Source organism: Micromonospora inositola (genome assembly GCF_900090285.1).
In the GTDB taxonomy this organism is placed as follows: Bacteria; Actinomycetota; Actinomycetes; order Mycobacteriales; family Micromonosporaceae; genus Micromonospora; species Micromonospora inositola.
This window is the reverse complement of sequence record NZ_LT607754.1, coordinates 3,093,915-3,149,509: the sequence shown is the minus strand read 5'-3', so window position 1 is coordinate 3,149,509 and position 55,595 is coordinate 3,093,915. Positions and strand designations below refer to the sequence as shown.

The following is a 55,595-nucleotide window of genomic DNA, read 5'->3' as shown; positions in this document are numbered from 1 at the left end:
GTACGCCTGGCGGTGTCCGGGCGGGCCGCGCGGCTCGCGCCGCTGGCCGAGGCCCCAGCGCCGCCCGACGCGGCGACCGGCACCGACGCGCTGGCCCTGGCCTACCTGCGGCTGCTCGGCCCGGCCACGATCGGCGACGTGGCCGCCTTCCTCGGCACGAGCGCCACCGAGCTGCGCCGGGTCTGGCCGGCGGACGCGCTGACGGAGGTGCATGTCGACGGTCGCTCGGCCTGGGTGCCGGCGGACCGGCTGGACGCGCTCCGGGCGGCCGAGCCGGCGCGGCTGGTCCGGCTGCTACCGCCCGGCGACCCCTACCTCCAGGCCCGCGATCGGGCCCTGCTGGTTCCGGAGAAGGCCCACCAGCAGCAGCTCTGGCGGATGCTCGGCAACCCGGGCGCGCTGCTGGTGGACGGCGAGGTCGCCGGCGTGTGGCGGGCGAAGCAGGCGGGTAAGGGGCGCCTGGAGCTCACCGTGACCCCGTTCGCGCCGCTGACGAAGCGGGTCATCGGGAACGTCGAGGCCGAGGCGGAGACCGTCCGGGCCGCCCGGGGTGCCGCCGAGATCCGGGTGACCGTCGAGCCGAGCTGAGCCGGGCCCGGTCTTCGGCGGGTGTCCGGCCCCGGCAGCCGCGAACGCCGGCCCGATTCGGGGGGCCGGCGTCACCGCGGCGGACGGGTCAGTTGTTCGGTTCGTCGGCGCTGATGTCCGCGAGCACCGATTGCGGCTCCCGCTCGACGGCGAGGTCACCCATCGAGACCAGCCCGACCAGGCGACCGTCGTCCACCACCGGCAGCCGGCGGACGGCGTACGTCCGCATCAGGTCGGCGGCGGCCACCGCGTCGTCGTACTGGCTCACCGTGACCACGTCCTTGCTGGTGATCTGGTTGAGCCTGGTCGTGTTCGGGTCCATGCTCTCGGCGACGCCCCGGACCGTGATGTCCCGGTCCGTGACGATGCCGACCACGTTGTCGCCGTCGGTCACCACCACGTCGCCGATGGCGCTGTCGCGCATCTCCTGCGCCGCGGCGGTGAGCGTGTCGTCGCCGTCCATCGTCACCAACCGGGTCGTCATGAACTCTCCGACCGTTGTCATGGTGCTCCCCTCTCGGTGTCGGCACGGTCGTCTACCCGCCCCCGCCGAGCGGTAACGCCCGCCGCCCGCACGCCACCGCGACCCGCTCGTCGAACCGGTCGCCCTCCTCGACAGCGCGGGAGACCACCGCGGTGACGAACGGCGACCTCGGCGTTCTCGTCGTCCCGCCCCTGCGGGTCAGCGTCCATCGGCTCCCCCGTCCCCGCCGCCGGCCACGGGGGGGCCGGGGCGGTGCGCAGGAGCCCGCGTACCCGTCAACGGCGCGGTTGTGCGGCCAGGGGGACACCGGCCCGGCGGTCAGCCGCGTGGGGGCATCCCGTAGACGCGCTCGACGTGCAGCCGCAGCACGAGGCGCCGCTCGGCGACCATGGCCCGCCGGAAGTCGTCCCAGTCCGGGTGCTCGCCCTGCACTGCCCGGTAGAGCCCGATCAGTTCCTCCACGGTCGCGTCGTCCGGTCGCTCGGCCACCGGGGTCAGCTCCGCCCGCGCCTCCGCCACCGCGTACGCCCAGCCGTCGTCACTGCTGACGTGGAAACTGGCCCGGGGGTCGCGGCGCACGTTGGCGGTCTTGGCCCGGTCGTCGGTGACCGAGACGCGGATCAGCCCCCGCTCCCGGTCGAAGGAGTAGACCACGTTGGACAGTTGGGGCCGGCCGTCCCGCTTGATGGTGGCCAGCACGCCCAGCCACCGGCCGGCGATCAGGTCGGTCAGGGCCCGCTCGGTCTTCTCGTCCGCCATGGCGTCCTCCGCCTCGAGTCGTCGTTGCCGACTCCATCTCAGCGCACCATCCGGTCCACCGCGACGCTGACACGTCGGCGCGTCGCCGCACGCCCGCCACCGCACGCCCGCTGTCGCACACCGCCGGCGCACGGCCGGTCGGTCCGTCGCCGCACGTCGCCGTGAACCCTCCCAGGCGCCTTGACGCGCCCGCCGAAGCACCCGGCCGGCGCACGAGCGGGTGAGGCAGGCGGCGGCCTGGGTCAGCGGCGCTCGGCGGCGACCAGCTCGGCGAGCTGCACGGCGTTGAGCGCGGCGCCCTTGCGCAGGTTGTCGTTCGAGCAGAACAGCGCGAGGCCGTGCTCCACGGTCTCGTCGGCCCGGATCCGCCCGACGTACGTCGGGTCCTGGCCGGCGGCCTGCAACGGGGTGGGTACGTCCGACAGCGCCACGCCGGGGGCGCCGTCGAGCAGCTCGTGGGCGCGGGCCGGGGTGATCGGGCGGGCGAAGCGCGCGTTGATCTGGAGCGAGTGGCCGGTGAAGACGGGCACCCGGACGCAGGTGCCGGAGACCTTCAGGCCGGGGATCTCCAGGATCTTCCGGCTCTCGTTGCGGAGCTTCTGCTCCTCGTCGGTCTCGAACGAGCCGTCGTCGACGATCGAGCCGGCGAGCGGCAGCACGTTGAAGGCGATCGGCCGGGCGAAGGAGCGCGGCGGCGGGAACTCCACGGCGGCGCCGTCGAAGGCCAGCGCGCTGGCGTGCTCGGCGACCTTGCGGACCTGCTCGTCCAGCTCGGCGACGCCGGCCAGCCCGGCGCCGGAGACCGCCTGGTAGGTCGAGACGACGACGCTGACCAGCTCCGCCTCCCGGTGCAGCGGGCGCAGTACCGGCATCGCGGCCATGGTGGTGCAGTTCGGGTTCGCGAGGATGCCCTTCGGCCGGTTCGCGGCGGCGTGCGGGTTGACCTCGGCGACCACCAGCGGCACCTCCGGGTCCATCCGGAAGGCCGAGGAGTTGTCGATGACCACCGCGCCGGCCGCGGCGGCCCGGGGAGCCAGCTCCTTCGCGGTGCCCTTGCCCGCGGAGAAGAGCACGATGTCCAGGCCGCGGTAGTCCGCGGTGGCCGCGTCCTCGACGGTGACCTCGCCGTCCCGCCAGGGCAGGGTGCGCCCGGCCGACCGCGCCGAGGCGAACAACCGCACCTGCTCCGCCGGGAACTCGCGCTCCGCCAGCACCTGCCGCATCACGCCACCGACCTGGCCGGTGGCCCCCACAATGCCGATCCTCATGCCCGCGAGGCTACCCAGCCCGGCGATCCCACCGGGAACGCTTTCCCAGGGCCCGGACCCCACCGGGCGGGAGGGCCGAGGCCGGGGCCGGACGGCCGGGCCGCAACGACGCCGTCGAACGACCCGCCGGACCGGAAGATCGCGGGTGCCGACGCCGCCCGGCCGCAGCATTGTCGAGCAGGCGCCACCGGCCCCGATCCGTCACCCGGCCACCACAGGCGAGCGACGTCACACGCGCCACCCGCCCGGCCGACGCCGACGGGCCCGGCCGCGGCTCGTCGGTCGAGGCCGCCCCGGACGGCCGGGATCACCGCCGGTTCCGGCTCACGGCGCGTGGTCGACCACCTCGCCGAGGCCGGTGGCGACGAGTTCGTCCCGGATGACCGCCGAGTCCCCCTCGACGACCAGGGTGAGCGCGTGCGGATGCAGGTGCGCCGCGGCCGCCGCGGACACCTGGTCGACGTCGGCGGCGAGCAGCGACTCGCGCAGCCGGGCGTGGTAGTCGTCCGGCAGGTCGTGCACCACCAGCGTGGTCAGCGCGGCGGCGATCGCCCGGGGGCTCTGCAGCTCCACCGAGAGCTGCCCGGCCCGCCAGGAGCGGGCCACCGTCAGCTCGTCCTCGGTCACCCCGGTCAGCTGGGTGCGGGTGATCTCGCCGACCGCCTCGACCAGCGCCGGCGCGGTCACCGCGGTCTGCACGCCCGAGCTGACCGCGAACCGGCCGAACCGGCGGGACGAGGCGAAGTCGCCCCGGATGCCGTACGTGTAGCCGCGCACCTCGCGGATCAGGTGGTTGAGCCGGGAGGTGAACGCCCCGCCGAGCACCGTCCCGGCGAGCGTCATCGGCACGTGGTCGGGATGGGCGCGGTGCGGGGACGGGTGACCGAGGCGCAGCGTGGACTGCACCGACCCGGGCCGGTCCACCAGGATGATCCGCCGGCGGTCGTGCAGCGGCACCTCGATCGGGCCGCCCTTCTCCACCGGCCCGCCGCCGGCGCCGGCGAACGCCGCCCCGGCGAGCGCGTCCAGGTCGATCCGCTCCAGGTCACCGGCGACGATCAGGGTCCCGGGGCGGATGAACCACTCGGAGTGGAAGACCGTCACGTCGTCCACGTCGAGCCCGGCCACCGTCTCCGGGTCGCCGTACATCGGCCGGCCCCACCGGTTGTCGGCGCCGAACAGGTCGGCGCGCAGCGCCGCGTCCGCCCGCGGGCCCGGATTGGCCCAGTCCATCCGCAGCGCGGTCGCCTCGTCGTCGCGGACCCGCCGCACGTCGGCCGGGTCGAGCCGCGGCGTCCGGACGGCCTCGGCGAGCAGTTCCACGGCGGCGCTCAGCCGCTCCACCGGCACCTGCACGCTCACCTGGAAGGAGTCCCAGTCCAGGCCGGTCACCAGCTCGGTGCCGAGCGCCTCGATCGCCAACGCGTACGCCGTGGCGTCCCGCTGCGCGGTCCCCTCCTCCAGGGCCTTGGCGAGCACCCCGCCGACGCCGTCCTTACCGACCGACTCCCGCCCGGCGCCCGCGTCGAGCAGCAGCAGCGCGACGGCGAGATTCTGCCCGGGCAGGTGCGCGGCGACGATCTGCCCGCCGGCGACGGTCCGGCGGACCACCTGGGGGAACCGGTACGGACGGGCGGCGCCCGGACCGGGACGTTCGGCGATCAGCGTCATGAGGTCTCCTCGGGCAGGTAGGTCAGGGTCACCCGGTTGGCGGCGTCGAGCAGCTCGGCGGCCTGTTCGGCGATCTGCTCGGCGGTGACCGCGAGCCAGGCCGGCAGCCGCTCGCCGGCCCGCGCCGGGTCACCGAACTGGGTGGCGTACCGGCCGAGGGTGTCGGCGCGGCCGTCCACGGTGGACATCTGCCGCCACCACATGGTGCTCAGCAGCGACTTGGCCCGATCCAGCTCGGCCGCGGTCACCGGCACGGTGGCCAGCTCGTCGACCACCTCGGCCAGCCCGGCGGCGAGCCGCTCGGCCGTCACCCCGGGGCGGGCGGTGGCGGTGGCGATCAGCGGGGCGGGCCCGTGCGCCAGGTCCACCCCGTACGCGCCGACCAGGTCCGGCTGGGCGATCCGCTCGCCGTCGGCGAGGCGCTGGTAGAGCCGGCTGCCCCGGCCGCTGCCCAGCACGGTGGCGAGCACGGTGGTCACGTCGTACCCGGGGGTGCCGAACGGGTGGGTGCGGTGCGCGACGTAGACGCGCGGCGCGGGGACGTCGGCGGTGACCGTCTCCGTCGCCGGGCGCCCGGTCGCCGGCACGGTACGGCCGTCCGGCGCGGCCGGGATGTCCTCGCGCACCGGGATCGCGCCGAAGTACTTGTCGGCCAGCGCGAAGACCTCGGCGGCCTCGGCGTCCCCCACCACGGTGAGCACCGCGTTGTTCGGCGCGTAGTACGTGGTGTGGAAGGCCTGGAAGGTGGCCAGGGCGGCGGCGTTCAGGTCGGCCATCGAGCCGATCGTGGCGTGGTGGTACGGGTGGCCGGGCGGGTAGAGCAGCGGAAGCAGCCGCAGCCACGCGTCGCCGTACGGGACGTTCTCGTAGCGCTGGCGCCGCTCGTTCTTGACCACCTCGCGCTGGTTGTCCAGCGTCTCCTGGGTCAGCGCCGGCACCAGGCCGCCCATCCGGTCGGCCTCCAGCCAGAGCGCCAGCTCCAGGTGCTCGGCCGGGACCGTCTCGAAGTAGTTGGTCCGGTCCGGGTTGGTGGTGGCGTTGAGCGAGCCACCGGCGCCCTGGATGAACTTCATGTGCTCGGTCTTCGCCACGTTCGCCGAGCCCTCGAACATCAGGTGCTCGAAGAGGTGGGCGAAGCCCGTCTGCCCCTCCGGCTCGTGCCGCGAACCCACGTCGTACCAGAGGTTCACGGCGACCGCCGGCGCGGTGCGGTCCTCGCTCACCACGACGCGCAGGCCGTTGTCCAGTCGGGTCGTCTCGATGGGCCAGGGGTAACCGCTGTCGGGCATGGCACGACGCTATCCGATCTCGCGGGCGGAAAGGTGACGAGCGGGGCGCATCGACGGTCCGCGCCGGGGTGCTCGCGGGGCATGCCCACCCTCGCGCCGTCCGCCGCCGCACGCGCTGCCGCCGCCCTGGCCCGCTGGCGGCACGCCCGGCTGCTGCATCCCGCCGGCCGCACCTTCGCCGCCGAGGTCCGATCGCCCGGCTGCGCGACCGGACCTACCGGGGTTCCCGCCGGGCCCGCGGCGCGTCGGCTCAGTCCGGCGGCTCGCTCGGGGTCACCGTCTGATCCGACGTACGGTGCTCCAGGGTCGTGTCCTGGGCGACGTTCCGGTCCTCCCGGATGTCCGATTCGGTGAGGATGGCGTCGGCCTGGGCCTCCGGGTCGTCGCTGCCCACCGCCGCCTCGTCGGGCAGCAGGTGGGCCCGGGACTCGACCCGGGCCTGGTCGTTCTGCTCGTGGCTCATGCCGACCCACTTACCCCGCATACCGCTCTGCGGAACGGAGTGAGCCTTCCCCGTCCCGTCGGGTAGGCTGGCGGACGTGACGCGGTCGTATCGATGGTTTAGGCAGCCGGCTGGAGGAGCCGGTGACTTCACCATGATCTGACGTCACTCCTCTTCGAGCCGGCCGGGCAGGGATCGCTTCCCTGCCCTTTTGCGTACGAGCAGCCGGCTCGACCTCGGGCGCCGGCCCCGGGGCACGGTCGGCGGAAGGAACCCCACCGTGACCACCCCGGACGCCCATCGGGTCGTCGACCAGCGGATCGACCGTGTCGTGCCGCTGGCCACCCCGGCCCTGCTCCACCATCACCTGCCGCTGGACGCGACGCTCGCCGAGGCCGTGCTGGCCGGCCGGCGCGCCGTCGGCCGGGTGCTGGACCGCGCCGACGACCGCCTGCTGGTCGTGGTCGGCCCGTGCTCGGTGCACGACCCGGCCGCCGCCCTGGAGTACGCGGTCCGGCTGCGCGAGGTGGCCGACCGGCTCGCCGACGACCTGCTGGTGGTGATGCGGGTCTACTTCGAGAAGCCGCGCTCGACGGTGGGCTGGAAGGGACTGATCAACGACCCCGGGCTGGACGGCTCCGGCGACGTCAACACCGGCCTGCGGACCGCCCGCGCGCTCCTGCTCGACGTGCTGCGCCTCGGCCTGCCGGTGGGCTGCGAGTTCCTCGACCCGATCACCCCGCAGTACATCGCCGACACCGTCGCCTGGGGCGCGATCGGCGCCCGGACGGTCGAGAGCCAGGTGCACCGGCAGCTCGCCTCCGGCCTGTCCATGCCGATCGGCATGAAGAACCGTCCCGACGGCAGCATCTCGACCGCGGTGGACGCGATCCGGGCGGCCGGCGTGCCGCACGTCTTCCCCGGCATCGACGTCGGAGGCACCCCGGCGATCATGCACACCCGGGGCAACGCCGACGGCCACCTGGTGCTGCGCGGCGGGGGCGGCCGCCCGAACTACGACGCCGAGTCGGTGGCCGGGGCACTGGACCTGCTCCGCGCGGCCGGGCTGCCGGAGCGGGTGGTGGTCGACGCCAGCCACGCCAACAGCGGCAAGGACCACCGCAACCAGCCGAAGGTGGCGGCGGACGTGGCCGCCCAGCTCGCCGCCGGCCAGCGCGGCATCGTCGGCATCATGCTGGAAAGCTTCCTCCAGCCCGGCCGCCAGGACCTCGACCCCACCCGCGAGTTGGAGTACGGCAAGTCCGTCACCGACGCCTGCCTCGGCTGGGACACCACCGCCGAGGTCCTGACGGACCTGGCCGCCGCCGTCCGCACCCGCCGCGCAACCCTCCCCACCCCCGCCTGACCCAGGCGCGGTGGGGGTGGGTGTGACAGCGCCGCCCCGGCCGGGAGGCCGGGGCGGCGCTGGGTGTCGGTGTGCAGGTCGCCTCTCGGCGAGTGGCGCGACGCGGCTCCAGCCGAACGGTATTCCGCGAAGGCAATTTAGGTGAGGCCCGGGGACACTGGACACACCGACGCTCTGCACAACGACCGGACCGGCCCCGGTGTTCCGGGCCGGGCCGTGTCGGCCGTCACCGCGCCCCTTGGGCCGCGACCCGGAACGTTTGACCGATTCGGGCCCGGGTAGCTGATCGGCGTGACCGACGACGCACCCGTGCCGGACCGGCCGGACACCCGGCAGGTGGACGAACTGCTCGACGACATCTACCACGGCCAGGAGCGGATCACTCAGGCGGACATCTACCGCCGCGCGGTCGCCGCGGAACTCCCGGCGGAGCTGCTCTCCCGGATCGCCGCCCTGCCCCAGGGCGAGTACGCGGTGGACGAGGCGGCCGACCTGCTCGGCGGCACCGTGGCGTGAGGACCGGCCAGCGACGGACCGGTACGGCGGCGGACCGTGCCAGGCCGAGGACCCGGACGACGGAGAGGACTGTGCGATGACCGACCGCGACGCGGGGCACGAGCACATCGAGGCGCTCGGCCAGCCGCCGAAGGGACCGGATCCGGACGCGAATCCCGACTTCTCCCGGGAGCACCAGGAGACCGCGGTGGATGACGAGATCATCACCGGCGAGGACGAGGAGGAGCGCGAGCCGGAGGCGTCGCGCGGTTGGGCCGGCGAGGACCACGGGACGACCCCCACCTGATCCGACGAGCGAAAGGGGCCGGCGACGACGCCGGCCCCTTCGTCGTACCCGGGTCAAGTTCTCGTCGTGGTGACCGCCCTCGGCAGCCTGCTGGGCCACCGCGTAGCCCATCTGGAGGAAGTCCGAGGCGCACACGGCCGTCAGCGCGGTCGCGACCAGTCGGGTCAGCCGGGGGGCCAACACCAGCCCGCCGGTGAGCCCGCTGGCCACCCACACCGCCAGGCAGAACGGGCAGCTCAGCAGCTCGCCGATGGCGTGCCGGGTGGAGCTGCCCTGGTCACGGACCTGCTCCATCACCTCACCGCTGCCGATCGGGTGGTCGTAGCGGGTGAACGGAGCCCGCAGTGGGCTGGTGACCGCCTCCTTGGAGAGCAGCCGGCTGAGCTTGTGGGTGGCGATCGAGAGCAGGACCACGTCGGCGGGGGCCGGGCGCTCCGGCACCGGGCGCCCGGTCGCCCGGACCACGCCGGCCAGGGCCGTGGTGACGGTGGCGTAGGTGCCCATCGCCACCAGGTACCCGCCCAGCGGCCGGTGCTCGTGCGGCGCGTACGCCTGGCGCAGCCGCGCCACCTTCTGTTTCAGGCCACTGGTGGTCACCCGGTCTCCTCGGTTCGTCACTGGGCCGGCTCAGCCAGCGGTCAGGTTGTCGGCCACCTCGCGCGCGAGGTTGGTCAGGGTCTCGTCGGCCAGCCCGTCGGTATCCCCGCCGGCCAGGTCGAGCCGGACCCGGGCGCCGCCGGCGTCGACCGCGTCCACCTGGATCTCGGCCCACCAGCCGGGCGCGGAGTCGCTGCCCCACCGAACCCGCATCTGGTCGACGCTGACCACCTCCGGCCGCCGGTCGCCGTCCTGCCGGAGCGGCTCGGGCAGCCAGGCCGCGGCGCGGTCCGGGTCGATGGCCGTGTTGAAGACCACCTCGGGCGGCGCCGACATGCCCCGTTCGGCGTGCTCCGCCATCAGACCTCCCGCAGCCGGCTCGGGTCGACCTCGCGGCCCGGGTGCCGGGCGAGGTACTCGGTCTCCAGCTCCGCCGTGCGGCGCAGGTGGTTGGCGAGCGCGGAGTCGGCCGCGTGCCGCAGGGTGTCCAGCCGGGTCCGGTGCAGGCTCTGCATCTCCCGGATCAGGTCCTCGTCGCCCAGCTCGGAGGGGTCCACCCCGAGCAGCTCGCCGTCGACGTCCGCCGTCGCGGCGTCCCGCACGTGGTCGCCGTCCCACTCCGGCATCCGCTGCTCCGGGCTGGCGTCACCGGTCCGGCGTACTGATTCGGTCATCGTCGCCCCTTCGTCTCGTTCGGGCTGGCGTCTAGACGGATGCCCACCCCGGGTGCCACCAAACCCTGCGGACTACGACACCGCGTCGGAGATGGCGGGTGGCCCCGGTACGCTCGAGGGCATGAAGCGGCTCTGGACACCGGCGTGGATCGCCCGCCACGTGGCCATGGTCGTGCTGGTCGTGGGCTTTCTCGGCCTCGGTTGGTGGCAGGTCACCCGGGCCGCCTCCGGCAACACGCTCAGCTTCGGGTACGCGATCGAGTGGCCGGTCTTCGCCGGCTTCGTGGTCTTCGTCTGGTGGCGTGAGGTGCGGCACACGCTGCGCGGCACGCGTACCGACCGGCCGACCCCGGCGCCCCCGGCGACCGCCGGCTCCGAGCCGGCCGCGGCCACCCCGGGGGTACGCCGGCCGGTGCGGGTCAGCCGGGTGCCGGTGCCCGCCGACGGGGCCCCGGACGGCGACCTCGCCGAGTACAACCGCTACCTGTCATGGTTGAACGCCAACCCGGGCGCGAAGCCCGGTGACTATCCCGGCTGAGGCCGGTTCGGAAGGACGGACGACGGTGGGCGGAGCCCTTACCCGGTACCGCGTGATCGCCTGGATCGTGGGCGTGGCGCTGGTGGTGCTGGTCCTGGTCGGCATGCCGCTGAAGTACGGCTTCGACAACCCGACCGTGGTGGCGGTGGTCGGCACCGCGCACGGCTGGCTTTACATGCTCTACCTGGCCGCCACGTTCGACCTGTCCCGCCGGGTCGACTGGCCGCTGAAGCGGATGCTGCTGGTGATGCTCGCCGGCACGGTGCCGTTCGTGTCGTTCTACGCGGAGCGCCGGGTCAGCCGCTGGCTGACCGCCGAGCGACCCCGGACGCCGGAGCCGGTCGCCGGCTGACCGCCGGGCCCGCGGTCGGCGGCCGGCCCGGCGGTCAGCGGTTCGGCGGGGCGTCAGCGGTTCGGCCGCCACGGGTCGGCGGCGGCAAGCGGCTCCCCCCACCCGCCGTGGCGGGCGCCCTCGCGGGCCCGCTGCAGCGCCCGGGTCACCTGGCCGAACTGCCGCTCGTCGTCGCTGCTGAAGAGGAGCACCTCGGTGCCGCGGTGCCGGCCCCACAGCTCGTACGCGGGCGGCCGCCAGCGGTCGCCGAGCAGCACCAGAGCCAGGGGCAGCAGGCCGACCGTCCCCAACGTGAGGTACGCCCCGGCGGTGAGCCGCTGCAGCCCGCCGGTGAAGCCGAGCAGCACCCCGACGCCGCCGATCATGGCCGCGGTGACGATGACGGCGCGGACGGCGAGCCGGTCGTGTGGGCCGCGGCTGGTCCGGAGCTGGGTCAGTTCGGTGACCGGCCAGCTGTTCCGGCCGACGGTGAAGCGCTCGCCGGTGACGACGATGCCGGGTCGCGCGTAGAGCAGGGTCGGGCTCGCGCCGGTCACCTTCGGCGAGCGTGGCGGTTGGGGCGAGCGGGGCGGTTGGGTGGCGGAGCCATCGGTCTGCACGGCGTCCTCCCAGGGCTGGCGCGCCGGGCTGTCTGCGCCGCCGGTGATCTGCGCCGATGCCGTCCGGCGGGATTCCCGGCTCCGCGCTTCATTGTGTTGCGGCCGCGCCACCCGGACCCGGTGTTTTCGGCGGCCGCGGCGGCCAACACATGCCGACAAACAAAATCTATTTCGGTCTTTGTCAGGATTTTGCGGAACCCAGTCTGACGACATCCGCCGAGAACGACGAATCACCCGAACCGCCCGGAGCGCGCGGACCCGGACGGGACGGCGACCGCCAGCCGGTGAAGTGATCACGCAGCGTAATCCGCCCCACCGGCACTTCCTGCCACTTTGCCAACATTCGCCCCTGCTTCAACTGCGGGTGACTCCCGTCCCGGGTTAGGTTGTCCGGGCCGGACCGGTCGACCGCCATCCACCCGGATGGCCCCGGGCCGGTGTCGCCCGGGTGGAAAGCTGGCCCGGCGACCGTGGGAGAGGAGCCTTCCGCTCTTGTCGTCCTTACGGATCCTGCTGCGCTCGCTGGCGGTCGCCGGCCTATCGGCCGCGCTCATCGCCCCGGCGTCGGTGGCTCGGGCCGAGCCCACCCCCGCCGAGCTGACGAAGCAGATCGAGAAGTCCTCGACTGAGCTGGAGCGAATCGTCGAGTCCTACAACAAGCTCAACGAGGAGATCAAGGCCAACAAGGCCACCGCGGCCACGTTGCAGGCCAAGATCGGCCCGATGCAGGCGCAGACCGAGCGGAGCCGCGCGGACGTCGGCCAGATCGCTGTCACCGCGTACAAGACCGGTGGACTGCGGACCGTCGAGGCCATGCTGGAGGAGGGCGGTCCCAGCACCCTGACCGACCGGCTGGGCACCCTCGGCCAGTTGACCCGGCAGCGTCAGGCGACCATCGCCGGCTTCACCGCCAACCAGCGCAAGCTGATCGACGAGAAGACCCGGCTGGACGCCACGCTGGCCCGCGAGGCCGCCCAGGCGAGGCAGCTCGCCGCCGGCAAGAAGAAGATCCAGGCCGACCTGAGCCGCCTCTACGAGCTGCGCCGACAGGCGTACGGCCGGGCCACCGAGGCACCGGCCAGGGCCAGCTCCGCCGGCAGCGCCCCGGCAATCTCCGGCTCGGCCGGGGTGGCGGTCCGGTACGCGTACGGCGCGATCGGCAAGCCGTACGTCTGGGGTGCCGACGGCCCCGACGGGTACGACTGCTCGGGCCTGACGTTGGCTGCCTGGCGGGCGGCCGGCAAGTCGCTGCCGCACAACGCGGCGATGCAGTGGGACGCCACGTCGCGCGTCAGCCGCGGCTCATTGCAACCGGGTGACCTGGTCTTCTACTCCGGCCTGGGGCACGTCGCGTTCTACGTGGGCGGTGGTCAGGTGATCGACGCGCCCAGCGCGGGCCGCAACGTCAGCAAGCGGGGCATGGACATGATGTCCATCGCCGGCTACGGCCGGGTGCGCTGACCCTGACAACGCGAACGGCCGGCGTCCCCCTGTCGGACGCCGGCCGTTCGCGTTGTCAATTGCTACCCGCTCAGGCCGCCTGCAGCCCCTCGGCCCGGGCCAGCTCGCGGAGCCGGCCGAGGGCCTGGATCTCCAGCTGGCGGATCCGCTCCCGGGAGAGCGAGAAGCGCGACGCCACCTCGGTCAGCGAGTGCTCCCGGCCGTCCTCCAGGCCGTAGCGGGCCCGCATGATGCCGGCCGAGCGGTCGTCGAGGTGGTTGAGCAGACCCTCGATCCGCTGCCGCTCCAGCCCGGTGAGGACGATGTCCTCCGGCGACGGGGCGTCGCTGTCGGCGACCAGGTCGCCGAGGCTGGTGTCCCCGTCGTCGCCCACCGGGGTGTCCAGCGAGACGGTGTCCTGCGACCAGCGGACCAGCTCGTTGACCCGCTCGACGGTGACCCCGAGGGCCGCCGCGATCTGCTCCGGCTCCGGGTCGCCGCCCAGCTCACGGGTGAGCTGACGGGCCACGTTGCGCATCCGGTTGACGTCCTCCACCAGGTGCACGGGCAGCCGCACCGTGCGCTCCTGCTGGGCGATCGCCCGGCTGATCGCCTGGCGGATCCACCAGGTGGCGTAGGTGGAGAACTTGTAGCCCCGCTCGTAGTCGAACTTCTCGACCGCCCGGACCAGACCGGTGTTGCCCTCCTGGATCAGGTCCAGCATGGGCATCCCGGACCGCACGTAGCGTCGGGCGATCGACACGACCAGTCGCAGGTTCGCGCGGATGAAGAGGTCCTTCGCCCGCTCACCCTCGACGACCAGCCGCTCCAGGTCCTCCCGGTCGACGCCGGCCGGTACGCGGTCCTCCCCGAGCAGGTGCTCGGCGTAGAGGCCGGCCTCGATCGCCTTCGAGAGGTCGACCTCCCTGGCGGCGTCCAGCAGCGGCGTACGGGAGATCTCGTGCAGGTAGACGCCGACCAGGTCGCGCTCCTCGGCAACCTCGTCGGTTCGCATGCCGATTTTCTTGTCCACGGTGCCCACGGTCCCCTCGCTCGCGCCGGTTGCCCGGTTCCTTGCCATCCCCACGTCCATCAGCCCTCCCCCGCAACTTCCGCTGTGCCCACCCGGTGCTGACACCTACACAACAGATGAGACGTGTCGGGGATTCCATGTCGTGAGTCGAAAGTGTCACGAATGCCTGAGTAGTAGCTGAGAGCCCGGTCCATGTTTGCTGTCAGGACCCCGGGCGGCCGGCTCGCCCGCCGCTTCGGGAACAAAGCGACGGATCAGCGGAATCGTCGTGCGTCCACGGAATCGCACCATTGCGAATTCCATGAACACAGCGACCCGCGTCACCGCCTCAGTGCGATCCTGGTCACTGCCAGATACGCGTGGGTGGACCGGTCGGTTCAACCACGGGTGAGGATTACCCCACCCCTCAGTGAACAATCCGCAGCGCGAAAGACGTCCCGCGCGCGGCGTGACGCGCGTCGCAGCGGGGCGGGGGCGGTGCGTCAGGTGACGGGCGGGCGCCTGCGGTCAGGAGGCGAGCAGGTCCAGCGCGTCGCGCACGTGGTCGGCGGAGCGGGCCAGGGCGGCCCGGGCGGCGGAGACCTCGGCGCCGGAGACGAGGGAGACGAGGGCGGTCTTCAGGTCGCCGTCGGCCTCGTGCAGCGCCCGCCGACAGACCTCCTCGGCGCAGCCGGTGGCCTCCATCAGGATCGAGATCATCCGGCCGCGCAGCTTCGCGTTGGTGGCCACCATGTCGATCATCAGGTTGGAGTAGACCCGACCGAGTCGCACCATCACGGCGGTGGAGAACGTGTTGAGCACCAACTTCTGCGCGGTGCCCGCCTTCATCCGGGTCGACCCGGTGACGACCTCCGGTCCGGTGTCCACGCCGATGAACACGTCCACCGACGAGGCAGCCTCGGCCTCCGGATTGGCGCAGAGCAGCACGGTCGCGGCCCCCTGGGCCCGGGACGTGGCAAGCGCCCCGAGGACGTACGGGGTGCGCCCGCTGGCGGCCAGTCCGACCACCAGGTCGCCGGGGCGTACGCACTCGGCGGCCTCGGCCGCGCCGGCCCGGTCGTCGTCCTCGGCGTCCTCGACGGCGCGCCACATCGCCTCGGGGCCGCCGGCCAGGTGGGAGCAGAACCAGTGCCGCGGCGAGTTGAAGGTGGGGGCCAGCTCGGCCGCGTCCAGGACGCCCAGCCGTCCCGAGGTGCCGGCGCCGAAGTAGTGCACCCGGTGCCCGCCCCGCAGCGCCGAGACCGCCAGGTCGACGGTCTCCGCGATCTCGTCGAGGACGCCGGCCACCGCGGCCGGGACCCGCCGGTCCGCGTCGTTGATGACGGTGAGCACGTCCCGCGTCGACATCAGGTCGAGATCGACGCTGTGCGGGTTGCGTCGCTCGGTCGGCGCGCCGACGCGCACCACCGGCCGGACCGCGGACAACTCGTCGCGCTCCACCCGCCCGGCCGTCATCCGCGCCTCCGCGTCGAGCCCACCCGGTGCGACTGGACCGCCTCGGCGGTCACCTCCAGGGCCTTCTTCGCCTTGGCCCGGTTGCGCGCGGCCACCCCGACGAAGAGGCAGTCGACCACGGTGAGCTGGGCCAGCCGGCTGGCCATCGCGCCCGATCGGTAGGTGGTCTCCCGGGCGGCGGTGGTGAGCACGAAGTCGGCCACCTCGGTGATCGGCGACCGGGGGAAGTTGGTCAGGGCCACCGTGCTGGCGCCCCGCGCCCGCGCCTGCTCCAGCACCTCGATCACGTCGGAGGTGGTGCCGGTGTGCGAGATGCCGACCGCGACGTCGCCCCGGCCGAGCAGGGCGGCCGAGGTGAGCGCGGTGTGCACGTCCGGGAAGTAGAAGGCGGTCCGGCCGATGCGGTGCAGCTTCTGCTGGAAGTCGGAGGCGACGAAGCCGCTGGCGCCGGCACCGTACACGTCGATCCGGCCGGCTCCGCCGATCGCCTCGACGACCTGCTCGCAGACGGCCGGATCGAGCTGCTCGGCGGTCTCCTCGACGGCCCGCGCGTCGTTGAACGCGATCGTCGCGATGATCTGCGCGAGGTCGGCGCCGGGCGGGATGTCGCCGCCGACCACCCGGGCGTCCGGCGGCTCGATCCGGCGAGCCGCCTCGGCGGCGAGCCGGATCCGCAGCTGCGGGTAGCCGTCCATGCCCACCGACCGGCAGAACCGGATGACGGTCGCCTCGGAGGTCTCGGCGGTCGTGGCGAGGTCGGTGATGGTGCGCCGGGCGGCGGCCGCCGGATCGGCGACGACCAGCCGGGCGACCCGCTGTTCGGCCGGGGACAGCGACGGGAGCAGGCCACTGATGTGGACGATCAGTCCACCTGGCTCGTGACTCGCAGAAATCTTCGGACTCTTCGCCACGGATGAAACTTACTTTCATGAGGCGTGACCGTCAACCATCACCGCGCGTATCCGGAAAAGTACCGCCTTCCGCGTACGGGCCGCGCGGCAAGGGTGCCATTCCCCCAGCCCCGCCGCCTCATCCGGTCCGGCCGACTCCGCCGTGCCGGCCGACGCACCGATCGGCCGTCGTCCACGTCCGCCCGGCCGGACGGCCAGCCCGGCCCGCCGGTCGGCGGGCCGCCACGGCGACCCGGCCCAGGTCACGACGCGGCGGCCTGCCGAGGTCACGACGCGGCGGCCCACCGGCCGGCGCGCGCGGGCGGGTCGGCACCCGCCCCGGGCCTCGGCGCGGCGTGGCCGGCAACTAGCGTGTGGCCATGGCGGAGCGCAGTGTGCTGGTCACCGGAGGCACGGGCGGGCTGGGCGGGGCGGTCACCGCCGCCTTCCTTCGGGCCGGCTGGCGGGTGGTCGTACCGGGGCGGGAGGGCGCGGCGACGGACCCGGCGGGGTCCGGGCCGGTCCGGCTCACCGCGGACCTGCTCGAACCCGCCGGGGCCGCCCGGGCCGTCGAGTTGGCCACGGCCGACCCGGCCGCGCCGCTGCGCGCGGTGGTCAATCTCGTCGGCGGGTACGCCAGCGGCGGACTGGTGCACGAGACCCCGGTCGAGGAGTTCGACCGGATGCTCCGGATCAACCTGCGCCCGACGTACCTGGTCACCCAGGCGGCGCTGCCGCACCTCGTCGCGGCCGGCGGCGGCGCGGTGGTCTGCGTCTCGGCCCGGGCGGCGGTGGCGCCGTTCCCCGGCGCCGCGGGCTACGCCACCGCCAAGGCCGCCGTGCTCGCCTTCGCCAACGCGGTGGCGGTGGAGTACCGGCCGCGCGGGGTCCGGTGCAACACGGTGCTGCCCAGCGTGATCGACACACCGGCGAACCGCGCCGCCCAGCCGGACGCCGACCACCGGCGCTGGGTCTCCCCCGCGGAGATCGCCGCGGTGATCCGCTTCCTGGCCTCCGACGAGTCGGCGTCGACCAGCGGCGCCAGCATCCCGGTCTACGGCCGGGCCTGAGCCGTCACCGGGCCGGCCGGCTCCGCACCGCCGCCGGGCCGGCGGGCGGTGCCGGGCCGGTGCCGGGCGACGGATTCGCCGGCAGCCACTCGGTGAGGTGGGCCCGGATCTGGCGGGAGACCTCGTCCGGGGAACCGCCCGCGTCGACCACCACGAAGCTCGGGTACTCGGGCAACGTCCGGTACGCGGTGGCGGCGGCGGTCAGCCAGCGCATGTTCTCGTGGTCGGTGCCGCGCCGCTCGATCCGCCGGTACGCCTCGGCCGGGTCCACGGTCAGCAGGAAGGTCACGCGCGGGGCCGGGAAGAGCCGGTAGCCGGCCCGGGTCAGCCGTTCCCACCGCTGCCCGCCGTGCGCCCGGATGCTGGCGTACTGGCAGGCGGAATAGCGGTCCATCACCGCGGTCCGGCCGGTGACCAGGCAGCTCAGCAGGGCGAGGGCGATGGCGAGCCAGCGGAGGGCGGACTCGACCGCGAGCATTCCGTTCCGCCCGACGAGCCGCTGGGCGTCCGGGCGCCCGAGCCGGTGGGCGAGCCGGCCGAGCCACCGCCGGCCGCCGGCGTTGCGATGGTAGGTGGCCGGGTGACCGGCCGCGCTGAGCGCCTCGGCGAGCCGGTGGGCCTGGGTGGTCTTGCCCGATCCATCGATGCCGATCAGTGCGACGGTGTGCAGTCGGGCCCCGCCGCGCCGCGCCCGCAGTGATCTGGCCACCTTCCCGAGACTATCCGACCCGCGCTCGCCGCCCCGGCGATTTGTCCCTTCCCGTGCCCGTCGACGCCAACCGTGTCACGGCCAGGTGTGGCCGATCGGATTGCCGGGTACGCAACTTCATTCCCACCGCCATGACGACGACGGGAGACCCAGATGGCCGAGCGCGGGGACGAGACCCTGGTCCACACGCTGAAGAAGGTCGCCGCCGTGCTCAAGCAGTCCGAGATCCCGTTCGCCCTCGGGGGCAGCTTCGCCGTGTACGCCCACGGCGGCCACTCCAGCGACCACGACGTCGACTTCCTGCTCCGCGAGCAGGACGTGGACCTGGCCCTGGAGGCCCTGGTCGCGGCCGGCTTCACCGCCGAGCGCCCGCCCGAGGACTGGCTGGTCAAGGTCTACGACGAGGGGCGGATGGTGGACCTGATCCACCGGCCGATCGAGACCCCGGTGACCGAGGAGACGTTCGCCGACACGATCGTGCGGCCGGTCGACGCGATCCACATGCCGGTGCTCTCCGCCAGCCAGCTCATGGTGCACAAGCTGCTCAGCTTCTCGCAGCACTACTGCGACTTCGCCCGGGCCCTGCCGCTCGCCCGTTCACTGCGGGAACAGATCGACTGGGAACGGGTACGGAAGGACACGCAGCACTCGCCGTACGCGGAGGCGTTCCTGGTGCTGCTCGACCGGCTGGACGTACTGCCCAGTGGTACACCCGGAGGAAGGGAGACACCGTGACCGAGGAGCACGGCGCGCCGCCCGACGAGTACGTCGAGGCGGAGATCCACCGGCTGCTGGCCGAGGATCCGGCCGTCGCCGAGCAGGGGATCACCGTGGTCCGCCGCGAGCGGGGCCTGGTCCTCTACGGCGAGGTGGAGAGCCCGCACCGGCGCGAGGAGATCCTGCGCCGGGTGGCCGAGCGGTTCCCCGACGTCCCGATCACCAGCGACATCGGGGTGATCCGGGCGCAGGCGCCCACCCAGGTCGAGGAGCTGCCGTGAGGGAGGTTGGGCCGTGATCCGGATCGCCGCCGTCGGCGACGTGCACCTGGACGAGGACGTGGTCGGCCGGTTCCGGCCGGCCCTGGAGGAACTCCCCGACTGCGCCGACGTGCTGCTGCTCGCCGGGGACCTGACGCGGCACGGCACCGAGTCCGAGGCGCGCTGCGTGGCGCAGGAGTTCGGCGGACTGGGCGTGCCGGTGATCACCGTGCTCGGCAACCACGACCACCAGTGCGACCAGGTGCCGCAGGTGGTCAAGGTGCTGGAGGACGCCGGCATCACCGTGCTGGAGGGGACCGGAACGGTGCTGGAATGCGCCGGCGGGCGGCTCGGCGTCGCCGGGGTGAAGGGCTTCGGTGGGGGCTTCGCCGGCCGGTGCGCCAGCGACTTCGGCGAGCCGGAGATGAAGGCGTTCGTCCGGACCACCAACGAGAGCGCGGACGCGCTCGCCGAGGCGCTGGACGCACTGGAGTGCGACCTGCTGGTCGCGCTCACCCACTACTCCCCGGTGCCGGACACCCTCGCGGGTGAACCGTTGGAGATCTACCCGTTCCTCGGGTCGTACCAGCTGGGTCAGGCGATCGACTCGGCGCAGACCGCGCTGGCCCTGCACGGGCACGCGCACGCCGGCACCGAGCGGGGCACCACCCCGGGCGGGGTACGGGTCCGCAACGTCGCCCACCCCGTGATCAAACAGGCGTACAGCATCTTCCACCTGGGAGATCATCTGGTCGGATGACCAGGTTTCCGACATCGAACGGCCGGGTATTCAGCCGCCATGGAGCTGATTCTCTGGATTATCGCAGTCGTACTCGTGGTCGCCGGCATCCTTGCGCTGTTCCGCCGGCAGATCCTGTGGGGCATCGTCCTCATCGTGGTCGGTCTTCTGGTCGGCCCGGGTGGCGTCAGCATCTTCAGTTAGACGCCGGTTCCGCATCACCCCTGACCCGCCGGGGTCGTCGGGTCCGGAGCTCCGTCCTCCCAGACAGGAGCGTCCGGGCACGACGACCCCGGCGTCGTGCGTTCCGCCCGGTCACTGGCGACTCGACCGATGAGCCGGACGGGGCCGCGGTCGGCCCGGGCCCGGCGGCGCCCGCGGTCAGCAGCGGGGGACGTTCGGTATGTAGCCGTCGTGGCCGGTGTACACATACGCGTCGGCGATGAAGCGGCCGGTGCCGATCCGGTCCCAGATCGAACTGGTGCCGTACGTGCCGGTGACCGTGGTGCCGGAGGTCTGGCAGTAGATCGTCACCGTGGCGCCGTCGGCGACCGAGCCGACCGCGCTGTAGCCGGTGCCCGGCCCGGAGCGGACGGTCAGGCCCGCGCCGGCGGTGTTCACCGTGCCGGATCCGGTGCCCGAGGAGCAGTTGTTGTCGCTGGTGTAGGTCCTGGTCCCCCAGTAGAGCGCGAGCGCGCCGTTGAACCGGGCCTGGATGTCGTTGCCGTTGACCCGCTGCTCGTAGTGCAGGTGCGGGCCGGTGGAGCCGCCGGTGCTGCCCACCCAGCCGATCACCTTGCCATAGCCGACGGTCTGGCCGACGGAGACGTTGAAGCCGTTGAGGTGGGCGTAGTAGGTGGTGTATCCGCCGCCGTGGTCGATCCGGAGGTACTTGCCGTAGCTGGTGCCGCCGAGGTCGGTCACCCGGTCGACCGTGCCCGGGGCGCTGGCCACCACCGGGTCGCCCAGGTCGTCCGTGCGGTTGAAGTCGATCGCGTAGGCCGGGCTGTGGTCGGAGCGGGTCTGCCCGGACCACGACTGGCCGCACGGGAAGGGCACCTTGAAGGTCGGCGCGGCCATCGCCGGGGCCGCGGGTACCAGGGTCATCGCCACCAGCAGGCTGGCCGCGGCGAGGCTGAACCACCGTCTGCGCATCCAGCACCTCCTATGTTGAGATCCTTCGATTCCGCGCGTTCAGCGTGACAGAAAGTTCCATCGACGGGAAGGGGGTGCGTAGCCGCGGGGAGCGCGGCGCATGGGAGCGCACCCATGGCCGGTGAGCGGGTTTCTGGATTGTTACCGGGCCGTGTCCGGCAGGGGGTGGACTCGGGATCATGCAAGCGCTTACATGTGGGGACGACCATCGGACCGGCGCGGGTTCGATTCCCCCACGCGCCGGCAAGGAAGGAGATCGGCATGGCGTTTGCCAGATCACGCCAGGCTCTCGCGATCGCCGGCGTACTGGGGCTGGCGCTCGGCGCCACCGCCTGCGGCACCGGCAACGACAAGAAGAGCGGCAAGGCGAGCTCCCCGGAGTGCGCCGCATACGAGAAGTACCAGGGCCACGACGGCAAGAAGGTCACGATCTACTCGTCGATCCGGGACATCGAGGCCGACCGCCTGGAGCAGTCCTGGAAGCAGTTCGAGGACTGCACCGGCATCAAGATCGACCACGAGGGCAGCGGCGAGTTCGAGGCCCAGCTGGGCGTCCGGGTCGACGGCGGCAACGCCCCCGACCTGGCCTTCATCCCGCAGCCGGGTCTGCTCAAGCGGTTCGTCGACGCGGGCAAGATCAAGACGGTCGGCGCTGACACCAAGGCGCTGGCCGAGCAGAACTTCACCCCCGACTGGCTGAAGTACAGCACCGTGGACGGCAAGCTCTACGGCGTTCCGCTCGGCTCCAACGTGAAGTCCTACGTGTGGTACTCGCCGAAGACCTTCAAGGACAAGGGCTGGACCGTCCCGACCACCTGGGACGAGCTCATCGCGCTGAGCGACAAGATCGCGGCGAGCGGCACCAAGCCGTGGTGCGCGGGCATCGAGTCCGGTGACGCCACCGGCTGGCCGGCCACCGACTGGATCGAGGACCTGATGCTGCGGACGCAGGGTCCCGAGGTCTACGACCAGTGGACCACCCACGGCATCCCGTTCAACGACCCGAAGGTCGCCGACGCGGTCAACAAGGCCGGCACCATCCTCAAGAACGAGAAGTACGTCAACGGCGGCTTCGGCGGCGTGAAGAGCATCGCCACCACCTCCTTCCAGGAGGCCGGCACGCCGATCACCACCGGCAAGTGCGCCATGCACCGCCAGGCGTCCTTCTACGCCAACCAGTGGCCGCAGGGCACCAAGGTGGCCGAGGACGGCGACGTCTTCGCGTTCTACTTCCCGGCCGTCGACCCGGCCAAGGGCAAGCCGGTGCTGGGTGCCGGCGAGTTCGTCTCGGCGTTCGCCGACCGTCCCGAGGTCCAGGCGGTGCAGACCTACCTGGCCTCCGGCGAGTACGTCAACAGCCGCGCCAAGATCGGCGACTGGCTGTCGGCGAACAACAAGCTCGACATCAACAACGTGCCGAACCCGGTGGACAAGCTCTCCGTCCAGATCCTGCAGGACCCGAAGACCGTCTTCCGCTTCGACGGCTCGGACCTGATGCCGGCCGCGGTCGGCGCGGGCACCTTCTGGAAGGGCATGGTCGACTGGATCAACGGCAAGGACACCACGACGGTGCTCAACGGCATCGAGGCCAGCTGGAAGTGATCTGAGGCGGTGGCCCGGTCCGCACCCCGTGGGCCGGGCCACCGCTGCCGACCGAACCCTTGAAGGAGGGTCGATGGAGTTCGACTTCGCGGAGGAACAGCCCAAGTTCCTCATGCTGATGTACGGGCTGATCGCTTTCGTCGCGGTGGTGGGCGGCCTGCTCCTGCTCCTCGACGTGGTGCCGGCCTGGTTCGCCCGTCGTCGCGAGGCGCAGCTGATCGCCGCCTCGGCGAGCGGCGCCCCGTTGCCCCGCCGACGCAAGCAGCGGGAGGGGCTCTTCGCGCTCTTCTTCCTGCTGCCGACGCTGCTGCTGCTCACGGTCGGGCTGGTGGTGCCGGCGATCCGCACCACGCTGCTCTCCTTCATGGACGCCGACAGCAGCAACTGGGTGGGCCTGCACAACTACAGCTGGATGTTCTCCGAGGACTCGATCATCCGGGTGCTGGTGAACACCCTGGTCTGGGTCATCCTGGTCCCGCTGGTGGCCACCTCGTTCGGTCTGCTCTACGCCGTGCTGGTGGACAAGGCCCGCTTGGAGGCCGTCGCCAAGTCGCTGATCTTCCTGCCGATGGCCATCTCGTTCGTCGGCGCCAGCATCATCTGGAAGTTCGTCTACGCCTACCGCGGCGACGGCCAGGAACAGATCGGCCTGCTCAACCAGATCGTGGTCGGCCTCGGCGGCGAGCCGAAGCAGTGGCTGCTCGAATCGCCGCTGAACACCATCCTGCTCATCGTGATCATGGTCTGGATCCAGGCCGGCTTCGCCATGGTGGTGCTCTCCGCCGCCATCAAGGCCATCCCGGCGGACATCGTCGAGGCGGCCCGGCTCGACGGGGTCAGCCCGTGGCAGATGTTCTGGCAGATCACCATGCCGAGCATCCGACCGGCGCTGATCGTGGTGGTGGTGACGCTCTCGATCGCCACGCTCAAGGTCTTCGACATCGTCCGGACCGCCACCAACGGCAACTACGACACAGGTGTCATTGCCAACGCGATGTACGACCAGGCGTTCCGGTACGGCCAGCCCGGGCAGGGCTCCGCGCTGGCGGTCTTCCTCTTCGTCCTGGTGATCCCGATCGTGATCTACCAGATCCGCAACCTGCGTCAGCAACGGGAGGGCTGAGATGACCACCGCCACGCCCACCGTCGGAGTCGGTACCCAGGCCACCGGGACGCCCACCCGCGCCACCCGGGTCCGCAAGCGGCTTAACACCCGGACGGCCACCCTCGTCTCGATCGTCATCGCGCTGCTCTGGACCGTCCCCACCTTCGGTCTCTTCATCTCGTCGTTCCGACCGGAGAACGAGATCAAGACGACCGGCTGGTGGACCTTCTTCACCAACCCGCAGTTCACGCTGGAGAACTACCAGGAGGTGCTCTTCAGCAGCTCCTCCTCGTCGGGGCAGCTGGCCAGCTACTTCATCAACTCGCTGGCGATCACCATCCCGTCGGTGCTCTTCCCGCTCGCCTTCGCGTCGCTGGCCGCGTACGCGCTGGCCTGGATCAACTTCAAGGGCCGGGACCTGCTCTACATCGCGATCTTCGCGTTGCAGATCGTCCCGCTGCAGATGGCCCTGGTGCCGCTGCTGAAGTTCTTCTCCACCGGCGTCACCATCGCCGGCGTCACCGTGCTCCCCGCCTGGGATCTGGTCGACGAGCAGAAGTTCGCCCAGGTGTGGTTCGCGCACACCTGCTTCGCGCTCCCGTTCGCCGTCTTCCTGCTGCACAACTTCATCTCGCAGCTGCCCAGGGACCTGATGGAGGCGGCCCGGGTCGACGGGGCCACCCACCCCAAGATCTTCCGCACCATCGTTCTGCCGCTGATCACCCCGGCCCTGGCGGCCTTCGGCATCTTCCAGTTCCTCTGGGTCTGGAACGACCTGCTGGTCGCGCTGATCTTCGCCGGGGGCGGCAACGAGACCGCCCCGCTCACCGTCCGGCTGGCCGAGATGGCCGGCACCCGGGGCAACGAGTGGCAGCGGCTCACGGCCGGCGCGTTCGTATCGATCGTCGTACCGCTGATCGTGTTCCTGTCCCTCCAGCGCTACTTCGTGCGCGGCCTGCTCTCCGGCAGCGTCAAGGGCTGACCCGTCGGTCCGCCGCCGCCGGTCCCCCGGCGGCGGCGGGCGCGGATGGAGCGGGGGAACGATGACCAAGATTGACGATGTCGCCCGCCTGGCCGGGGTCTCCACGGCCACCGTCTCGCGGGCGCTGCGGGGCCTCCCGACCGTCTCGGCCGCGACCCGGCGCCGGGTCCTCGCCGCCGCCGAGCAGCTCCAGTACGCGGTCTCCCCGAGCGCGTCCCGACTGGCCGGCGGGAAGACCGGCACGGTGGCCGTGGTGGTCCCCCGGATCACCCGGTGGTTCTTCGGCACGGTCGTCGAAGCGGTCGAGGAGTACCTCCACCAGTCCGGCTACGACCTGCTGCTCTACAACCTCGGTGGCCGGGAGCAGATTCGTCAGCGGGTGCTCCGCACGGCCAGCCTGCACAAGCGGGTGGACGCGGTCATCCTGGTCGCCACCCCGCTGCGACCGCCGGAGGTGACCGCGCTGACCGCGCTGGACCTGCCCGGCGTCACCATCAGCTCCGGCACGGTGATGCCCGGCTGGCCCTGCGTACGCATCGACGACGTGGCCGCCGCCCGGACCGCCACCCGGCACCTGCTCGACCTCGGCCACACCCGGATCGCGCACATCTCCGGCGACCCGGACGACGAGCTGGCGTTCACCACCCACCTGGACCGGCGGCGGGGCTACCAGGCGGCACTCCGGGCGGCCGGGATCCGCCCCGACCCCAGCCTGGACGTGGAGTCGCAGTTCACCATCGACGGCGGCAACCGGGCCACCGCCGAGCTGCTGGCCCGGGGCGAACCGCCCACCGCCATCTTCGCGGCCTGCGACGAGATGGCGATGGGCGCGATGACCGCGCTGCGGGACGCCGGGCTCCGGGTGCCGCAGGACGTCAGCGTGATCGGCATCGACGACCACGACCTGGCCAAGGTGCTCGGGCTGAGCACCATCGCGCAGCCGGCCGCGGAGCAGGGCCTGCTCGCCGCGCGGATCCTGCTCGACCCGTTGGGCGCCAGCACCGTCGAGCCGTACGCCGGGCGCCTTCCGGCGCCGCGCGGCGGCGACGCCCCCGGCCACCCGTCGGTACCGCCGGTGATCCTGCCCACTCGGCTGGTTGTGCGGGAGTCGACCGCCCCGCCACGGGCAAACTGAAGAATTCGGCCGTCCCGCGGACGGCCGGGCAGCAACCGTCCGACCATCGGACGGCACGGTTCGACACACAGGGGAGAAGGCTCTGAACACCGACGTGACGCAGCAGGAAACGGCCGGCGGCCCGGTCACCGGCTGGTGGACCGAGGCCGTCATCTACCAGATCTACCCGCGCTCCTTCGCCGACTCCGACGGCGACGGCATCGGCGACCTCCCCGGCATCACCGCCCGCCTCGATCACCTCGCCGAGTTGGGCGTCGACGCGGTCTGGCTGTCGCCGTTCTACCCGTCCCCGCAGGCCGACGCCGGGTACGACGTGGCCGACTACCGGGACGTCGACCCGCTCTTCGGCACCCTCACCGACGCGGACAAGATGATCGCCGAGGCGAAGGCGCGCGGGCTGCGCGTCATCGTCGACCTGGTGCCGAACCACACCTCGTCCGCGCATCGCTGGTTCCAGGCCGCGCTGGCCGCCGGGCCGGGCAGCCCGGAGCGGCAGCGGTACGTCTTCCGCGACGGCCAGGGAGCCGACGGCGCCGAGCCGCCGAACGACTGGCAGAGCGTCTTCGGCGGGCCGGCGTGGACCCGAGTGCCGGACGGGCAGTGGTACCTGCACCTCTTCGACACCGGCCAGCCAGACCTCAACTGGGACAGCCCGGAGGTCCGCACCGAGTTCCTGGACGTGCTGCGGTTCTGGCTGGACCGGGGCGTCGACGGCTTCCGGGTGGACGTGGCGCACGGGCTGATCAAGCAGGCCGACCTGGCGAACTGGCAGGAGCCGCAGGAGATCCTCTCCGGCAAGGAGGCGGACAAGCCGCGCCCGCCGATGTGGGACCAGGACGGCGTGCACGACATCTACCGGGACTGGCGGCGGCTGCTGGACTCGTACGACGGCGAGCGGATCCTGGTGGCCGAGGCCTGGGTGGAGCCGGCCGAGCGGCTGGCCCGGTACGTCCGCCCCGACGAGATGCACCAGGCGTTCAACTTCGAGTACCTGCTCGCCGCCTGGACCGCCCCCGCCCAGTACGCGGTGATCACCCGCTCGCTGGAGGCCACCGACTCGGTCGGCGCCCCCACGACGTGGGTGCTCTCCAACCACGACGTGGTGCGGCACGCCTCCCGCCTCGGGCTGCCGGTGGGCACGCCCCGGCCCAACGGCATCGGCATCGGCGACCCGCAGCCGGACGCCGCGCTCGGTCTGCGCCGGGCCCGGGCGGCCACCCTGCTGATGCTCGCCCTGCCCGGCTCCGCCTACCTGTACCAGGGCGAGGAGCTGGGGCTGCCGGAGCACACCACGCTGCCCGACGAGGCCCGGCAGGACCCGACCTGGAAGCGCAGCGGGCACACCGAACGCGGCCGGGACGGCTGCCGGGTACCGATCCCGTGGGAGGCCGACGCCCCGTCGTACGGCTTCGGGCCGACCGACGCCAGTTGGTTGCCGCAGCCCCCGAGCTGGGCGGAGTACGCCCTGGACCGGCAGCGCGGGGTGCCCGGGTCGACGTACGAGCTGTACCGGACCGCGCTGCGGCTGCGTCGCGAGCACGGGCTCGCCCGGGGGCCGCTGGAGTGGCTCTCCACCGGCGACGAGGTGCTCGCCTTCCACAACGGCGGTCTGACCGTGCTGACCAACTTCGGCACGGCCGCCGTCCCGGCCCCGGCCGGCGAGGTGCTGGGCAGCAGCGCCCCGCTCGACGACGACGGCCGGGTCCCGACCGACGTGACGGTCTGGGTCCGCGCCTGAGCGGCCCGTTTCGCTGGTCCCCGCCCCCGGGCGGGGACCAGGCCGCGCCGGCCCACCGGCACCCGGTCAGAGGCGGTCGGCGCGGGCGTGCAGGAGGTCGTGCACGGAGTCGATGTCGCCGGGTGAGGTGCGGGCGGCGAGCCAGTACATGACGCCGGTGGGAAGGAAGAAGAGCTGGAAGGCGGCCAGCCCGACGGCGTAGTTCAGCGGCGGTGGGAAGGCCGCGCGCAGCCCGGCGAAGGCCACCCCGACCAGCCCGTTGCCGGCCGCCCGGCCGACCCCGTTGACCAGGTTGCCGAGGCTGTAGACGGTGCCCCGGTGCTCGGGCGGGTTGACGTCGGCGATCAGCGCGAACCAGTTCGGCGAGTTCGCCGAGGTCAACGCGAGCGCGACCACGGCGGTGAGCAGGCTCAGCCCGACGGTGGGCTCGGTGACCACGCTGGCCAGCACGGCGGCGACCACCGCGCCGGAGCCCCCGCCGTCCGGCACGTCGATCCGGATCGGCACGAAGAACAGGACCAGGTAGAACGGCACGGCCGCGAGGATGCCCACCGCCGCGACCAGGGCCCGCCCGCTCGCCGTACGCCGTTGCAGCGCGTCGCCGACCAGGCCACCCACGATGGAGAGCACCCCGCCGAGTTGGAACAGGGTGGCGAAGACGCTGCCCACCACGACCGCGGTGGCCGCCGAGTAGCCCTGCGCCTCGGCCCGCTGGGCGAAGAGCACCGGGAGCCAGACCAGCGAGCCGAACGCGGCCTGCGCGGTGAGCCCCTGGAGGATGAGCCAGCGGTTGGTCCGCCGGGCCAGGATCCGGGGCAGGTCCGAGCGGGTGATCCGGTAGTCGTAGTCGGCGCCGGCGTCGATCGCTCCGGCCAGCTCGGGCTCGCTCTGCCCGCGCCGGATGTCGTACGTGAACAGGTAGGCGGCCGTGGCGGCCAGCCCGACCACGGTGAGGACCAGGAACGGCCGTCGCCAGTCGGTGGCGCCGAGGATGCCGCCGGTCAGCGTGCCGGCCAGGGTGCCGACGCCCTGGGACAGGCCCCAGAAGCTCATCACCAGCCCCCGGCGGCGGGGCGAGATCAGGTCGGTCACCACGGAGAAGCCGACCGAGCCGACCGCCCCGAGCCCGACCGCGGCGACGAGCTGCGCGGCCAGGAACGTCGGGTAGTCCTGCGCGAGCGCACTGCCGCCGGTGCCGGCCGCCCAGATCAGCGTGCCGACCATGAGCAGCGGCTTGCGGTTGGTCCGGTCGCCGACGTACGCCCAGGCGACCGCGGCCACGGCGCTGACCAGGAAGCTCACCGCGGTGACCAGGCCGAGCAGGCGTTGCGGTACGCCCAGCGCACCGGAGATCGGCCCGTACAGCGGCGGCACCAGGCCGATCGCCACGTTGTCCAGCGACGCGAGGACCACGAAGACGACCACGCTGTAGAGGCGGTGTGCCGCGCTCCCGCGTCGGGAGATCCTGGTGCCGGTCATGTCCGGCAGCAAACCAGGAGCGGATCACGGCCCGGTGACCGCCCCCCGCTACCCGCTCGGGCGGTCTACCGTCCGGTCCCGGGCCTCGGCGTAGCGGGCGCGGATGGCGGGGACCGGGTCGGCGGCGTACTCCCGGGTGTCGGCGAGCGGCCAGCGGGGTGGCGCGGCGCCGCCCAGGGCGAGCCAGGCGGCCTGGCGGGCGGCGCCGTCGGCGACGTACTCCCCGGGCGGCGGCACGACCACCGGGCAGCCGAAGACCTGCGGCGCGACCCGGCGGACCGCGGCCGACCGGGCGCCGCCGCCGATCAGGACGACGCGGTCGGCGCGCGCGCCCTGGGCGGTCAGCGCGTCGAGCCCGTCGGCGAGCGCGCAGAGCATCCCCTCGACCGCGGCCCGGGCCAGGTGGGCGGCGGTGGCGTTGGTCAGGGTCAGCCCGTGCACGGCACCGGTGGCCAGCGGCCGGTTCGGGGTCCGCTCCCCCTCCAGGTACGGCACCATGACCAGCCCGTCCACGCCCGGCGGGGCGGCCAGCGCCAGCTCGGCCAGTTCGTCCAGACCGACCCGGAGCAGCTCGGCGGCGGCGTCCAGCACCCGGGCCGCGTTGAGCGTGCAGACCAGCGGCAGGAACCGGCCGGTGGCGTCGGCGAAGCCGGCGACGATCCCGGTCGGGTCGGCGGCCGGCGCGTCGGCCACCGCGAAGACCGTGCCGGAGGTGCCGACGGAGACCACCACGTCGCCGGGGCCGGCCCCCACGCCGAGCGCGGCGGCGGCGTTGTCCCCGGTCCCGGGGCCGAGCAGCACCGTTCCGGCGTGGCTGGGCCGGCCGCCGAGCGCCGCCGGGTCGACGACGCCCGCCGGTTCGGCCGGGCCGAGGACGGCCGGCACCCGCAGCCGGCGGCCGAAGGCCCGCTCCAGCAGGTCGAGGCGGTACTCCCCGGTGGCCGGCGACCAGTAGCCGGTGCCGCTGGCGTCGCCCCGGTCGGTGCGCAGCGCGGCCAGGCCGGGGGCGCCGGCCAGCCGCCAGGTGAGCCAGTCGTGCGGCAGGCAGACCGCCGCCACCCGGTCCGCGTTCGCCGGCTCGTGCCGGGCCAGCCAGCGCAGCTTCGTGGCGGTGAAGCTGGCCACCGGTACGCTGCCCGTCGCCTCGGCCCAGAACCGGCCGCCGGTCCCGTCGGCGTCGGCCTCCTCGATCAGGTCCCGGGCTGCCCCGGCGGACCGGGTGTCGTTCCACAGCAGGGCCGGGCGGACCACCCGGCCCGCCTCGTCCAGGCAGACCATGCCGTGCTGCTGGCCGGCGACCGAGACGGCGGCGACGTCGGCCAGCCCGCCGGCCGCGTCGACGGCCGCGAGCAGGGCGTTCCACCAGGCCTGCGGGTCGACCTCGGTGCCGTCGGGGTGCGGCGCGCGGCCCTGCCGGACCAGCGCGCCGGTCTCCGCGTCCCGGACGACGACCTTGCAGGACTGGGTGGACGAGTCGACCCCGGCGACGAGCGGCATGGCGACCGGCCTCAGCGCGCGCCGAGCAGGTGCTCGACGGCGAGCTGGTTGAGCCGGACGAAGCCGAAGCCCTTCGCCCCGGCCGCATCCGGGTCGAACTCCTCGAACGCGGCTCGGTCGGCGAGCAGGTCGGCGTAGCTCTCCCCCGGGTTCAGCGTGGGCGTGGCCAGGTCGCCGACCTTGCTGGCCGCGAGGGCCTCGGCCACCTCGGGGTCGGCCCGGAACGCCGCGGCCCGCTCCTTGAGCAGCAGGTACGTCCGCATGTTCGCCTCCGCCGATGCCCACACCCCGGTCATGTCCTCCGTGCGGGAGGGCTTGTAGTCGAAGTGCCGCGGCCCGTCGTACGCCGGACCGCCGTCGGGGCCGCCGTGCTCCAGCAGATCCACCAGGGCGAACGCGTTGAGCAGATCGCCGTGGCCGAAGACCAGGTCCTGGTCGTACTTGATGCCGCGCTGGCCGTTGAGGTCGATGTGGAAGAGCTTGCCCTGCCAGAGCGCCTGGGCGATGCCGTGCGCGAAGTTCAGCCCGGCCATCTGCTCGTGGCCGACCTCCGGGTTGAGCCCGACGAGTTCGGGGCGGGCCAGGGTGGAGATGAACGCCAGCGCGTGCCCCACGGTGGGGAGGAGGATGTCGCCGCGCGGCTCGTTCGGCTTGGGCTCGAGGGCGAAGCGCAGCTGGTAGCCGTTGTCGACGACGTACTGGCAGAGCAGGTCGACCGCCTCGCGGTAGCGGTCCAGCGCCGAGCGGACGTCCTTGGCCAGGTCGTACTCGGCGCCCTCCCGGCCGCCCCACATCACGAACGTGCGGGCGCCCAGCTCGGCGGCGAGGTCGACGTTGCGCAGCACCTTGCGCAGCGCGTAGCGGCGGACGTCACGGTCGTTGCTGGTGAAGCCGCCGTCCTTGAAGACCGGGTGGGTGAAGAGGTTGGTGGTGACCATCGGGACCACCAGGCCGGTCTCGTCGAGGGCCTTGCGGAACCGGGTCAGCCGGGCGTCGCGGGTGGCCGCGTCCGCGCCGAAGGGGACCAGGTCGTCGTCGTGGAAGGTGATCCCGTACGCCCCGAGCTCGGCGAGCCGTTGGACCGCCTCGACCGGGTCCAGCTCGGGCCGGGTGGCGTCGCCGAACGGGTCGCGGGCCTGCCAGCCCACCGTCCAGAGACCGAAGGAGAACTTGTCGGCGGGGGTGGGACGGGGTGCCATGGCAGACCTCCGGTGGTGTCGCCAGCAATTTGTTCAACGGTTGAATTAAATGACCGCCCTGTGGCACTGTCAAGAGGTGACCAGTCCCAGCACCGCCGGCGCCGTCCGGCAGGGCAGCCTCCGCGAGCTCAACCTCGCGGTCGTGCTCCGGCGGATCGCCACCGCCGACCGGCCGCCCTCCCGGGCCGAGGTCGCCGCCGGCACCGGCCTCACCCGGGCCACCATCTCCGCGGTGGTCGACGACCTGATCGGCGGCCGGCTGGTGGCCGAGGCCGAACCCGCCCCGCGTACCGGCGCCGGCCGGCCCGCCCGCGGCCTGGTGCTGGCCGGCGACGGCCCGGCCGGGCTCGGCCTGGAGGTCAACGTCGACTACCTCGCCGCCTGCGTGGTGGACCTGGCCGGCACGGTCCGGCACCACGTCGTGCGCCGCGCCGACCTGCGCCCGGTCTCTCCCACCGACGCGCTGGCCCGGCTCGCCGCGCTGGCCGCCGACGCCCGCGCCGCGGCGGCGGGCCAGGGGCTGACCCTGGCCGGCGCGGCCCTCGCCGTGCCGGGCCTGGTCGGCGCCGGTGGCCTGGTCCGACTCGCCCCCAACCTGGGCTGGCGGGACGTGGACGTGCCCGCGCTGCTCGCCGGCCACCGGCTGACCGAGCCGGTCGACGGGGTGCCGCGGCTGGTGGTGGAGAACGAGGCCAACCTGGCCGCGCTCGGCGAGCTGCACGCCGGGCCGAGCGGGTCCGCCAGCTTCCTGCACATCTCCGGCGAGATCGGGATCGGCGCCGGGATCGTCCTCGACGGGCGGCTGTACCGGGGCGCGCGCGGCTGGAGCGGCGAGATCGGTCACATCCCGGTGCATCCCGAGGGGCGGCCCTGCCGCTGCGGCGGCCGCGGCTGCCTGGAGCGGTACGCCGGTCAGGAGGTCGTCCTGGCCGCGGCCGGGCTGGCCGGCGCGGACCTGCCCGCGGACACCGCCGCGACCCGGCTGGCGGACCTCGCCCGGGCCGGCGACCCGGCCACCCTCGCGGCGCTGGCGGACGCCGGTACCGCGCTCGGGGTGGCCGTCGCCGGTGTGGTGAACCTGCTGGATCTGGACACCGTGGTACTCGGTGGCGGGTACGCCCCGCTCGCCCCCTGGCTCCGGCCGCCGGTGGTCGCAGAGCTCTCCCGCCGCGTGCTCACCGCGGCCTGGTCGCCGGTGACCGTCCGGCCGGCGGCCCTCGGCGCGCGGTCCGCGGCCGTCGGCGGAGCCGCGTCGGTGGTGCGCCGGATCGTGGACCGGCCGGTCGGCTGGCTGGCCCGCAGCGGGTGAGGCCCGTTCCGCGATGCGCGATCACCTGCCGACCCTGCTGCTCGGCACGCCAAGGTCAAGTCGGGAGCCGGCCGACCGGGGCGGCGCCCGCCGTCCGGGCGTCGGGTCTGCGGATCAGGCCGTACGGGCCACCGGCGGCTCACCGGCCGGGTCGTCCGCCCACTCCGCCGCCGACTCCCCGCGCGGGGAGCCCTGCGCCACCGGCCAGCCGGCCTCCGAGGCCGCCGTGGCCTCCCGGCGGCGGGCGCTCTCATCAAACTCGCGCATGCCGCGCAGCAGCGCCTCCCGCCCCTCCGGAGTCATTCCGGTGAGGACCAGGTCCAGCCGCTGCCGGCGGTCGGACCGCAACTCGGCGAGGAGCCGGACCGCCTCCGGGGTCAGGTGCAGGGAGATCTCCCGCCGGTCGAAGCGGCCCGGCTCCCGCTCCAGCATCCCGGCCGCGACCAGCCGGTCGCAGAGCCGGCTGGCCGAGGAGAGCAGCATGTCCGTCAGCGTGGCGAGCCGGCGAAGGTTGATCCCGTCGTGCTGTTCGACGACCATGACCGCACGCAGCTGGGCGCTGGAGAGCCGGCTCGTGGTCCGTTCCCGGGCCGCCTCCCAGACGGCCAGCAGGGTGCCCGCCGCCTCGTCCAGGGCGGCGGCCATACTCGCATCTGGTCCGTAGGGACCGTGTTCTTCGGCCATGGTGGGCCCGAGACTACTCGCCCCACCAGGGCGTCGACCTGTGCAAAGGAGCAAAGATGAGCGGACGGAAGGATCTGGCCCGCCGGACCCTCATCGAGGCCCCGGCCGACCTCCTGCTCGACCGGCTCGCCGCCGAGCTGGAGCGGTTGTACCAGGTCACCGGGGTCGAATTGTTCCAGGTCGACTACCGGCTGGCGGTGCTCCTGCCGTTCACCGGCGGTGACCCGATCACCAAGCCCGGCCACCCCGCCTGGCGGTGCTTCGACCACCAGGAGCCGATCGTCGCCGACGGGACGGGCTGGTTCCCGGTCGGCATGCGCGGCGAGCGGCGTGGGGTGCTGCGGGTGTCACAGGTCCCGGACGACCCGACCGTCGTCGGTGAGCTCGACGCGATCGCCACCGCGCTCGGCCACGAGCTGGCCGCCGTGACGGCCAGCACCGATGTCTACGTCACCGCCCGCCGCGACCGTCGGCTGACGCTGGCCGCTGAGATGCAGTGGGAGCTGCTGCCCGGCCGCAGCCGGATGCGCCCGTCGTTCAGCCTGGCCGGCCAGCTGGAGCCGGCGTACGCGGTGCGGGGGGACGGCTTCGACTGGTCCGACGACGGCCGCCGGCTCTGGCTCTCCACGATCAACGGGTCGGGTGAGGGTGTGGCCGCCTCGATGCTCACCTCGCTGGCCACCCACGCGCTGCGCAACGCCCGCCGGGCCCAGCTGGGCCTGGCCGACCAGGCCGCCCTGGCCGACCAGGCGATCTACGCCCTGCACCGGGGCGCCCAGCACCTCTCCGCGCTGCTGCTGTCGCTGGACCTGGCGTCCGGACTGCTGACCGCGGTCGACGCCGGGTCGCCGCGCCTGGTGCTGTTGCGCGACGGCGAGGTGAGCGAGCAGGTCCTGGAGAAGCAGTTCCCGCTGGGCATGTTCGAGGGCACGGACTACCGGGAGCAGCAGTTCCAGCTGCGACGCGGGGACCGGCTCTTCGTGGTCAGCGACGGAGTGGTCGACGCGACCGGGCAGCAGGTCCGGTACGGCGAGACGGCGCTGGACCGCTTCCTGCGGCGTACCGGGCCGATGGAGCCGCTGGACGCGGTCCGGTCGTTGCTCGGCGATCTGCGAGCCTTCGTCGCCGGCGACCTGGTCGACGACGCCGTGGTGGTCTGCCTCGACTGGCTCGGGCCGCAGCCCTGACCGGGCCGCCGGCCCCGGCGGCGACTCGCCGGGGCCGGCGGCTCAGTACGCGCCCCGGCTGTTGACCACCGCGCCGAACGTCTTCCAGAGGATGGTCAGGTCGGCGGCGAGCGACCAGTTCTCCACGTAGTAGAGGTCGAGCCGGATGCCGTCCTCCCAGCTCAGGTCGGATCGCCCGCTGACCTGCCAGAGGCCGGTCATGCCGGGCTTCACCAGCAGTCGCCGGGCCACGTCGCCGTCGTACCGGGCCACCTCGGAGGAGAGCGGCGGGCGCGGGCCGACCAGGCTCATCTGGCCGAACAGCACGTTCACCAGCTGCGGCAGCTCGTCCAGGGACCACTTGCGCAGCAGCTGGCCGATCCGGGTGACCCGGGGGTCGTCGCGCATCTTGAACATCAGGCCGTCGGTCTCGTTGCGCGCGACCAGTTGGGCGAGCAGGGCGTCGGCGTTGACCACCATGGTGCGGAACTTGAGGACGCCGAACTCCTCGCCGCCCTGACCGACCCGGGTCTGGCGGAACAGCACCGGGCCCCGGCTGTCCAGCTTGATGGCGAGCGCGATCACGACCAGCAGCGGCAGCAGCAGAGCCAGCGCCACGAACGAGAGGGACCGGTCGACCAGGCCCTTGACCAGCTTGCGGGCGCCCCGGAACTCCGGCGCCTCGACGTGGATCAGCGGCAGGCCGGCGACCGGCCGGGTGTGGATGCGGGGACCGGCGACGTCGGTCAGCGCCGGGGCGACGACGAGGTCCACCCCGGTCCCCTCGAGCTGCCAGCCGAGCCGGCGCAGCCGGGTCGCGGTCAGCTCGCCGGAGGCGGTGACCGCCACGGTGTCCGCCCCGATGGCGGTGGCCGCCTCGGGGATGCCCCGGAACGAGCCGACCACCGGCACGTCGCCCAGCCGCTGCGGCACGGGCGCGAGCAGCGCGTCGGGGATGCACGCCCCGACCACCTGGTAGCCGGCGTACGGCTCCCGGCGCAGGGTTTGCACCAGCTCCAGCACGTGCACGGTGTCGCCGACCACCAGCACCTTGCGGGACCAGCCCACGCCCCGGTCCCGGGCGCGGTGCAGCCGCTTGCGGGCGGCGAACCGGGCCACCTCGAGCCCGACCGTGCCGACCGCGAAGGAGATCGCCAGGAAGCCGCGGGAGACCCCGACGTCGGCGATGTAGCCGGCGATGGCGATGCCGCCGGCCAGGCGCAGGCTGGCCGAGCTGACCCGCCGGTACTCGTCGGCCCCGTAGCCGAGCACCCGGTCGTCGTAGCAGCGCAGCACCCGCAGCGAGATCAGCCAGGCCAGCAGCAGGCCGGGGGCGACCACGACGTACGGGATGTTCGAACCGCTGGGCTCCTCGTCGCCGAAGCGGGCGACGTACCCGACGAGGATGGCCACCGCCAGAACGGCAGTGTCCAGCACCGCCAGGAGCCGGATGTAGGCCCGCTCGTCGGCACGCGTCGCCGGTCCGGGGCGGTCGCCCCTCGACCGCGACGGGGTCTTGGCGGGGGTCAACAGTGTCGCCGAGGTCACCGGCCCTCCCCGCTTCGCTGAGGACGGCTCCGGCCGGACGGTCCCCGGTCGAGGACCGCGCCGGAGCACTCCGCCATCTTGCCCGGAAACTATGGGTGCGCCGATTGCTTCGGTCGTATTGCCGTCACTTTTCCCCGGCCCGCACGGGCCGGGAAAGCGTTCCGCCGTACCGGTTCTCCCGATACGGCGGAACCCTTCGCTGAGTGACGGATCAGCGGGGCGCGGGCGGCCGCAGCGCGATCGCCTGCAGGAAGATCTCACCGATCTTGGTCGGGTCCGTGGCGACGAAGGCGCCGCCATCGGCCTCCTTCGTGATCGCGTCGAGCTCCGCCTTGCTGACTTCGGTACCGATACCGATGATGATCACCCGCACCGGCTGCTCCGGGTCCCTGATCTCCTTCAGCTTCTGGATCAGTGCGGCTCGGGAGATGCCGTTCTTGTCGTCGTTCTTGCCGTCGGTGAAGAGCACCACGGAGTTGACCTTGCCCGGCTCCCACTCCTTCTGGACCTCCTTGTAGGCGGCCAGCATGGTGTCGTAGAGGCCGGTATTGCCGTCCGACGGCTTGATCCCGGCCAGCCTCTGCTGCAGTGCGCCCCGGTTGCTCGACAACGGCCTTATCCCGACGAGCTCCTGCCAGTCCTGCGAGCCCCGCAGGTTGGTGGAGAAGGTCCACAGCCCGATCGACCAGGAGTCGTCGAAGAGGCTCAGGCCCTGGCTGGCGGCCTCGACGGTGACCTGCTCCCGGGTGGCGCCGTTGGCGGTCGCCACCGGATCCTTCATCGAGCCGGAGACGTCGATGACGGCCAGCATGCGCCCGGACTGGGTGGCGACCGCCCAGGTCGTGGTGGCGCTCTTGATCGCGGTCGGGTCCAGCCCACCGGCCGCGCCCTGGCCGGTCGGCGGGAGGGTGGCCCCGCCCGCCGGGCTCGGGGCGCCCTGGGGTGCCTTGAACCCCTCACCCCAGTTGCCGTTCGGCGAGCGCAGCGACTGCATGGCCAGCCGGTCGCGGAAGCCGGGGGTGGTGAGCACCTCGAAGAGCACCTGCGCGGCCGACGCCTTGTCCGGCTCGATGCCGGGCAGCACCGCGAACGGGTAGTCCAGCGGCATCGGGGGCGGATCGAGGTAGAGGGCCGCGAGCGGGATCGGCGGCTTGGTCTGGTTGTACGCGATGACGTCCTCTTCGGAGAGGGCGGCGGCGCCCAGTCCGCTGGCGATCGCGGTCGGGTCCGAGGAACGCGGGAACCGCGCGAGGAGGTCCTGCCTTATCGACGACCGGTTGGTGGCCAGCGCGCGCAGCGCGCCGATCATCGCCCCCCGCGCGTCGGGCGACCCCGCGGAGCCGGTGGAGCTGGCGGCGGCGGTCAGCGAGAGCAGCCCGGAGAGGCCGGCCGCGTCCTGGGTCGGCTCCACGATGCCGGCTTTCAGCGGCGACTTGCCGGTGGTGACCGCCCTCAGCAGGTCCGTCCAGGCGAGCTTCTTGTCCGGCCAGCCGACCCGGGTGGCCACCGGCTCGGGCATGGCGACCACCACGGGGCTGCGGGCGATCGAGGCGCCGTTGGCCGGGGCGAAGGCGGTGGCGCCGCCGCTCTTCAGCCGCAGCAGCCAGGTGGAGGAGTCCGGCACCCAGACGTCGGGGGTGACCGCCGTGCCGCTGGCCTGCCCGACGCCGGCCAGCGTAGCGCCGTGCTTGCTCGCCACGGCGGCGGCCACGTCGACCGGCTCGGAGGAGGCGACGTTCACGCCGATGCAGGTCCCGCCGACCGCCGCCCCGTCCGCGACCCACTGGTCGGCCGCCGCCTTGACGGCGGGGGCGATCTCCGGGGCGGCGGCGACGGACAGTTGGATCCGCCCGGAGCAGGACGGCCCCGCCAGCTGCTGGTAACCGAACCAGGAACCGGCGACGACGACGAGCACAGTTGCCGCCGCGGCGGCACCTGCCCCACGGAGACTTGAACGCATACGATGGCGGCCAGACACGGTGACCATCTTGCGTATCTCGTGAGGTTACTGCCACAACCGTTCGGTTGAAAGTTACGCAGAAGAAACAGTGGATCGCAAAACCGTGACCATGAGTGAGCGGTCAGTTATCAAATGTGGCCAAAGTCCACGGCGGACAGCCAAGTGAGTCGCTCCGGTGACTGTCCGACTACGGGCAGACGCAGGTCGGGCTCGCCACCGGCACCGGCTCCCCCACCGCCGCCGGCACCCCGGTGTCCGGGTCCACCCGGAACATCCTGATCATGTCCGCCCGCTCGTCGGCGACGTAGAGGTGCTCCGCGGTCAGCGCGAAGTGCCGCGGCCACTCCCCGCCGGTGTCGACCTCGGCCACCAGCCGTGGCGAGCCGTCGGCCACCGAGAAGACCGCGACCGTGCCGACCCCGCGGTTGCCGACGTAGAGGAAGCCGCCGTCCGGCCCGAGGGCGATCTCGGAGGGCTGCACGTGCCCGGCGCGCCCGCTGGCGTCCACCCGCTCCCGCTGGTGCAGCGCGCCGTCGGCGGTGAGGTCGTACGCGGTGACCGTCCCGTCCAGCTCGCCCACCACCCAGCAGCGCCGCCCGTCGGGATGCCGGGCCAGGTGCCGGGGCCCGGTCCCGGCCGGCGTACGCAGCCGCGGGGCCCGGGGCACCAGCCGGCCGGAGGCGGCGTCGAGGTCGTACCGGTAAACCGAGTCGGTGCCCAGGTCGACGGCGAGCAGCGGCCCGACGCCCGGGTCGGGCGAGACCATGTGGCAGTGCGCCTTCTCCTGCCGCTCCGGGTCCGGCCCGTGCCCCTCGTGGTGGACCAGATCGCTGCGCTGCCCCGGCACGCCGTCGGAGTCGAGCGGGAAGACGGCCACGCTGCCGCCGCCGTAGTTGGCCACGAAGAGGTGCCGCCCGTTCGGGGCGACCGCCAGATGGCAGGGTTCGGCGCCCCCGGTCGGCTGGACACCGAGCGGGCTCAGGTCACCGTCCGCGGCCACCCGGAACGCGCTGACCTGCCCCTCCGACAGCTCGTTCACGGCGTAGAGCACGGGCAGCGCCGGGTGCCGGACCAGGAACGACGGCGACGCGGTGATCGCCGCGGTGCCCAGCGGGGTCAGCTCCCCCGACGCCGGGTCGCGGCGGGCCGCGACGATCCCGGCGGCCCGCCCGCCGCTCTCCGCCGTGTAGCCACCGATGTGGACGATCGTTGCCTGGCCGGTCACCGGACCACCTTCCGCCGCTTCCTCCGTCGATCCAACCAGAGGCTTCCCGGCAAGCCGGCCGTTCAGCCGTGTTTCGGGGCCAATTCGGCGGCCGGGGCGCCGGCCCGCCGGCGTCAGGCCACCGGCACCGGCTCGCCGCGCTGCCGGGCGACGTGCTCGACCAGCGAGATCAGCACCAGCTTCCCGGACTGCCGGTCCCGGACGTCGCAGAGCACCAGCGGCACGTCCGGGTCGAGGTCGAGCGCGTCGCGCACCGACTCCAGGCTGAACCGGCGGGCCCCGTCGAAGCAGTTCACCCCCACCACGAAGGGGATGCCCCGCTGCTCGAAGTAGTCGATCGAGGGGAAGCAGTCGGCCAGCCGGCGGGTGTCCGCGAGCACCACCGCGCCGAGGGCCCCGAAGGCCAGCTCGTCCCAGAGGAACCAGAACCGGTCCTGGCCCGGGGTGCCGAAGAGGTACACCTGCAGATCCTCGTTGATGGTGATCCGGCCGAAGTCCATCGCCACCGTGGTGGTCGACTTCTGCTCCACGCCGGCGAGGTCGTCGGTGCCGATCCCGGCCCCGGTCAGGACCTCCTCGGTCTGCAGGGGCCGGACCTCGCTCAACGCGCTCACCAGCGTCGTCTTGCCGGCCCCGAAGCCCCCCGCAATGAGGATCTTCAGGGCCAACGGGATCCGCTGACCGGATCCTTCCCGGTCATAGCGCACGGAGTCCATTGACCACCGCCTTGAGGATGTTGTCGTCGGGCAGGTGTGCGGCGGTCGGCGGCTGGTGCACCGCGACCAACCCGCGGGCGAGGAGGTCGCCGAGCAGCACGCGGACCACGCCGACGGCGAGGTCCAGGTCCGCGGCGAGGTCGGCCACCGCGACCGGCCGGCGGGCCAGCTCGACGAGCCGTCGGTGCTCCGGCTGCAACCCGGGGTGCCCGGCGGTGTCGGCCATCGGCGCGGCCAGCACGAACGCGACCAGGTCGAAGCCGTCGACCGCCGGCCGGACCCGCCCGCCGGTGAGGGTGTACGGGCGGACGACCGGACCGGCGGCGCCGTCCAGCCACTCGTGCTGCGGCCCCGGCGACTCAGCCCGCATCGGCGGCACCCGACGCCGTGCGGGCCGGGGCGGTGAGGTTCTCGCCGACCCGGATGACCAGCATCGCCATCTCGTACGCCACCAGGCCGATGTCGGCGTCGGCGTCGCTGACCACCGCCAGGCAGGCGCCCTGCCCCGCGGCGGTGACGAAGAGGTACGCGGACTCCATCTCCACCACGGTCTGGCGGACCGCGCCGCCCGCCAGGTGCCGGGTCGCCCCCTTGGCCAGGCTGGAGAAGCCGGAGGCCAGCGCGCAGAGATGCTCCGCGTCGGTGCGGCTCAGCTCGGCCGAGGCGCCGAGCAGGAGCCCGTCCGCCGACAGCACCACCGCCTGGCGGGCGGCGGGCACCCGCCCCACCAGCTCGTCGAGCAACCAGTCGAGATCGACGTTCTGCCTCGTCGTGTACACCACTAGGCGTCCCTCTCAGTTGCGGTCAGGGGTTCCGGAGCCGGCGCCGGCGAGGCGAACCCGGCCGCCGGCTCGGGAGCGGCGTCGGCGGTCGGCTCGGTCGGGTTCGCGATCGCCCGGGCGCCGTCGAGGCGACCACGGGCGGTGCCGGCCTGGAGCGCGGACATCGTCCGGCGGACCTCCTCCGGCGGCCGGTGAGTCGGGGCGTCGGCGACCACCGGCCGGGGACGTGCCGCCGATCCCCGGCGACGGACGCGGCGGGGCAGGCCGTCGCCGTCCGGGGCGGCCTCGACCGACGAGCCGCGGCCGGCGACGAAGGGCACCACCGGGGTGGGCGACTCGGGCCGTTCCCGGCCGGGCCGGGTGGCCCTCGGCCGGGGCAGGGTGTTGAGCCGGGTCACCTTGGCCATCCGGCGGTCGTCCCCGGTCGTCGCCCCGGCCTCCGGGCCGGTCGGTCCCACGGCCGGCTCCTCCGTGACCAGATCGGCCGGGATGAGCACCACCGCGGTGGTCCCACCCGGGATGGCCGGGCGGAGCTGGACCCGTACGCCGTGCCGGGCGGCGAGCCGGCCCACGACGAAGTGGCCGAGCCGGGCGCTGTCGGCCGGGTCGAACTCCGGCGACCGGGCCAGCTTGCGGTTGGCGTCCTCGAGGACCCGCGGTGACATGCCCAGCCCCCGGTCGGTGATCTCGAGGGCGTACCCGTTCGGCACGGCCTGCCCGGAGACGTCGACCCGGGTGCCGGGCGGGGAGAAGACGGTGGCGTTCTCGATGAGCTCGGCGAGCAGGTGGATCACGTCGCCGACGGCCCGGCCCAGCACGCCGGCCGGCTGCACCGTGCCGATGTCCACCCGGTCGTACGACTCGACCTCGGAGATGGCGCCGCGGATCACGTCGACCGCGGCGACCGGGTTCCGCCAGCCCCGGCCGGGCACCGCACCGGCGAGGATGACCAGGTCCTCGGCGTGCCGCCGGAGCCGGGTGGCGAGGTGGTCGACCTGGAAGAGGCCGGCCAGCTCGTCCGGGTCCTCGGTGCGCCGCTCCAGCCGGTCCAGCAGCGCCAACTGCCGGTGCACCAGCCCCTGGCTGCGCCGGGCGATGTTGAGGAAGACGTCGTTGAGACCCCGGCGCAGGGTGACCTCGTCGACCGCGGCCTGGACGGCGGTCCGGCGTACCTGGTTGAAGGCGTGACCCACCTGGCCGATCTCGTCGCCGCCGTGGTCCAGCTCGGGCGCCTCCCGGGCGACGTCGACCTCCTCGCCGCGGCGGAGCCGGGCGACCACGTCGGGCAGCCGGTGCTCGGCCATCTCCAGGGCGGCGGTGCGGACGCCGGTCAGCCGGCCGGCCAGCGACCGGCCGACCCGGAGCGCCACCAGGACGCAGACCACGATGGCCAGCAGACCGAGCACCCCGGCGGCGGCGAGCCGGACCAGGATCCCCACCGCCATCGGCACCGAGCGTTCGGCCAGCTTGTCGGCCCCGCTCAGCTCGAACTCCCGCAGGCCCTGCTGGACCGCGGCCTGGCTGGTCTCCCAGCTGCGGACGTCGAGCCGGGGCGGCAGGCCGTCGGCGCGGATCAGCGCGTCCTGCAGGGCGCTCAGCCGGACGAAGGCCTCCCCCTCGGTCAACTGCCGGTACGCGGTCCGTTCCGCCGCGGGCAGGTCGGCCACCGCCGTCTCGGTCAGGAACCGCTGGTTGTCGATGGTGCGGACGAGCTGGTCATGCTCGCCCTCGGCGAACCGGCCGGCGGTCAGCGCGCCGGCCAGCAGCGCGTCGGTCTGGCCGAGCAGTTCCCGGGACCGGCCGAGCGCGGTGAGCGCCAGCGCCTCGCGGTTGAGCTCGTCGTCCGGGAGGGTGGCCATGGCGGAGAACGCCTGGAAGGCCGAGGAGATCATCCCGCTGTAGAGGCCGACCGCGCCGGAGAGATCCACCTTCCGGCCGTCGATGAAGCCACGGCCGGCGGGCAGCGCGTCCAGCGCGGCGACCAGCTGGTCGAGCCGGTTGTCGAGCAGGTCGTCGGCGGCGTCGCGCAGGGCGTCCCCGGCCACCCGGCGGCGCAGCTCGGCGACGGCCCGGTCGGTGCGCAGCCGCTGCTCGTTCAGGGCCGGCAGCGTGGTGTCGCCGGCGAGCTGGACCACCGAGAGCCGGCGTTCGCGTTGCAGCTCGGCGACGACGGCCTCGCCGGGGCGGCCGAGGTCGTAGAGGAGGGTCCGGGCGGCGAGCAGGTCGAGGGCGGGGCCGAAGGTCAGCGTGGTGGCGAAGATCCAGAGCGCCAGCAGCGCGGTCACCGGGCCGATGACCAGCGCGGTCAGCTTGGCGCGGATCGGCCAGTCGCGGGTGTTCAATCAGACCTCGCCCGGAAGCTGTCGCAGGGGTGGCGCCGGCGCCGGCCGGACGTGGTCCCGGCGACGGCGCCGGGCCCCGGCTCGGGCACCTTGGGCAGAATACGTAATCCGCGGCGGTTGCACTACCGGCCGTCTCGCCGGTAACTACGGTCCGGGATGTTCCGCTGTGGACGCCGTTCGCGGCGAGCGCCCCGCCGGACGGACCGGCGGGGCGCTCGTGGCCAGCGCGGGATCAGGCGGAGACGGAGATGCCGAGGCCCTCGGCGACCCGGCGGCCGTACTCCTCGTCGCACTGGCTGAAGTGCCAGACCATCTTCTCCTGGATGTGCTTGTCGCACTGGGCCAGCAGGGTGGTCAGGTTGAGGATCAGGTCGTCCCGCTCCCAGTCGGCCATCTCGCGGTAGCGCCGGCCGGCCTGGGCATAGTTGCTCTGCCGCTCGATCGGCGCCTTCATGATCTGGCCGGAGACGAACGGACGGTACTCCCGGTAGGAGTCGTCCGCCTCCGCCAGACCGGCCACTGAGGACGGCTCGAAGTTGATGTGCGGGTTGCCGCCGCGGTTGTCCACCCCGTACGACATCTGGCCGCCACCCTGGTTGGTGCTGACCAGCACGTCCTCCCGCGGCCGGTTGATCGGCAGCTGGAGGTAGTTCGGGCCGACCCGGTAGCGCTGGGTGTCCGAGTAGGAGAAGGTCCGGCCGACCAGCATCTTGTCGTCGGAGAAGTCGATGCCGTCGATCAGCACGCCGGTGCCGAAGGCGATCTGCTCGTTCTCGTTGTGGTGGTCGGTGATGTTGCGGTTGAGCGTCATCATGCCGACCGGCAGGTACGGGAACTGCTCCTCCGGCCAGATCTTGGTGTCGTCGAGCGGGTCGAAGTCCAGCTCCGGGTGCTCGTCGTCGCTCACGATCTGGACGTTCAGCTCCCACTGCGGGAACTCGCCACGCTCGATCGCCTCGTAGAGGTCCTTGGAGGCGTGGCCCAGCTCGGTGGCCTGGATGGCGTCCGCCTCGGCCTGGGTCAGGTTGTGCTCGCCCTGCTGGGTCAGCCAGTGGAACTTGACCAGCACGCCCTCGCCCTCGGCGTTGACGAGGCGGTACGTGTTCACGCCCGAACCGCGCATGGTGCGGTAGTTCTTCGGGATGCCGTACGGGGAGAAGAGCCAGGTGAGCATGTGCATCGACTCGGGCGTGTTCGACATGAAGTCGAAGATCCGGTTCGGCTCCTGGCGGAAGGTCACCGGGTCCGGCTTCAGCGAGTGGATCACGTCCGGGAACTTGATCGCGTCACGGATGAAGAAGACCTGGAGGTTGTTGCCCACCATGTCCCAGTTGCCGTCCTCGGTGCGGAACTTCACCGCGAAGCCGCGGGGGTCGCGGGCGGCCTCGGAGGAGTCCCGACCGCCGATGACGGTGGAGAACCGGATGGTCACCGGGGTCTTCCGGCCCTTGGTCTGGAAGAGCTTCGCCCGGGTGTACTTCGCCGCCGGCTGGTCGCCGATCGTCCCGTACGCCTCGAACTCGCCGTGCGCCACGAAGCCGCGGGCGTGCACCACCCGCTCCGGGATGCGCTCCCGGTCGAAGTGGCTGATCTTCTCCAGGAAGTGGTAGTTCTCCAGCGTCGCCGGGCCGCGTGAGCCGACCGTCCGCTGCTGCTGGTTGTTGTGGACCGGGTGGCCCTGACGGGTGGTGAGGATCGGCTTGCCGGCCTGGTCGCTCATCGCTCTCCTCCTGATCGGTGCTGGCAGTCGGGGCAGCGGCCCCAGTACGTGACCTCGGCGATCTCCACCGCGAAGGTGGCCGCCGAGGGGTCGAGGCAGGGCCCGGGGGCCCGGCCACGGTCGGTGTCGGCGATCGACCCGCAGTCCCGGCAGACGAGGTGGTCGTGGCCGTGGCCGCACAGCTCGGACCGGGCGGGGCCGCCGGCCGGGGCGATCCGGCGCAGCAGTCCCGCGCCGGTCAGGGCGTGCAGGACGTCGTAGACGGTCCGGCCGGAACGTTCGGCGTCGGTCTCGACCGGCATCACCCCACCCAAGCGCGTTTTCTGGAACGAGTCAAGTTTTCGCGGCGGGTCGTCGTGTGGGTCTTGGCATGCCGGGCCGGGAACCGGACGCGCAATCGACCAGGAAAGTGCGGCCGATCGGGATTGGCGATCAGTGGGCGGAGGGAATACCAGCGGGCGAAGGAGGAGCCATGTCGCCCACGCAGGTAGTCGTCATAGTCATCGTCCTGTTGGTGCTCGCGGCGCTGGCCGCGGTCGCCGTGGTGGCGGCCCGCCGCCGCTCGCTCAGGCAGCGCTTCGGCCCCGAGTACGACCGGATGGTCGCCGAGCGGGACAGCCGCGGCGCGGCCGAGCGTGAGCTGCGGGAGCGGGAGCGCCGGCACGCCGAACTCGAACTCACCCCGCTGGACCCCGAATCCCGGGCCCGGTACGCCGCCGCCTGGGAGGAACTCCAGGTCCGCTTCGTCGACTCCCCCGCCGAGACCGTCGGCGAGGCCGATGAGCTGGTCAGCCGGCTGATCGCCGAGCGGGGGTACCCCACCGGGGACTTCTCTGACCAGATCGCCCATCTCTCCGTCGAGCACGCCCGCACCCTGACCCACTACCGGGACGCCCACGAGATCCGGCTGCGCACCGAGCGCGGCGAGACCAGCACCGAGGAGCTCCGCCAAGCGGTCGTGCACTACCGGGCCCTCTTCGCCGATCTGCTCGGCGAGGACCCGGTCGGGCTCCAGCCGCCGACGCAGCGCCGCCCCGACCACCCGCACGACGACGCCACGAGCCGCTGAGGAGGCCACCACCATGCGCCAGGAAGAGCAGCAGGCCACGAACGAGCACCCCGAGGCCATCCGGTCCGCTCCCGTGCCGGTGCCATCGCCGGCCGACGGTTCCGGCGACGACGGCGCCCGGCACGACCGGGCCGACGTAACCGAGGACGCGCTGGACGACCGGGGCACCTTCGACGACCCCGCCGTGGTCGACGACCGCCCCGACGACCGGGACGAGACGCTGACCGGCGACCGCCGGGACGCCGCGAACCTGGACGAGACCCGCCCGTACGACCTGCGGGACGCCCGGGACGCGGAGGGCGAGGCGGCCGACACCGACCGGGACGGCCGCCCCGAGTTCCACGAGCCGGCGCCGCTGCCCACCACGTTCGGCGCGACCACGGTCGGCGACGCGGTGGCCGCCTCGGCCATGGCCAGCGGCCGGCCGGAGGACGAGCGGGACCCGCGCGGCGAGGACACCGCCCGGCCGGGCGACGGCGCCCCGGGGCGGACTGACGCGTTCGACGACGAGCGGGCCGACCCGACGGCCGGCGACCGGCTGCACGACCCCGACCGGTGGGCTGCCGCACAGCCGGGCGACCGGGACGACGCGGTGGCCGCCGGCGCGGCCGGCTACGGCCGCGCCGAGCCGACGATGGTCGACCCGGACGCCAGCACTGCGGCGGCCGGGGCCGGGACGGCCGGCGCCGCCGCCGGGGCGGCCCTGGCCGGGGCGGCCCTGGCCGGGGCGGCCCGGCCGACCCCGGGCGCGGTGCCGGCGGATGCGGCCACGCTCTTCGAGCCGGAAACCGCCCAGGGCTTCCGGGACCGCTGGCGGGACGTCCAGCTCCGCTTCGTGGACGACCCGCGGGCCGCGGTCGGCGAGGCGCAGTCGCTGGTCGAGGAGGCGATCGAGGCGCTCTCCACCGCGCTGCGCGCGCAGAAGACCAAGCTGGGCGGCTGGCAGGATTCCGGCTCGGCCGACACCGAGCAGCTCCGGATCGCCGTACGCGGCTACCGGGACTTCCTGGACCGCGTCCTCGGTCGCTGACCGGTACCCGTGGCGCCCCGGCCGGTCACCGGCCGGGGCGCCGGCCTGCTGATGCTCCTGTGGCAGTGGCTGCGGCCGGTCGAGCCGCCGACCACCGAGGAGGGCCGGCAGGTCTGACCCTGCCGGCATGGCCCGGTCCGGACGGGGTACGCGAGACGAGGGAACGCGTCTGGGGACAGGAGGGCAGCAGCATGACCGATCGGGACCGACCGCTGGAGGAGCGCCCGGAGGTGGCCGCCGCGGTGGACGACGAGAGCACCGTGCCGCAGTTGACCGGCGGGGGCGGCCCGGACCGGGACACCCCGGTCTTCGCCGAGCCGGGCAGCGGACCGTCCGGGGCGACCGAGGACCTGCTCGGCGATCCGTACGCGGCGGGCACCGGGGCCACCGGGACCGGCACCGGCGCGGGTGGCGACAACATCCGCACCGGTGCAGAGCAGCCGTGGGAGCCGGAGGACCTGGTGATGGCCCGGGGCCAGGACCTCACCCCGGAGAACCTGGAGCGGGCCCGCCGGGACCTGGCCGAGCTGGGCCGGGCGGCAATCGAGAAGACCGTCCCCTGAGCACGTCCCCGGGCGTCGGGACGAGTCGACCCGGGCGGAAACCCACGGCGGGGGCTCCTGGTCCGACCGGTGGACGGTCGGACCAGGGGCCCGGGGGAATCTGCCGCGGCGGTGCCTCCCTCCCGCCGCGACGGCTGGGCCTACCTGTTGCTCAGGAGTGCGGCGGGTAGGCGTTCCTCATGAGCTCCTGGAACTGCGCGGAGCACCAGGCACCGGAGATCGGCGCGTTCGGCAGGGCGCCGCTCATGCTGTTGGCCGTTGCGGGCGTTGCCGGTGTAGGTCGGGTCGCACATCCGGTCGAAGCCCTTGCCCTCGTCCCAGTTGCCGGCGTGGATCCGCCGGTCGATCCGACCACCGTTGACGTAGGCGTCCACGCTGGTCGTCGCGCCCGGGCCGGTGGGCCGGGCGGTGCCGCAGCCGTTGCGGGAGGTGTCGATCAGCATGCCGATGTTGCTGTCGAAACCGACCGAGACCAGCTCGCTGCGGAACGCCTGGGGAACGAGAGCTAGTCGACGTACTGGTTCCAGTCGATCCACGCGGACTGCCTTCGCCAGGGCGTAACCCGACCCCGTTGACGTACGCGCCGTTGGCCTTGACCGCGTCGCACATGGCGGTCCCGCCCGGCTAGCCCCGAGGTGTTGGTCACCAGGTTGGGCAGTGGGTCGCTTGCATGGGAGCGCTTCCACGGCAAGGTTCGATGCCCTGATCGCCGTAACCGTAAGGGGCGAACCACCTTGCGGGGACGGGGCGGCGCAGCAGGGCCGGATCGCCGCAGGTCCACCGAGCGGGGCAGGGTCCGGCGGAGGGGGAACCTCCGGGCCCACTGGGGCCGCAGCCGCCCAGGTGGCATGGAAGGCCGCCCCGCCCCCCTAATCCCAGCATAAAGCCGCTTAGCACTCCTATGCCCCGTACCGCCAATAGACTTTAGAACATGAATCTTTCCCCTGATAGTTCGCGAAACGGTCTAACGTCGGTCGTAGCTCGGCTCTCGTCGGGCTCAGGACAAACAGGGATGGAGTGACGCAGGTCATGGGAAAGAAGATGCTCGGGAAGGTCGTTGCGGGAGCCGCTCTCGGCGGCGCGTCCCTGCTGCTGTTCTCGCCCGGGGCGGCGTACGCGGCCGGACACGCGTACACGGGCAACGTCGTCGCCAAGCCGCAGGTCAGTCTTCTTGAGTTCTGCCCTGGGGACCACGGGGACTGGGACCGCAAGGACTGGGACCGCAAGGACTGGGACCGCAAGGACGAGGACCGCAAGGACCACGACGGCAAGGACCGCGACCGCAAGGACGAGGACCGCAAGGACGAGAACAACAAGCACGACGACGGCAAGGACGACAACCGCAAGGACGAGAACAACAAGCACGACGACGGCAAGGACGACAACCGCAAGGACGAGAACAACAAGCACGACGACGGCAAGGACGACAACCGCAAGGACGAGGACCGCAAGGACTGGAACGGTAACTCTGACCAGACCTGGCAGCCGGGGTCCGACGGCCAGGGCGGGGGCATGGCCGACGACCAGTCGGACGAGGACCGCAACAACCGCGACAACAAGGACCACGACGGCAAGGACCGCGACCGCAAGGACGAGAACAACAAGCACGACGACGGCAAGGACCGCGACCGCAAGGACGAGAACAACAAGGACCAGGACCGTCGGGACCACGACGACCGGGACCGCTGCATGCCGCGTGGCCACGTCGACGGGGGTGACGGTGGCATGACCACCACCAGCGTCGACCGCGGCATGGCCGCCAGCGGGGTGGGCGTGATCGGCGCCGCCGCCCTGGGTGGCATGGTCCTGCTGCGTCGGCGTCGGGCCAATGACCTCGGCTGACACGACGGCGACACCGGCCGGCGGCCGTCACGGGAGACCGTGGCGCGCCGCCGGCGTGGCCGTCGTCGTCCTCCTCGCCATGGTGGGTGCCGGCATGATCGGCGCGTCGGTGCGGACCGTGCCGCCGCCCCGCCCGCCCCAGCCGCTGGCCCAGGCCGGGCCGGGCGACGCGACCACCGCCGCCCCCGCGACCGTCGGCGGCGCCCAGGTCGCCGACCAGGCCTCCGCCACCGAGCAGGCGCCGGACGCGCCGGACCCGGACCTCGCCCCCGTCGGCCTGGACCGGTCGAACCCGACGACCATCTCGATTCCCCGTATCGGGGTGGACGCCGAGATCATGACGCTCGGCACCAACCCCGACGGCACCGTCCAGGTGCCCCCGCTGGACCAGGCCCAGAAGGCCGGCTGGTATGCCCCCGGCGCCAGCCCCGGCGAGGTCGGCAACGCCGTCATCGTCGGCCACGTCGACTCGGCCAAGCTCGGGCCGGCCGTCTTCTTCAGCCTCGGCTCGCTCCGGCAGGGGGACACCATCACGGTCGCCCGCGAGGACGGTCGGAGCGTCACCTTCACCGTCGACGAGGTGAAGTCGTACCCGAAGACGGCGTTCCCGACCGAGCTGGTCTACGGCCCCAGCGACAAGCCGAGTCTGCGGGTGGTGACCTGCGGCGGGGCGTTCGATCAGAGCGCCCGCAGCTACCTGGACAACGTCATCGTCCTCGCCACCATGACGCAGTGACGTGAAACGCCAGGGCGCGGCCCGGCGGTCGGGTGACCGACCGCCGGGCCGCGCCGGCGTCCGTGCGGGTCAGGCCGCGGCCGAGGTCCGCACCAGGGTACGGATCTGCCGCAGCAGCACCGACAGGGCGGACAGGTCGGCCCGGGACTCGTCGAACTCCCCCATCGCCCGGTGCGCCCGGTGGATCGAGGTGGCGTTCGCCTGCTCCCACTCCTGCACCCGCTCGACCGGCGGGAGGCTGTCCGGGGTGGACCCGAGGACCTCCGCGGTGAGCGCGGCCAGCGCGGCGTACAGGTCGTAGCGCAGCGCCATCCGGGCCAACGTCTGCCAGCGGTCCTCGCGCGGCAGCAGCGAGATCTTCGACAGCAGGGCGTCCACCCGGAACCGGTCGGAGAGGACGAAGTAGACCGAGGCCACCTCACCCACGTCCCGGCCGGTGGACCGGGCGGTCTCCACCACGTCGAGCAGGCCGAAGCTGTACATCAGCCGGGTGGCCTGCTCGGCCAGCTCGCGCGGCAGCCCGCTGGAGGTCAGCGAGTCGATGTGCGCCGCGATGGCCTCGCGCTCGCTGCCGTAGAAGAGGTTCTCCAGGCCGGGCAGCAGCCGGGCGATTCCGTCCCGCAGCCGGGCGATCTCCGCCGGCACGTCGATCGGCGAGCGCCGGTTGGTGACCAGCCAGCGCACCGCCCGGTCGAGCAGCCGCCGGGTGTCCAGGTAGACGTTGGTCTGCAACTCGGGCGAGACCTTGTTGTCCAGCGCCTCCACCGCGTCCCACAGCTCACGCAGCCCGAACACCTCGCGCACCACCACGTACGCCCGGAGCACGTCCGCCGCCGAGGCGGCCGTCTCCTCGACGACCCGGAACACGAACGAGATGCCGCCCCGGTTGATCGCCTCGTTGACCAGCACGGTGGTGACGATGTCCCGATGCAGCCGGTGCCGGCCCATCCGGTCGGCGAACCGCTCCCGGAGCGGCGTCGGGAAGTAGTTGACCAGGACGTCGGTCGTCCACTCCTCGTCGGCCAGCCCATCGGCCACGATCTCGCGTTCCAGCACGATCTTGACGTACGCCAACAGCACCGCGAACTCCGGCGCGGTCAGCCCGGACTCGGTGCGGACCGCCAGCTCCTCGTCCGGCGGGAGCGCCTCCAGCGCCCGGTCGAGCTGGCCGGACCGCTCCAGCTCGTTGAGCATCCGCCGGTGCACCGGGAGCAGCGAGGCGGCCTGGGCCTGGGCGTTGTTGATCGCCCGGGCCTGGTCGTAGTTGTCCCGCAGCACCAGCTCGGCGACCTCGTCGGTCATCTCGGCGAGCAGTCCGTCCCGCTCGTCCATGGTCAGCTCGCCGTCGGCGACCGCCGTGTTGAGCAGGATCTTGATGTTCACCTCGTGGTCCGAGGTGTCCACCCCGGCCGCGTTGTCGATGAAGTCGGTGTAGATCCGACCGCCGGCCTGCGCGTACTCGATCCGGCCGAGCTGGGTCCACCCCAGGTTGCCGCCCTCGCCGGCCACCCGGCAGCGCAGGTTCTTGCCGTCCACCCGGATGGCGTCGTTGGACTTGTCCCCGACCTCGGCGTTGGTCTGGCTCGCCGCCTTCACGTAGGTGCCGATGCCGCCGTTCCAGAACAGGTCGACCGGCGCCGTGAGGATGGCTTTCATCAGCTCCTGCGGCGACAGCTGGGTGACGTCGTCGTCGAGGCCGAGCACCGCGCGGACCTGCGGGCTGACCGGGATCGACTTGGCGGACCGCGAATACACCCCACCCCCAGCCGAGATCAGCTCCGGGTTGTAGTCCTCCCACGAGGACCGGGGCAGGTCGAACAGCCGCTTCCGCTCGGCGTACGAGGTCGCGGCGTCCGGATCCGGGTCGAGGAAGATGTGCCGGTGGTCGAAGGCGGCCACCAGCCGGATGTGCTCCGACAGCAGCATCCCGTTGCCGAACACGTCGCCGGACATGTCGCCGACGCCGACCACGGTGAAGTCCTCGGTCTGGGTGTCGTGGCCCAGCTCGCGGAAGTGCCGCTTCACCGACTCCCAGGCGCCCCGGGCGGTGATGCCCATCTTCTTGTGGTCATATCCGGCAGAGCCGCCGGAGGCGAACGCGTCGCCCAGCCAGAAGTTGTGCGCGGTGGAGATCTCGTTGGCGATGTCGGAGAAGGTCGCGGTGCCCTTGTCCGCCGCCACCACCAGGTACGGGTCATCGGCATCCTGCCGGACCACATCGTCGGGCGGGACGATCTCGCCGCCGACGATGTTGTCGGTGACGTCCAGCATCGCGCCGACGAACTCCTTGTAGCAGACCACCGCCTCGTCCCGGTCGCCCGGCTTCTGCTTGAGCACGAAGCCGCCCTTGGCGCCCACCGGCACGATCACGGTGTTCTTCACCATCTGCGCCTTGACCAGGCCCAGCACCTCGGTGCGGAAGTCCTCCCGCCGGTCGGACCAGCGCAGCCCGCCCCGGGCCACCGGCCCGAACCGCAGGTGCACGCCCTCGAAGCGCGGCGAGTAGACGAAGATCTCGAACTTCGGCCGCGGCGCCGGCAGGTCCGGAATGGCCTGTGGGTCCAGCTTGAACGCCACGTACGACTTGGGCCGCCCGCCGGCCGGCCGCTGGTAGAAGCTGGTCCGCAGGGTGGCCCGGATCAGCGTCAGGTACGACCGCAGGATCCGGTCCTGGTCGAGGCTCGCCACGTCGTCCAGCGCCGCGCCGAGCGCGGTGACCAGCTCGTCGCTGCGCTGCCGCCGCTCGTCCAGCGTGGTCGCACCGGGGGCGAACCGGGCCTCGAAGAGCTCGACCAGCAGCCCCGCGATCCGCGGGTACGCGATGAAGGTCTGCTCCATGTACTCCTGGGAGAAGACGGTGCCGGCCTGGCGCAGGTACTTCGCGTACGCCCGCAGCACCACCACCTGCCGCCAGGTGAGCCCGGCCCGGAGCACCAGCTCGTTGAAGCCGTCCACCTCGGCCTCGCCCCGCCACGCCGCCGCGAAGGCGTTCTCCACGTGCGGGCGGACCTCGGCCAGTTCCTCGTGCGCCTCCGGCAGGCGGAGCCCGAAGTCGTAGAGGAAAACCCGACCGTCGATCCGGTCCACCTCGTACGGGTGCTCGTCGACCACCCGGACGCCGAGCGAGTGCAGCACCGGCAGCACGGCGGAGAGCATCATCGGCTCGCCGTACCGGTAGACCTTGAACCGGACGTCCATCGTCTCGTCGACGTCCGCGCTCGGCCGGTCCGGCCGCGGCGCGAGCTGCTTGCGGAACAGGTGCATCTCGAGCTGGCCGGGCTCCTCCAGCAGCTCCAGCTTGGCCAGGTCCTTCATCGCCTCGTACGGCGTGTGCCCGTCCTTGTAGCCCTCCGGGAACGCGTCGGCGTACCGGCTGAACAGGTGCTTGGCCTGCTCGTCGCCGAGCTTGCGCTCCAGCACCAGCCGGTAGTCGTCGTCCCAGAGCCGGGTCGCGTCGGCCAGCTCCTCGGCGAGCAGGTCGGCGTCGAATTCGCCGGGCGGGTTGGTCGGGTCGGTCCGGACGATGAAGTGCAACCGGGCCAGCATCGACTCGGTGACCCGGGTGGTGTAGTCCACCCCGACGCCGTTCAGCTCGCGGAGCAGGATGTCCTGCATGCGCAGGCGGTTCTGGGTGGTGAACCGGTCCCGGGGCAGGTAGATCAGGCAGGAGATGAACCGCCCGTACGCGTCCCGGCGCAGGAAGACCCGCAGCTGCCGGCGACCGGCCATCCGCAGCACGCCGATCACCGCGTGGTACAGGTCGTCGGTCTTGATCTGGAACAGCTCGTCGCGCGGGTAGGTCTCCAGGATCTGCAGCAGGTCCTTGCCGGAGTGGCTGCGCTGGCTCAGCCCGGAGCGGTCGAGCACCTCGGCGACCTTGCGGCGGACCACCGGCAGCTCGCGCACGCTGGTCCGGTACGCCGCGGTGGAGAAGAGACCCAGGAAGCGCCGCTCCCCGACCACCTCGCCGGCGTCGTTGAAGATCTTGAAACCGATGTAGTCGAGGTAGGCCGAGCGGTGCACGGTGGCCCGCGAGTTGGCCTTGGTGATGATCAGCAGGCGCTTCTCGAGCACCTTCTCGTGCGCCTCGGGTGTCATCGACGACAGCGCCCGGGCCTCCGGCGAGTCGGAGCGGAGGATCCCCAGCCCGGTCCCGAGCAGGGCCTCCAGCGCCTGCCCGCCCTCCCCGCCGTCGGTGTCGACCAGCCGGTACTCGCGGTACCCGAGGAAGGTGAAGTGGTCGTGCGCCAACCAGCGCAGCAGCTCGACCGAGTCGGTGATGTCCTTCTCCGGCACCGGCGGCCGGTTGTCCGAGGTCCGCGCGGCGGCCAACTCGTCGGCGAGCGCGAGGGCCCGCTGCCGCATCTTGGGCCAGTCCTCCACGGCCTCACGAACGTCGGTGAGCACCCGCTGCAGCTCCCGGCGGAGCTTCTCCCGCTCGGCCGCGTCACGCACCGGGTCGATCTCGATCCGCATCCAGCTCTCGACCAGGTCGCCGGCGATCGCATCGTCCGGCTCGACGTCGGCCGACACCTCGGTCAACCGGCCCAGCGGCTCCCGACGGACCACCACCAGGGGGTGGACCAGCAGGTGCACATCGAGGTGGTGCGAGTTGAGCAGGGCGGTCACCGAGTCGACCAGGAACGGCATGTCGTCGGTGACGATCTCGATCACCGTGTGGTGCTGCTCGGCGTCCGGCTCGTGGATGCGCAGCTTCAGCTCGCCGGGAACCCGCTGCTGGGCCAGGTCCCGGTGCGCCCGGGCCGCGTCGAGCATCTCCTCGGCCGTGAAGCCGATCAGCTCCTCGTCCGGCGCGAACCGCCAGAAACGGCCGACCAGGGTCGCCGCGTCGTGGTCGTCACCGGCCCGCGCCACCGCCTGGGCCACCAGGCGCTCCGCGTTCGGTACCGGTTCGTCGAGCTCGGCGTCCTCCACGTCGTCGCCCAGCGCCTGCGCCGGCAGGCCCAGGTCGTAAAGGGTGTCGACGCTCGAACCGGTCATCCCGGTCGCTCCCGTGTCGAGGCGGCCCAAACCATCCCCGTCGGTCGCCGAATCGAAGCTGTCGTCCCGGCCGGTGTCAGCCTGCCGGAGGTCGGGTCCCGGTTTGATCGCCGGACGCCGGTCCATCGGTGCCACTCCCCTCGACCCACCGCGTTGTGGGTCACTCTCCGCCCAGCCTAGGCCCTACCGGTCTGCCCCTTCGTCGGCGGACCACCGGCCGGACGTCCGGATCGGGACTCTGTCCTTTCACCCGTTGCGGGTACGTGGT

51 protein-coding genes and 3 pseudogenes (1 of these 54 only partly in view) are annotated in these 55,595 nt (G+C 72.9%); 24 read left to right on the top strand and 30 right to left on the bottom strand.

Annotation, left to right across the window (positions count from 1 at the left end):
• A protein-coding gene (locus GA0070613_RS15105; protein WP_089012894.1) for a DNA glycosylase AlkZ-like family protein crosses the window boundary here: on the top strand, nt 1-588 show its 3' portion. Its footprint begins 525 nt before the window's first position; only the last 588 of its 1,113 coding nucleotides appear in the window; the start codon falls outside the window, past its left edge; it ends in the stop codon at nt 586-588.
• Nucleotides 589-676: 88 nt separating this feature from the next.
• Here the strand turns inward: GA0070613_RS15105 and GA0070613_RS15100 are convergent, their stop codons facing one another.
• The 6 genes from GA0070613_RS15100 to GA0070613_RS15070 form a co-directional block, all read right to left on the bottom strand.
• Entirely contained in the window at nt 677-1,093 is a 417-nt protein-coding gene (locus GA0070613_RS15100) for a CBS domain-containing protein (protein ID WP_089012893.1), read from the bottom strand.
• Nucleotides 1,094-1,390: 297 nt separating this feature from the next.
• The gene (locus tag GA0070613_RS15095; RefSeq protein ID WP_089012892.1) at nt 1,391-1,831 is read right to left on the bottom strand and encodes a PPOX class F420-dependent oxidoreductase; all 441 of its coding nucleotides are present in this window, start codon (nt 1,829-1,831) and stop codon (nt 1,391-1,393) included.
• 242 nt (nt 1,832-2,073) lie between these two features.
• On the bottom strand, nt 2,074-3,099 hold the full coding sequence (locus tag GA0070613_RS15090) for an aspartate-semialdehyde dehydrogenase (protein WP_089012891.1): 1,026 nt from the start codon (nt 3,097-3,099) through the stop codon (nt 2,074-2,076).
• A 324-nt stretch (nt 3,100-3,423) separates the two neighbouring features.
• Complete coding sequence (locus tag GA0070613_RS15085; RefSeq protein ID WP_089012890.1) at nt 3,424-4,770, bottom strand: M16 family metallopeptidase; 1,347 nt, start codon at nt 4,768-4,770, stop codon at nt 3,424-3,426.
• Nucleotides 4,767-6,059 (bottom strand): M16 family metallopeptidase, encoded by a 1,293-nt coding sequence (locus GA0070613_RS15080; RefSeq protein ID WP_089012889.1) that lies wholly within the window; start codon nt 6,057-6,059, stop codon nt 4,767-4,769. Before GA0070613_RS15080 ends, GA0070613_RS15085 begins: the two co-directional genes overlap by 4 nt.
• A gap of 250 nt (nt 6,060-6,309) precedes the next feature.
• On the bottom strand, nt 6,310-6,522 hold the full coding sequence (locus GA0070613_RS15070) for a hypothetical protein (RefSeq protein ID WP_172875825.1): 213 nt from the start codon (nt 6,520-6,522) through the stop codon (nt 6,310-6,312).
• 259 nt (nt 6,523-6,781) lie between these two features.
• Here GA0070613_RS15070 and GA0070613_RS15065 point away from each other — a divergent pair, with 259 nt between their 5' ends.
• From GA0070613_RS15065 to GA0070613_RS15055, 3 genes are all read left to right on the top strand, one after another.
• Nucleotides 6,782-7,867 carry a 3-deoxy-7-phosphoheptulonate synthase gene (locus tag GA0070613_RS15065; RefSeq protein WP_089012887.1) on the top strand — a complete coding sequence of 362 codons (1,086 nt, stop codon included), beginning with the start codon at nt 6,782-6,784 and terminating at the stop codon, nt 7,865-7,867.
• A 291-nt stretch (nt 7,868-8,158) separates the two neighbouring features.
• Complete coding sequence (locus GA0070613_RS15060; RefSeq protein ID WP_089012886.1) at nt 8,159-8,383, top strand: hypothetical protein; 225 nt, start codon at nt 8,159-8,161, stop codon at nt 8,381-8,383.
• 76 nt (nt 8,384-8,459) lie between these two features.
• A complete protein-coding gene (locus GA0070613_RS15055; RefSeq protein ID WP_089012885.1) occupies nt 8,460-8,669 on the top strand; it encodes a hypothetical protein in 210 nt (69 codons plus the stop codon).
• A gap of 72 nt (nt 8,670-8,741) precedes the next feature.
• Here the strand turns inward: GA0070613_RS15055 and GA0070613_RS15050 are convergent.
• The 3 genes and pseudogenes from GA0070613_RS15050 to GA0070613_RS15040 form a co-directional block, all read right to left on the bottom strand.
• Nucleotides 8,742-9,266, bottom strand: a pseudogene (locus GA0070613_RS15050) (DUF1360 domain-containing protein); the annotation flags it as partial.
• 30 nt (nt 9,267-9,296) lie between these two features.
• Nucleotides 9,297-9,626 (bottom strand): hypothetical protein, encoded by a 330-nt coding sequence (locus GA0070613_RS15045; protein ID WP_089012884.1) that lies wholly within the window; start codon nt 9,624-9,626, stop codon nt 9,297-9,299.
• Complete coding sequence (locus tag GA0070613_RS15040) at nt 9,626-9,940, bottom strand: DUF6158 family protein (protein ID WP_089012883.1); 315 nt, start codon at nt 9,938-9,940, stop codon at nt 9,626-9,628. Before GA0070613_RS15040 ends, GA0070613_RS15045 begins: the two co-directional genes overlap by 1 nt.
• Nucleotides 9,941-10,061: 121 nt before the next feature.
• On the opposite strand from GA0070613_RS15040, the gene GA0070613_RS15035 reads away from it, so the two are divergent.
• Nucleotides 10,062-10,478: a hypothetical protein gene (locus GA0070613_RS15035; RefSeq protein ID WP_197699079.1), complete on the top strand. Its 417-nt coding sequence runs from the start codon at nt 10,062-10,064 to the stop codon at nt 10,476-10,478.
• A gap of 25 nt (nt 10,479-10,503) precedes the next feature.
• Entirely contained in the window at nt 10,504-10,830 is a 327-nt protein-coding gene (locus GA0070613_RS15030; RefSeq protein WP_089012881.1) for a DUF3817 domain-containing protein, read from the top strand.
• 53 nt (nt 10,831-10,883) lie between these two features.
• On the opposite strand, the gene GA0070613_RS15025 is transcribed toward GA0070613_RS15030, so the two are convergent.
• Nucleotides 10,884-11,366: a DUF6232 family protein gene (locus GA0070613_RS15025; protein ID WP_231929779.1), complete on the bottom strand. Its 483-nt coding sequence runs from the start codon at nt 11,364-11,366 to the stop codon at nt 10,884-10,886.
• A gap of 555 nt (nt 11,367-11,921) precedes the next feature.
• Between GA0070613_RS15025 and GA0070613_RS15020 the strand changes: the two genes are divergently transcribed.
• A complete protein-coding gene (locus GA0070613_RS15020; protein ID WP_089012879.1) occupies nt 11,922-12,890 on the top strand; it encodes a C40 family peptidase in 969 nt (322 codons plus the stop codon).
• 70 nt (nt 12,891-12,960) lie between these two features.
• Here GA0070613_RS15020 and GA0070613_RS15015 read toward each other — a convergent pair whose 3' ends face one another.
• The 3 genes from GA0070613_RS15015 to GA0070613_RS15005 form a co-directional block, all read right to left on the bottom strand.
• On the bottom strand, nt 12,961-13,950 hold the full coding sequence (locus GA0070613_RS15015; protein WP_172875824.1) for a sigma-70 family RNA polymerase sigma factor: 990 nt from the start codon (nt 13,948-13,950) through the stop codon (nt 12,961-12,963).
• 459 nt (nt 13,951-14,409) lie between these two features.
• Nucleotides 14,410-15,357: an N-acetylmuramic acid 6-phosphate etherase gene (gene murQ, locus GA0070613_RS15010; RefSeq protein ID WP_089012877.1), complete on the bottom strand. Its 948-nt coding sequence runs from the start codon at nt 15,355-15,357 to the stop codon at nt 14,410-14,412.
• On the bottom strand, nt 15,354-16,268 hold the full coding sequence (locus tag GA0070613_RS15005; RefSeq protein ID WP_089012876.1) for a MurR/RpiR family transcriptional regulator: 915 nt from the start codon (nt 16,266-16,268) through the stop codon (nt 15,354-15,356). The genes murQ and GA0070613_RS15005 overlap by 4 nt, the downstream gene beginning before the upstream one ends.
• A 359-nt stretch (nt 16,269-16,627) precedes the next feature.
• On the opposite strand from GA0070613_RS15005, the gene GA0070613_RS15000 reads away from it, so the two are divergent.
• The gene (locus GA0070613_RS15000; protein ID WP_089012875.1) at nt 16,628-17,317 is read left to right on the top strand and encodes an SDR family NAD(P)-dependent oxidoreductase; all 690 of its coding nucleotides are present in this window, start codon (nt 16,628-16,630) and stop codon (nt 17,315-17,317) included.
• A gap of 4 nt (nt 17,318-17,321) precedes the next feature.
• Here GA0070613_RS15000 and GA0070613_RS14995 read toward each other — a convergent pair whose 3' ends face one another.
• Complete coding sequence (locus GA0070613_RS14995; RefSeq protein WP_089012874.1) at nt 17,322-18,026, bottom strand: dTMP kinase; 705 nt, start codon at nt 18,024-18,026, stop codon at nt 17,322-17,324.
• A 153-nt stretch (nt 18,027-18,179) separates the two neighbouring features.
• Here GA0070613_RS14995 and GA0070613_RS14990 point away from each other — a divergent pair, with 153 nt between their 5' ends.
• The 4 genes and pseudogenes from GA0070613_RS14990 (at nt 18,180) to GA0070613_RS32765 (ending at nt 19,946) form a co-directional block, all read left to right on the top strand.
• Nucleotides 18,180-18,761 (top strand): nucleotidyltransferase, encoded by a 582-nt coding sequence (locus GA0070613_RS14990; RefSeq protein ID WP_089012873.1) that lies wholly within the window; start codon nt 18,180-18,182, stop codon nt 18,759-18,761.
• On the top strand, nt 18,758-19,024 hold the full coding sequence (locus GA0070613_RS14985; RefSeq protein WP_089012872.1) for a hypothetical protein: 267 nt from the start codon (nt 18,758-18,760) through the stop codon (nt 19,022-19,024). Before GA0070613_RS14990 ends, GA0070613_RS14985 begins: the two co-directional genes overlap by 4 nt.
• Nucleotides 19,025-19,037: 13 nt before the next feature.
• Nucleotides 19,038-19,812, top strand: a pseudogene (locus GA0070613_RS14980) (metallophosphoesterase family protein).
• Nucleotides 19,803-19,946, top strand: a complete 144-nt coding sequence (locus GA0070613_RS32765; RefSeq protein ID WP_165440126.1) for a GPGG-motif small membrane protein — start codon at nt 19,803-19,805, stop codon at nt 19,944-19,946. Before GA0070613_RS14980 ends, GA0070613_RS32765 begins: the two are co-directional and overlap by 10 nt.
• A 177-nt stretch (nt 19,947-20,123) precedes the next feature.
• Here the strand turns inward: GA0070613_RS32765 and GA0070613_RS14975 are convergent, their stop codons facing one another.
• Nucleotides 20,124-20,897 carry a M23 family metallopeptidase gene (locus tag GA0070613_RS14975; RefSeq protein WP_089012870.1) on the bottom strand — a complete coding sequence of 258 codons (774 nt, stop codon included), beginning with the start codon at nt 20,895-20,897 and terminating at the stop codon, nt 20,124-20,126.
• 261 nt (nt 20,898-21,158) lie between these two features.
• Between GA0070613_RS14975 and GA0070613_RS14970 the strand changes: the two genes are divergently transcribed.
• The 5 genes from GA0070613_RS14970 to GA0070613_RS14950 all read left to right on the top strand — a co-directional run bounded on the left by GA0070613_RS14970 (nt 21,159) and on the right by GA0070613_RS14950 (nt 27,459).
• Nucleotides 21,159-22,499 (top strand): ABC transporter substrate-binding protein, encoded by a 1,341-nt coding sequence (locus GA0070613_RS14970; protein WP_089012869.1) that lies wholly within the window; start codon nt 21,159-21,161, stop codon nt 22,497-22,499.
• A 73-nt stretch (nt 22,500-22,572) separates the two neighbouring features.
• Nucleotides 22,573-23,622, top strand: coding sequence for a carbohydrate ABC transporter permease (locus GA0070613_RS14965; RefSeq protein ID WP_089012868.1), 1,050 nt, complete (start codon nt 22,573-22,575; stop codon nt 23,620-23,622).
• 1 nt (nt 23,623) lies between these two features.
• On the top strand, nt 23,624-24,586 hold the full coding sequence (locus tag GA0070613_RS14960) for a carbohydrate ABC transporter permease (RefSeq protein WP_089012867.1): 963 nt from the start codon (nt 23,624-23,626) through the stop codon (nt 24,584-24,586).
• Nucleotides 24,587-24,647: 61 nt separating this feature from the next.
• Nucleotides 24,648-25,721, top strand: a complete 1,074-nt coding sequence (locus GA0070613_RS14955; RefSeq protein ID WP_089012866.1) for a LacI family DNA-binding transcriptional regulator — start codon at nt 24,648-24,650, stop codon at nt 25,719-25,721.
• An 82-nt stretch (nt 25,722-25,803) separates the two neighbouring features.
• Nucleotides 25,804-27,459, top strand: a complete 1,656-nt coding sequence (locus GA0070613_RS14950; protein ID WP_089015954.1) for a glycoside hydrolase family 13 protein — start codon at nt 25,804-25,806, stop codon at nt 27,457-27,459.
• Nucleotides 27,460-27,525: 66 nt separating this feature from the next.
• Here GA0070613_RS14950 and GA0070613_RS14945 read toward each other — a convergent pair whose 3' ends face one another.
• The 3 genes from GA0070613_RS14945 to xylA are packed head-to-tail and all read right to left on the bottom strand — an operon-like array spanning nt 27,526 to nt 31,634.
• A complete protein-coding gene (locus GA0070613_RS14945; RefSeq protein WP_089012865.1) occupies nt 27,526-28,938 on the bottom strand; it encodes an MFS transporter in 1,413 nt (470 codons plus the stop codon).
• Nucleotides 28,939-28,986: 48 nt separating this feature from the next.
• A complete protein-coding gene (gene xylB / locus GA0070613_RS14940; protein WP_089012864.1) occupies nt 28,987-30,435 on the bottom strand; it encodes a xylulokinase in 1,449 nt (482 codons plus the stop codon).
• 11 nt (nt 30,436-30,446) lie between these two features.
• Complete coding sequence (gene xylA / locus GA0070613_RS14935) at nt 30,447-31,634, bottom strand: xylose isomerase (RefSeq protein WP_089012863.1); 1,188 nt, start codon at nt 31,632-31,634, stop codon at nt 30,447-30,449.
• Nucleotides 31,635-31,683: 49 nt separating this feature from the next.
• Here xylA and GA0070613_RS14930 point away from each other — a divergent pair, with 49 nt between their 5' ends.
• Nucleotides 31,684-32,943, top strand: a complete 1,260-nt coding sequence (locus GA0070613_RS14930) for an ROK family protein (protein WP_089012862.1) — start codon at nt 31,684-31,686, stop codon at nt 32,941-32,943.
• A 114-nt stretch (nt 32,944-33,057) separates the two neighbouring features.
• Here GA0070613_RS14930 and GA0070613_RS14925 read toward each other — a convergent pair whose 3' ends face one another.
• Nucleotides 33,058-33,588: a MarR family winged helix-turn-helix transcriptional regulator gene (locus GA0070613_RS14925; protein WP_089012861.1), complete on the bottom strand. Its 531-nt coding sequence runs from the start codon at nt 33,586-33,588 to the stop codon at nt 33,058-33,060.
• 95 nt (nt 33,589-33,683) lie between these two features.
• On the opposite strand from GA0070613_RS14925, the gene GA0070613_RS14920 reads away from it, so the two are divergent.
• Nucleotides 33,684-34,814 carry a PP2C family protein-serine/threonine phosphatase gene (locus GA0070613_RS14920; protein WP_089012860.1) on the top strand — a complete coding sequence of 377 codons (1,131 nt, stop codon included), beginning with the start codon at nt 33,684-33,686 and terminating at the stop codon, nt 34,812-34,814.
• Between the two features lie 42 nt (nt 34,815-34,856).
• Here the strand turns inward: GA0070613_RS14920 and GA0070613_RS14915 are convergent, their stop codons facing one another.
• From GA0070613_RS14915 to GA0070613_RS14875, 9 genes are all read right to left on the bottom strand, one after another.
• Nucleotides 34,857-36,341: a sugar transferase gene (locus GA0070613_RS14915; RefSeq protein WP_089012859.1), complete on the bottom strand. Its 1,485-nt coding sequence runs from the start codon at nt 36,339-36,341 to the stop codon at nt 34,857-34,859.
• Nucleotides 36,342-36,552: 211 nt separating this feature from the next.
• Nucleotides 36,553-38,301: a VWA domain-containing protein gene (locus GA0070613_RS14910; RefSeq protein WP_089012858.1), complete on the bottom strand. Its 1,749-nt coding sequence runs from the start codon at nt 38,299-38,301 to the stop codon at nt 36,553-36,555.
• Nucleotides 38,302-38,488: 187 nt separating this feature from the next.
• Complete coding sequence (locus GA0070613_RS14905) at nt 38,489-39,526, bottom strand: lactonase family protein (protein WP_089012857.1); 1,038 nt, start codon at nt 39,524-39,526, stop codon at nt 38,489-38,491.
• 113 nt (nt 39,527-39,639) lie between these two features.
• Nucleotides 39,640-40,242, bottom strand: a complete 603-nt coding sequence (locus tag GA0070613_RS14900) for a GTP-binding protein (RefSeq protein WP_089012856.1) — start codon at nt 40,240-40,242, stop codon at nt 39,640-39,642.
• Nucleotides 40,223-40,612 (bottom strand): DUF742 domain-containing protein, encoded by a 390-nt coding sequence (locus GA0070613_RS14895; protein WP_089015953.1) that lies wholly within the window; start codon nt 40,610-40,612, stop codon nt 40,223-40,225. Before GA0070613_RS14895 ends, GA0070613_RS14900 begins: the two co-directional genes overlap by 20 nt.
• Nucleotides 40,602-41,024, bottom strand: coding sequence for a roadblock/LC7 domain-containing protein (locus GA0070613_RS14890; protein ID WP_089012855.1), 423 nt, complete (start codon nt 41,022-41,024; stop codon nt 40,602-40,604). Before GA0070613_RS14890 ends, GA0070613_RS14895 begins: the two co-directional genes overlap by 11 nt.
• Nucleotides 41,024-43,366 (bottom strand): sensor histidine kinase, encoded by a 2,343-nt coding sequence (locus GA0070613_RS14885; protein WP_089012854.1) that lies wholly within the window; start codon nt 43,364-43,366, stop codon nt 41,024-41,026. Before GA0070613_RS14885 ends, GA0070613_RS14890 begins: the two co-directional genes overlap by 1 nt.
• A 232-nt stretch (nt 43,367-43,598) precedes the next feature.
• The gene (locus GA0070613_RS14880; protein WP_089012853.1) at nt 43,599-45,086 is read right to left on the bottom strand and encodes a catalase; all 1,488 of its coding nucleotides are present in this window, start codon (nt 45,084-45,086) and stop codon (nt 43,599-43,601) included.
• On the bottom strand, nt 45,083-45,388 hold the full coding sequence (locus tag GA0070613_RS14875; protein ID WP_089012852.1) for a Fur family transcriptional regulator: 306 nt from the start codon (nt 45,386-45,388) through the stop codon (nt 45,083-45,085). Before GA0070613_RS14875 ends, GA0070613_RS14880 begins: the two co-directional genes overlap by 4 nt.
• 170 nt (nt 45,389-45,558) lie before the next feature.
• On the opposite strand from GA0070613_RS14875, the gene GA0070613_RS14870 reads away from it, so the two are divergent.
• The 3 genes from GA0070613_RS14870 (at nt 45,559) to GA0070613_RS14860 (ending at nt 47,748) form a co-directional block, all read left to right on the top strand.
• A complete protein-coding gene (locus GA0070613_RS14870; protein ID WP_089012851.1) occupies nt 45,559-46,155 on the top strand; it encodes a hypothetical protein in 597 nt (198 codons plus the stop codon).
• A 13-nt stretch (nt 46,156-46,168) separates the two neighbouring features.
• Nucleotides 46,169-47,185, top strand: coding sequence for a hypothetical protein (locus tag GA0070613_RS14865; RefSeq protein WP_089012850.1), 1,017 nt, complete (start codon nt 46,169-46,171; stop codon nt 47,183-47,185).
• Nucleotides 47,186-47,376: 191 nt separating this feature from the next.
• Entirely contained in the window at nt 47,377-47,748 is a 372-nt protein-coding gene (locus GA0070613_RS14860) for a hypothetical protein (protein WP_089012849.1), read from the top strand.
• Between the two features lie 151 nt (nt 47,749-47,899).
• On the opposite strand, the pseudogene GA0070613_RS14855 reads toward GA0070613_RS14860, so the two are convergent.
• Nucleotides 47,900-48,295 (bottom strand): annotated as a pseudogene (locus GA0070613_RS14855) (cellulose 1,4-beta-cellobiosidase); the annotation flags it as partial.
• A 482-nt stretch (nt 48,296-48,777) separates the two neighbouring features.
• Here GA0070613_RS14855 and GA0070613_RS14850 point away from each other — a divergent pair.
• Both GA0070613_RS14850 and GA0070613_RS14845 read left to right on the top strand, forming a co-directional pair.
• On the top strand, nt 48,778-49,590 hold the full coding sequence (locus GA0070613_RS14850; RefSeq protein WP_089015952.1) for a hypothetical protein: 813 nt from the start codon (nt 48,778-48,780) through the stop codon (nt 49,588-49,590).
• Nucleotides 49,577-50,326 carry a class F sortase gene (locus GA0070613_RS14845; RefSeq protein WP_089012848.1) on the top strand — a complete coding sequence of 250 codons (750 nt, stop codon included), beginning with the start codon at nt 49,577-49,579 and terminating at the stop codon, nt 50,324-50,326. Before GA0070613_RS14850 ends, GA0070613_RS14845 begins: the two co-directional genes overlap by 14 nt.
• A gap of 69 nt (nt 50,327-50,395) precedes the next feature.
• On the opposite strand, the gene GA0070613_RS14840 is transcribed toward GA0070613_RS14845, so the two are convergent.
• Nucleotides 50,396-55,453 (bottom strand): NAD-glutamate dehydrogenase, encoded by a 5,058-nt coding sequence (locus GA0070613_RS14840; RefSeq protein ID WP_089012847.1) that lies wholly within the window; start codon nt 55,451-55,453, stop codon nt 50,396-50,398.
• Nucleotides 55,454-55,595 lie beyond the last annotated feature (142 nt).

What these genes read in the sequence shown, in the direction of transcription:
- GA0070613_RS15100 (WP_089012893.1), bottom strand. Translation starts at nt 1,093, where the DNA reads ATGACAACGGTCGGAGAGTTCATGACGACCCGGTTGGTGACGATGGAC.
- GA0070613_RS15095 (WP_089012892.1), bottom strand. Translation starts at nt 1,831, where the DNA reads ATGGCGGACGAGAAGACCGAGCGGGCCCTGACCGACCTGATCGCCGGC.
- GA0070613_RS15090 (WP_089012891.1), bottom strand. Translation starts at nt 3,099, where the DNA reads ATGAGGATCGGCATTGTGGGGGCCACCGGCCAGGTCGGTGGCGTGATG.
- GA0070613_RS15085 (WP_089012890.1), bottom strand. Translation starts at nt 4,770, where the DNA reads ATGACGCTGATCGCCGAACGTCCCGGTCCGGGCGCCGCCCGTCCGTAC.
- GA0070613_RS15080 (WP_089012889.1), bottom strand. Translation starts at nt 6,059, where the DNA reads ATGCCCGACAGCGGTTACCCCTGGCCCATCGAGACGACCCGACTGGAC.
- GA0070613_RS15070 (WP_172875825.1), bottom strand. Translation starts at nt 6,522, where the DNA reads ATGAGCCACGAGCAGAACGACCAGGCCCGGGTCGAGTCCCGGGCCCAC.
- GA0070613_RS15055 (WP_089012885.1), top strand. Translation starts at nt 8,460, where the DNA reads ATGACCGACCGCGACGCGGGGCACGAGCACATCGAGGCGCTCGGCCAG.
- GA0070613_RS15045 (WP_089012884.1), bottom strand. Translation starts at nt 9,626, where the DNA reads ATGGCGGAGCACGCCGAACGGGGCATGTCGGCGCCGCCCGAGGTGGTC.
- GA0070613_RS15040 (WP_089012883.1), bottom strand. Translation starts at nt 9,940, where the DNA reads ATGACCGAATCAGTACGCCGGACCGGTGACGCCAGCCCGGAGCAGCGG.
- GA0070613_RS15035 (WP_197699079.1), top strand. Translation starts at nt 10,062, where the DNA reads ATGAAGCGGCTCTGGACACCGGCGTGGATCGCCCGCCACGTGGCCATG.
- GA0070613_RS15015 (WP_172875824.1), bottom strand. Translation starts at nt 13,950, where the DNA reads ATGGCAAGGAACCGGGCAACCGGCGCGAGCGAGGGGACCGTGGGCACC.
- murQ (WP_089012877.1), bottom strand. Translation starts at nt 15,357, where the DNA reads ATGACGGCCGGGCGGGTGGAGCGCGACGAGTTGTCCGCGGTCCGGCCG.
- GA0070613_RS15000 (WP_089012875.1), top strand. Translation starts at nt 16,628, where the DNA reads ATGGCGGAGCGCAGTGTGCTGGTCACCGGAGGCACGGGCGGGCTGGGC.
- GA0070613_RS14990 (WP_089012873.1), top strand. Translation starts at nt 18,180, where the DNA reads ATGGCCGAGCGCGGGGACGAGACCCTGGTCCACACGCTGAAGAAGGTC.
- GA0070613_RS32765 (WP_165440126.1), top strand. Translation starts at nt 19,803, where the DNA reads ATGGAGCTGATTCTCTGGATTATCGCAGTCGTACTCGTGGTCGCCGGC.
- GA0070613_RS14975 (WP_089012870.1), bottom strand. Translation starts at nt 20,897, where the DNA reads ATGCGCAGACGGTGGTTCAGCCTCGCCGCGGCCAGCCTGCTGGTGGCG.
- GA0070613_RS14970 (WP_089012869.1), top strand. Translation starts at nt 21,159, where the DNA reads ATGGCGTTTGCCAGATCACGCCAGGCTCTCGCGATCGCCGGCGTACTG.
- GA0070613_RS14965 (WP_089012868.1), top strand. Translation starts at nt 22,573, where the DNA reads ATGGAGTTCGACTTCGCGGAGGAACAGCCCAAGTTCCTCATGCTGATG.
- GA0070613_RS14960 (WP_089012867.1), top strand. Translation starts at nt 23,624, where the DNA reads ATGACCACCGCCACGCCCACCGTCGGAGTCGGTACCCAGGCCACCGGG.
- GA0070613_RS14955 (WP_089012866.1), top strand. Translation starts at nt 24,648, where the DNA reads ATGACCAAGATTGACGATGTCGCCCGCCTGGCCGGGGTCTCCACGGCC.
- GA0070613_RS14945 (WP_089012865.1), bottom strand. Translation starts at nt 28,938, where the DNA reads ATGACCGGCACCAGGATCTCCCGACGCGGGAGCGCGGCACACCGCCTC.
- xylB (WP_089012864.1), bottom strand. Translation starts at nt 30,435, where the DNA reads ATGCCGCTCGTCGCCGGGGTCGACTCGTCCACCCAGTCCTGCAAGGTC.
- xylA (WP_089012863.1), bottom strand. Translation starts at nt 31,634, where the DNA reads ATGGCACCCCGTCCCACCCCCGCCGACAAGTTCTCCTTCGGTCTCTGG.
- GA0070613_RS14930 (WP_089012862.1), top strand. Translation starts at nt 31,684, where the DNA reads ATGACCGCCCTGTGGCACTGTCAAGAGGTGACCAGTCCCAGCACCGCC.
- GA0070613_RS14925 (WP_089012861.1), bottom strand. Translation starts at nt 33,588, where the DNA reads ATGGCCGCCGCCCTGGACGAGGCGGCGGGCACCCTGCTGGCCGTCTGG.
- GA0070613_RS14920 (WP_089012860.1), top strand. Translation starts at nt 33,684, where the DNA reads ATGAGCGGACGGAAGGATCTGGCCCGCCGGACCCTCATCGAGGCCCCG.
- GA0070613_RS14910 (WP_089012858.1), bottom strand. Translation starts at nt 38,301, where the DNA reads ATGCGTTCAAGTCTCCGTGGGGCAGGTGCCGCCGCGGCGGCAACTGTG.
- GA0070613_RS14900 (WP_089012856.1), bottom strand. Translation starts at nt 40,242, where the DNA reads ATGGACTCCGTGCGCTATGACCGGGAAGGATCCGGTCAGCGGATCCCG.
- GA0070613_RS14895 (WP_089015953.1), bottom strand. Translation starts at nt 40,612, where the DNA reads ATGCGGGCTGAGTCGCCGGGGCCGCAGCACGAGTGGCTGGACGGCGCC.
- GA0070613_RS14880 (WP_089012853.1), bottom strand. Translation starts at nt 45,086, where the DNA reads ATGAGCGACCAGGCCGGCAAGCCGATCCTCACCACCCGTCAGGGCCAC.
- GA0070613_RS14875 (WP_089012852.1), bottom strand. Translation starts at nt 45,388, where the DNA reads ATGCCGGTCGAGACCGACGCCGAACGTTCCGGCCGGACCGTCTACGAC.
- GA0070613_RS14870 (WP_089012851.1), top strand. Translation starts at nt 45,559, where the DNA reads ATGTCGCCCACGCAGGTAGTCGTCATAGTCATCGTCCTGTTGGTGCTC.
- GA0070613_RS14865 (WP_089012850.1), top strand. Translation starts at nt 46,169, where the DNA reads ATGCGCCAGGAAGAGCAGCAGGCCACGAACGAGCACCCCGAGGCCATC.
- GA0070613_RS14860 (WP_089012849.1), top strand. Translation starts at nt 47,377, where the DNA reads ATGACCGATCGGGACCGACCGCTGGAGGAGCGCCCGGAGGTGGCCGCC.
- GA0070613_RS14850 (WP_089015952.1), top strand. Translation starts at nt 48,778, where the DNA reads ATGGGAAAGAAGATGCTCGGGAAGGTCGTTGCGGGAGCCGCTCTCGGC.
- GA0070613_RS14845 (WP_089012848.1), top strand. Translation starts at nt 49,577, where the DNA reads ATGACCTCGGCTGACACGACGGCGACACCGGCCGGCGGCCGTCACGGG.
- GA0070613_RS14840 (WP_089012847.1), bottom strand. Translation starts at nt 55,453, where the DNA reads ATGGACCGGCGTCCGGCGATCAAACCGGGACCCGACCTCCGGCAGGCT.